The following is a 57,671-nucleotide window of genomic DNA, read 5'->3' as shown; positions in this document are numbered from 1 at the left end:
CGCGTGCGGTTAGGCGCGAAGAGGTGATTTTGGACGCTGCGATCAAAAAAGAGATCTACCGCTCGCTCGACCAGTTCTTCGACAGCGACCGCAGCTTCTATGTCACCTACGATATCCCGTACAAGCGGGGGATTCTGCTCTACGGGCATCCGGGCAACGGCAAGACCACCCTGGTCAAATCCATTGCCGGAAGCGTGCCGGGACCGGTGCTCTATTGGCAGATTACGGAGTATACGAGCAGCGAATCGGTGAATGAGGTGTTCGAGGCTGCGGCCCGGCTGGCGCCGATGGTGCTGGTGATTGAGGATATCGACTCCATGCCGCAGGAGGTGCGCTCCTTCTTCCTGAACACGCTGGACGGGGCCACCTCCAAGGAGGGGATCTTCCTGATCGGTACGACCAATTATCCGGATAAAATCGACCCGGGTCTCATGAACCGCGCCGGGCGCTTCGACCGGGCCTATGAGATCAAGATGCCAAGCGAGGCGCTGCGCCTTGAATATCTGCAGCTGCGCGGCTTCTCCGCCTTCGCAGGTGAGGAAGGCACGGCCACCGCTGCGCGTCTGACCGGGGATTTCTCCCTGACCCAGCTCGGCGAGCTGTATGTCAGTGCCGCACTGGAATGGCATGAGAACGGCACGGCAGATGTGGAGCTTCTTGTGCGCGGCATGCGCGGCGAGCTGGACAAGGGCCGCAAACGGGAATGGATGAAGGATGCTTCGTCCAGCATCGGTTTTTATTGAACCGCCGGGGAACGGGGCAGAATAGCAAGTAGCTGAGGGGGCCGGGAGGCTCCCTTTGTGCTGAATTTGGGCTCCTCCGCCGTTGCTGGCTGCTAGCCTTCGGTGTTTACAAATTAGAGGTTTCGGGGTCATCTGGGGAGTTATGCGGACACAGAGGACGTTATTTGGCGAAAAAGACGCCTTTTCTGCTCGTATCGGACTCAGGAGCCCCTATATTGTATTGTGGAGCGTAAACGGAGGCCGGAGAGGGGACTTAACGACATCTGAGTCCGCCAGGCATGCGAAATGCTGTGTTCCGGCCAAATAAGGGATCTCCAGTCCGCAACGGGAGTGGCGGGGTTCGCTCCCCCGCACCATCGCACCCCGCACCATCGCACCTCGGCCCATTGCACCCTAGCGGATCCCGCACCACCGCCCCTCCGGGGAAGAAGGATTTTGCTTGCGAACAAAATGGATGATTTCAGGAAATTTCGTACAGAGGTGTAACTTTTCGCATTCTCATACGTGGATGGAGTAAGGGGGGAGGAGATGGAGCCGAATTCGCTGGATGAACTATATGAACAATATGTTAACGACATCTACCGTTATCTGCGCTCCCTCTGCGAGGACCATCATGCGGCCGAAGATTTGATGCAGGATACCTTTTACCGGGCGTATCTGTATCTGGAGGATTGCCGGGAGGAACGGGTGAAGCCGTGGCTGTTCCGGGTCGCGTATAATGCATTCGTGGATTATACGCGCAAGGAGAAGCGGAGTGTGGCGAAGGAAGGCGCTTATTTCAGCAGCCTGCCCCACCCGGAGACAACGGAGGGCACTCTGCTGAAGCAGGAACGCTGGGAGGAAGCGGCGCGGGCACTTAGCCTGTTGCCGGAGGGGCAGCGCCATGCCCTGCTGCTGCACGATGTGCACGGGCTGAGCTATAAGGAAGCCGCTGACATTATGGAGGTGGGCTTGTCCCAATACAAGATACTCGTATTCCGCGCCAGGCAGAAGCTGCGTGAGGCGGATCGGAGGAGGAATGAGCATGAGTGAGGAATTCAAAGAGAAGCTGCGCCAATATAGCGAGGGCACCCTACCGGAGGAAGAGCGTGAGGAGCTCGAGAGCGAGCTTGTGAAGCTTGAGGCGTATCAGCAGTATCTGGAGGAGCAGATGGAACGGGAGGAGCAGGACGGGCAGGCTACCGGGAGTTGGACCAAGACGGATGCGCAAGGAAGCGCAGCTCCAGGGTTCAAAAAGGCGAAGAAGAAGCGAAGAGAGAAGTCCGTTATTCGCCGGGGCAAATGGAAGGCGCGGATTAACAATACACTTACTGTATTTTCGGCGTTCCTGATCTTTACGGTCATTAGCAGCATTATCACAATAGTCTTCTACAACACCGGAGACCGCGGCGACACTTACCGTGATGTGGTAGAATCAGCGATTGCCGTTACCCGCCCTAACACCACGGTGCGCCTTTCATCGGATGCGCATTATTTTTTCCGGCTGGAGTTATCCGGGAATCTGCTGAAGCAGGTGGGCAGCGAGAGCATTCAGGTGGGCAGCTATACCCAGGATCTCCATCTGGGCCTGGCCAATATTGGTGAGTTTAATTGGACGGATGAGCGGAATGGGTCTGGAAAAGTGTTCTATTATCCGTCTGAGGAGGGCGGCGCCGTTGGAGGGGATGATAATGACCAGTGGAAGAGGCTGGCGAAGCTTCCTGAAGGTACGGTTGCTGAGGCGTTTCTGTCACTCGGCCATTTATATACCACAGATGAACTCCTGAAGCAGTTGGAGCCGCTGAACCTTCAGCCTGTCTGGTTCGGTGCCGATACCGGACCTTCAACGAGGAATGACGATGTGGTTGTATATCCGCTTGGCTTTCCCTATCAGCCCATGTGGCACAAGGACGATATGAAGACAACCCAAGTTACCAAGGAAAAAACAGGCTGGTTCAGCTCCGTATCAAGCTACAGCAGTGTATCGCCTTCTGTTGAAGAATACGGGAGCGGTGCGCTGCGGGATGCCAACTTTATCAAGACCCTTAAGCTGCTGCAGCAGCATCAGACACTCGCAGGCAGAGCGGTGTATATCAACCAGTTAGACACCTCCGTGGCCTATCTGGAGCAGAACGGAGTGAAGCTCTATGGAGCCGTTGTCACCGGACCGGTCAAGGAGCTGCTGAAGCTGCGCGAGGCTTCATGGGTAAGCCACCTCCAGGTAGGGGAAGTACGGCTTTGGAACTGGAGGGAGTGAGGACTACAATAGGAGATTGGGCAGGAGCCGCCGTGTACTGCAAGGTTCGCGTATGCAGAAGAAAAGCCGCCTAGCCGGCCAAGGGGAAGCCGGGCCTCCCGCTTGCATTCCCTCTTTAGGGCATCGTACAATGAAAGAACGTAAACCTGGGCTTTGAACATGAAATGGCTGAGAGTCGCAGTTTACAGCGCTTCTCGGCCATTTGCGGTTTGGAATGCCGGTTAGGGTGACAATAGGAACAGGGAGTGGATGCAGATGAAGATTGGAGTGGTCTCGGATACACATCTCTCAAGCCGGGCCAAAGGGCTGCCGTCCGTGCTTATAGAAGAATTCCGTCAGGTGGATATCATTCTGCATTTGGGTGACTGGGTGTCGCCGGAGATTTACGATATGCTCGCCGAGCTTGCTCCGGTAGAGGGGATTGCCGGGAACAACGATGGCTATGAGATTATTGAGCGGTTCGGCGAGAGCAAGATCCTTACGCTTGAAGGCATGCGCATCGGAATGATTCACGGACACGCTCCGTATTCCCGCAAGGGTACGGATGGTAATGCGCTGCTCGCTTTTGAAGGCCAGGACGTAGATTGCATCCTCTTCGGGCATTCCCATCAGCCGCTGATGCGCCGGGAGAACGGGATTCTGCTGTTCAACCCCGGATCGCCAACGGACAAACGCCGGGAGAAGCAGTATTCCTTCGGCCTGATGGATATTGAAGATGGTAAAATCACGGCCCGTCATGTCTTTTACGATTCCAGGGAATAAGGGGGCGCAGCTATGCTGAATTTTCGGTTTGAACGGGCGGGTCTTGAGGATGTGGAGGAGCTTGCGCCGGTATTTGATGAATATCGCAGCTTCTACGGCCAAGCCTCGGACCTGGAAGCTGCCCGGGAGTTCCTGACGGCAAGGCTGCAACATGAGGAATCGGTTGTCTTCATGGCCGTTGCCGGTGAGGGAGAGGACAGACGGATCTATGGGCTGGCGCAGCTGTATCCCTCGTTCTCTTCCATCACGGTTCAGCCCGTATGGATTCTGAACGATCTGTTCGTGACGCAGGAGCAGCGCGGGCAAGGATTGGGTTCGCTACTGCTTGAAGGCGTGAAGGGATACGCGCAGGGAACAGGTGCGAAGGGGCTGACGCTGTCTACCATGATCACCAATACAGATGCACAGCGACTATACGAAGCCCAAGGTTATGAGCGGGACGAGAGCTTTTATACTTATCATTTATATTTCTGAAGATATAGTTAGGAGACTTATAGTGGTGGAGACAAGCAGTAAGCTGGCTGTGTTTTTTGATCTGGATGATACGCTGTATGACCATCTGGTCCCGTTCAGGGAAGCCGTTCGTGAGGTACTGGCACCTGATGAGGGCAAGCTGGATTACGCGGAGCTGTTCTATACTGTACGGCATCACAGTGACCTGCTGTGGCCGAAGTATCTGCGCGGGGAAATGGAGCTGGAGGAGACGCGGGTGCTGCGGCTGGAGCTGGCTTTTGCCGAGTACGGGTTGCCGCTCAACCGGGAGCAGGCGGTGCAGATACAGGCCTCCTATATTGCCCGCCAGTACACGATTGAGATGATTGAAGGCGTAGCGGAGCAACTGCAGCGCTTCATTAGCCAGGGCCATCCGGTAGGCATTATCACCAACGGCCCGCAGGAGCACCAGATGGGCAAGCTGCGCGGGCTGGGCATCGACCGGATCATTCCCCCGGAGATGATCTTCATCTCGGATGCAGTCGGTCTGGCGAAGCCGGACCCGGCTATCTTCGCTCATGTCAACAGGGTGACGGGAACGGCACCGGAGAACAGCCTTTATGTGGGCGATACCTGGGCCAACGATGTGGTCGGCGCGCTTACAGCAGGCTGGCAGGTGTGCTGGTACAATCCGCGCGGGCGGAAGCCGGGCACGGCTCATGCGCCGAGCTATATTTTCACGAATTATAAGGAGTTCAGCGAGCTGCCGCTGGTATGATATTCATACAGAAAAGGTGCCCTCCGTGAGTGGAAGGCACCTTGTTTTGTATTTTACCTGGAAGCTACTTAGCCGCATCAGCACTAAGCTCTGCTAATTAGCGAAGCTATAAGTCGAATCGGTCAGATTCAGCCGTTTCTTCAGCTCAGAGGTGGCATAGATCTTGTTGTCGTCTGTAATGAAGAAGGCCTCCACCTTCTCCGGCAGTGCCTCAAGATACTTCATGCCGTCTTCAAGGCCCATCAGGAACACACCGGTAGACAGTGCATCCGCATCGGTTGCATTCGGACTCATAATGGTGATGCTCTTCAATCCGTTCTGGGAAGGGAAGCCTGTACGCGGATCGAGGATATGGTGGTAACGCACCCCGTCCTGCATGAAGAAGCGCTCATACACCCCGGAAGCATCAATGACCTCATCGGTAATCTTAATCGTGCCCAGCTGGGTGCCCCGGCTCTGATCGGGGTCCTGCAGGCCGATATTCCACTGGGAGCCGTTTGGCTTGTTGCCAAGGGCGATAATGCTGCTGCCGCCGAGATTGATCATCGCGCTGTTCAGGCCCTGAGCCTTGAGATAGTCGGCGATCCGGTCAGCCGCATAGCCTTTGCCGATTCCGCCCATGTCCAGCACCATACCCTCTTTGGCCAGCTTGACCGTCTTCGCAGCCTCATCGACAATTACATCCTTGTAATTGACCAGACTCCGGGCCTTGTCGATCGCCGCCTGGTCAGGCACATGCTCCCCGCCTTCGCCGATCGCCCATAGATCCACAAGCGGGCCAACCGTCGGATCATACAGCCCGTCCATTTCCTCAGCATATTTGAGGGAGAGCTTCACGATATCCAGCGTTTCATCAGACACAGCTACGGCTTCTTTGCCGGCGGCTTGATTCACCGCGTACAATTCCCCGTTCGTCTTGGTGCGGCTGAACTCAATATCCATCCGTTCCAGCATAGCCTGAATGTCATCCATATTCTTCTGTTCCACCGTATCGCCGAACACCTTGATAGTGACGACCGTATCATAAATATAAAACGTCTGCTCCAGGGATTTCGTATCGCCGTCTTTGGAGGCAGTAGCGCCAGGGGTTCCGGTAGCAGTAGGGCTGTCTTCACTCTTGTTGCCCATTGTAAGCCAGATTACCACAGCCGCAGCGATAACAACGACTAGAGCGGCCAGAATGACAACGGTTTTTTTGTTCTTAGCTGTTTTTTTGATTTCAGACATATTCCACCATCCATACAATTAGTTTCGTGGTTGCATCTTTACTATCATACCCCAGAAAGAACGGCAATGGATACTCATTTGGTGACATTTTGTGCAGAAGAGCAGCTTGCCGGGTGCCGAATCCGGTGATATTTTGATGAAAATATTGTCTTCTTCCCGGTGGCGTGGTAAATTGGGTGATAATTAATGACCGGAAATAAATTCTAGTCAATATGTATTCTAGAGAATGGAGTGTTACCCATGTCCATTGACCGTAAAGCATTAATCCTGCAGGCAGCCACCCTGTCCTTTGTTCAATTTGGCTATAAGGCTACGACGATGGATCAGGTATCCAGAATTGCCAATGTGGGCAAAGGCACGATCTATACCTTTTTCAAAACCAAGGAAGAACTGTTCGAGGAAATTCTGGACAAGGCCACCTCCGAATTAACATCGGTGCTGAACCGTGTGGCTGCGCAGCAAACTTCCTTCGTGCATAAGCTGCTTAATCTGCTGGACTCCATTCTGGAATTCCGCCTGGACCATGAGCTGTTCGTCAAGCTGGCCCAGGAGGTACGGGATATCGGTACGGCCCAGGCGCTCGAAGGAGTGAAGCGGATGGAGGGCTACGCGCTGGACTTCCTGCAGCAGCAGATCGGGGAGGCCATCGGGAGCGGAGAAGTGAAGCCTTGCGATGCCAATGTGGCGGCGTTTATGATTCTGCGGATGTATCTGGCGCTGACCACGGAATGGAACAAATCCCATGAGCCGCTGGATCAGGACAAGATCAAAGAGCATATGATTCTGTTCATCTCCACCGGAATGCTGCAATAGAGGCAAACTAGCGAATTGTTGTAATGACTAAACAGAGCTTCAGATTGTACGTTGAGCTGTTCCGGCACCCCGGGCTATAATGAAAGCGTTAATGAAGACGATTATGGCGCAGCTGAAGTCTAGAGCTGGCATGGCGGCGGGGGACTGCTGTCCTGTTCCAGATGGATGAGAGCGCCTTCAGACAAAGTGAGGCTGATGGTTATGGAAGAGTATAACAGCGGTATCGGGCTTGGCGGGCAGGAGGGTCCGGCGGCACCCCAAGATCCAGTGGAGCGCCGTAACGGCTTCTTCGTCATGTTCGAGACGGCGGTTGAGGCAACCGCCCGGGCGGAGGGCAAGCCCTCGCAGGAGGTCTATCTGGAAGGCAATTATCTGATCGATAAGGCCAAATACATAGGCGGGGTCACGGATGAGCAGATGCTGGCGATGCTTAGAGACTGGAGCGGCTTCCGCAAGCTGGTGCACAGCATTGGAGTGTCCGTGAAGACGGCGGAAGAAGGGGCAGCAGTCACTTTTCTTATGCAGAATTGGGGCAGAACCAGCAAGTATGAGACCGGCACGCAGCTGCGGGTCCCCTGCCCGGGCGATGGAACGGAAATCCTAGTGAAGCTGGAGGAGCATGAGTGGTCTGAGGAGGATGTGGCTCCCGGCAAATATGCCTTTGAATTCAACAACGAGGGGGAACTGGCGACAGCGAGCATCGTTCTCTACCTGAATGACGGGTACACGGCGCCTGAGCTGACAGCGGAACCTTCCGTAGACTTCGATTCATCTGCTTACCGCGCGATGATTGCGAAGTCTCTGCTGTATGCGGGCAATAACCGGCGGCTGAAGCGGGCTATGGACAAGGCTGCTAGCGGCGAAGATGTGACGATTGCTTATATTGGCGGGTCCATCACACAGGGGGCCGGAGCTAAGCCCATTCATACAGAATGCTATGCCTATCAGTCGTACTTGAGATTTAAGGAGCTATTCGGCAAGGAGGGTGGAGAGAATATTCATTTCATCAAGGCCGGGGTTGGCGGGACGCCCTCTGAGCTTGGGATGATCCGCTATGAGCGGGATGTGCTGAGGGATGGTACAGCCGCTCCCGACATCGTAGTGGTGGAATTTGCCGTGAATGATGAAGGGGACGAGACGAAGGGCAACTGCTTCGAGAGTCTTTGTCTCAAAATTCTGTCTGCGCCGAACCAGCCTGCCGTCATTCTGCTGTTCAGTGTCTTCGTGAATGACTGGAACCTGCAGGACCGCCTCTCCCCGGTAGGCAGACGCTATAATCTCCCTATGGTTAGTGTCAAAGATGCAGTAACAGAGCAGTTCCGGCTGAGCAAGGCCGAAGGAAATATCATCTCCAAACGGCAATTCTTCTACGATATCTATCACCCCACGAATGATGGGCACCGCGTAATGGCGGACTCCCTGGGCTACCTTTTCTCCGAAACTGCCCGGGCGGGAATGGATGAAGAAGAGCAGGTTACTCTGGCGGGACCGCCTGTGCTCGGCAATGATTTTGCCCATGTCCGGCTGCTGGACCGTATAAGTGATCTGGGCAGCGCAGGTACTGCGATTGCTATTGAAGCTGGCGGCTTCCACGGCACGGATGAGGAGCTGCAGCAGGTGGAGCTGGATGCCAACCCGTTCGGCACCCCGCAATTCCCGCATAACTGGATGCACACGGCTGCGTCTGGTGAGGATCGCTTCAGGCTGACAATTACCAGCAAGAATCTGATCCTGGTCTTCAAGGATTCGGGCAGCCCGGATGTAGGCAAGGCGGAGGTCTATGTGGACGGCAAGCTGGTTCTGACGGCAGATCCGCATGTGAATAGCTGGACGCACTGCAACGCTGTGATTCTATACAACAATGAGCAGAGCGAGGAGCATGTGGTGGAGATCTGGATGGCACCGGAGGATCAGGACAAGAGCTTCACCATCCTGGGCTTTGGCTATACGGCTTAAGAATCGAGCGGGTAGAAAAGGGTGTCACCGTGGCAGCACGAAGCTGCTTCCGGTGACACCCTTTTTGTACCGTTCATGAACAGGACGGCGTTTCAGCTTGTGGCTCAGGACTTCTGGGTAGCGCGGAATTCTGTGCTTAGTCAAGCATGAATTCCCTGTATTTATTCTTGCGGGGATTAAGCACGAACAGAATGCCGCTGGTGTAGCCTGAGACGGCATTGAAATTCCGTTTCAGGGTAGCTTTTGCCGTCAGATAGGTCAGTGTCCAGAGCAGCGCCGCATAATTCTTCACGGGTGCTTTGCGCAGATTCAGCAGATAATAATGATTGACTGCTGTCGCCCGGGCGACCCGGCCTGCCTTGTCGCGCGAGCTGGGCGATTCATGGTGCATGATTTTCAGCTCCGGGTTAATCACCAGCTTGCCGTATCTGCTTGCCAGATGGCACATATAGATATCGTCCGCCACCGCGTAGCTGGTCATCCAGGGGTACGGCTTCATGTCCTGCAGCGCTGAGCTGCGGAAGGACATGTTGCAGCCATGGAAGAAATCCGTCTCAAAAATATTCTCCGTCTCCCCCCACAGCAGCAGAGAACCGGCCAGTGTACTGGCCGACAGTCTGCCTGGCGAAGCCGACATTTGGCAGGTCAGCCGGCCAAGCAGCTTGCCTGATTTACTGCTGGAGAGACCCTTGGCGATTCCGCCTACCCCGACAATGGACGGATCTGAGGCGTAGGTATCGAGCATCCGGCGGATATAGAGCGGATCGTCCAGCTCCGCATCGTCATCGAAGCTGAGCAGAATCTCCCCGTCGATAAGACCCAGGGCCTCGTAGCGGGAGAGCCAGACGCCGGGCTTGGTTTTGCGGTAATAACGCAGGCTGGCATCTGGAAGACGCCCGAGCACCTCACGGAAATCATCCAGCACCCGCTCTTCGATCTCACCGTCGTCCACGATCAGCAGTTCGATGGAGACATTCTCCAGCCCGGTCTGGGCACCGATGGATTCAATGCAGAGAGTCAGATCGCTGATCCGGTTACGAGTGGGGATGACTATAGACAGGTCATGCATGCCGCTGACTCCTTTCGGGACGCCATAGACCGTCCGCTTTGAATTAGTTGCTCTAATTTTACCTGCCCGGCCGGGCATACGTATATACCTCTTTCGTTTACTTTTCTCAAGGAAGCCAGCAGGGAAGAGAGTGTACGGGACATTCAATGGGAAGGGGCCGTTCAGAAAGTTTGTTTGTAATTTTCGGTTTTTAACTATATAATAGTAAGTAAATTGCAATACCAATAACATTACCATTCAGGAGGAATTCCCATGAGAATAGATATATGGTCTGATTATGCCTGCCCGTTCTGCTATATCGGCAAAAGACGGCTGGAGCACGCGCTGAGCCAATTCCCCGGCCGTGACCAAGTGGAGGTCGTGTTCCGCAGCTTCCAGCTGGACCCGAATGCACGCACCGATGAGACGAGAGATATCCATGAGCTGCTGGCCGGCAAATACGGCATGACCCGTGACAAGGCCAAGGAGATGAACGCACAGCTGGCCGAGCAGGCGCAGGGTGTAGGTCTGGAGTTCAATTTCGATACGATTCAGTCCACGAATACCTTTGACGCTCACCGCTTGAGCCACTATGCCGCTACTCAGGGCAAGGCTCCGCAGATGACCGAACGGCTGCTGCGTGCTTATTTCACCGATTCACTGAATGTGGGTGACCGTAAAGTGCTGGCTGAGCTGGCTGCGGAGGCTGGACTGGATCAGGCTGAAGTGGCTGCAGTACTCGACAGTGAGGCTTACGGCGACCGGGTCGAGGCTGACATTGAAGCTGCCCGGCAGCTGAACATCACCGGCGTTCCGTTCTTCGTCTTCAATAATAAGTACGCCGTATCCGGTGCGCAGCCGGGTCCGGTCTTTACTGAAGTGCTGGACACGGTATGGGCGGAGGAACAGAAGGGTCCAGAGCTTCAGGTGGTCGGCCAGCCGAAGTCCGGGGCTGCACCGTCTGCTGACGGCTGCGATGACGGTTCTTGCAGCATCTGATTACGATCAGGTGCAAGCTTGAGTTAACTGTAGCACCATGCTGTGCCTGGACGAACGATTCTGGTTACGGACTACAGTTCCGCTAATTGCGACAAAAGGCCATTTGGAGCGGCGTGGCGGACTGGCAAGTCTGCAACAAATGGACGCACCAAACCCCCGCCGCATGAAATTCCTGCAGCGGGGGTTTTTGTTCCTTACAAAGACCACTGGCCTGGAGCGGGAAACCGAATCATTCCGTTACCGGAACGAGGTCACCAGACTGGAGAACAGTGTGCGGACATCGTTCTGGTACGCATTGATCGGCTCCACCGGACGGTTCAGGCCGAACAGGGTGTAGACAGCGATGCGGGCGGCACGGACTGAATATTCTTCCGTGAAAACGATATCGTCCGGGATCTCGCAGTATTGGCCGATAAAGGCCAGGTTGGTTGAGCCTTCAGGCACCACCTGCGGCCGGTCGCTGTTCAGGCGCGGCATGAACTGGGAGGTGATATACGGCATCATGCAAGGAATACAGTTGGCGGTAGCCATGATCTCTTCCTTATGCGCCTCGAAGTGCAGATGTCCGATCAGCTCCTCCATAATCTCCTCGCCGGTACAGTCGCACATTTTTTTGTGTACATAATCGCCCACCTTGTCAGGGTAGAGGCCATATCCCCAGAAGACCCTGACATGCTCCGGCTGGTTGCGGAAATGCGGCTGAAAGGCCAGCACGACAGACATCAGCCAGCTGGAATCCTTGAAGGTGACCAGTGCGCCGGTTCCGGCCCGGTTGCGGGTGAACTTCTCCATAAGGTCGAAGAACTTCGAGTCCTGGAAGGTCACCGTGAAGGATTCCCATTTGGATTCATCCACATGATCGTTGAAGGAGGAGGGATTGCCGAGACCCGGCTTCTTCGCGGCGATATTCTCCCACAGCTTCCACGAGCTGCCCTTACCGTTCAGCCCGGGAGCAGAGGTCATTGATCCGAGGCTTGCGCCTTCGGTCATCGAGCCGTTAGTCACAATGACGCGGTCGTCTTCATGAACCTGGATCGTGTCCTCCACGCCATCGCGGATGACCTTCATCCCGGTCACTGTGATGCCGTCGCTTTCTTTGAATTCCAGATCAGTGACCGTACATTTCAAGTTGAAATCTACGCCCAGCGGCTCCAGATATTGATGCAGCGGCAGAATAATGGAATCATATTGGTTATATGGGGTGCGGGTTACGCCTTCAAGCGTTTGAATTCTCGGGAATTCGTGCATGAAGCGGAGCATATAACGCTTGAACTCAACCGCACTATGCCAAGGCTGGAAAGCAAAGGTCGTTGCCCACATGTACCAGAAGTTCGTCGTGAAGAAATGCGGCCCGAACCAGTCGTTAATCCGCAAGGTGCCCATGGCTGATTCCGGGGTAATGACCAGCTTGCCCAGGGCCAGGCGGTCTGCCATATCGAAGCCCATGGAGGTGACATCCTGAACCTCACCCTTGCTGTTGATTAGCCGGGCCTGGCCGCGGGTCGGATTGGATTCGTCGAATTGAATGATTTCTTCCCGCAGCGTCAGCCCCGGCTGGTCAATGGACGGAATGGTATTTAATAGCTCCCACAGATTCTCATAGGTCTCATCGTTCAGCATCCGGCCGCCGCGAATGACATATCCATGCTCTGCATCGCCGGCTCCGTCATTGCTGCCGCCAAGGATCTTCATTTCTTCAATAATGTGAATGTTCTGTCCGGGAAAACCGCAGTCTCTAACCAGATAGGCTGCACCCGCAAGGGAAGCAATGCCACCGCCTACGAAATATACCTGCTCGTTACCGTACTCTTTTTTCACTGATTACCGCCTCCATAGGTTTGCTTGAATACTGGACCTGAACCGAGTGTAATCCAGTCCCGCCCTGGAGGGTATCATCAAAGCACTTGATCTGTATAAAATTTGGACATATGGAACAAAGTGTAACATTTTTGAGCAGAAAAAAAGCCGCAGCCCTAAGGTTACGACACAATGTTCTCATATTTATGCAGCGCCTTCAGAAAGTTCCCTTCAATCAGGACGCTCAGCTTCCCGATCATCTGCTCCGGCTGCTCCTTCATCCCGTCCTGCATCCATTGAATGACCAGTCCGGTGAAGGCCAGTGTGTAAAAGTTAGCGATGAACTGCTTATCCGGCGTTCCGACATCCAGTCCGGCGGCCAGCTCGTTGATGACGCCCATGACGAGATCATTCGTCACCTCATACAGATAAGCATCCAGATGCGTCCGTCCGAGGGAGTCCAGCGTATTGCAGCAGAACGCCTTATTATTCTCAATATAGCAGAATATCCGGTAGAATCCGTCTGTCCACGTGCTGTAGCTGCGGTACTCGGCAATGCTCTCGACAGCCTCCGTCCTGTAGATCCAGCCCAGCAGATCATAGATATCCTGAAAATGATAATAAAAGGTCTGCCGGTTCACGCCGCAATCCTCGACCAGATGCCGAACGGAGATTTTGTTCAGCGGATGATGGGCCATCAGGTCTTTGAGCGAGCGGGCGAGCGCATTTTTGGTGAGCAGGGAATTGGACATAAGGGTCATCAGCTCCTAACAGGAATCAGCGTGTGCGCCAATAGTGTATCAGCAGCCGGCCGCCCTCGGCGATCAGACCCAGAGCGAAGCCGCCTGCTGTAAACAGGCCGAAGGAAAGAAAGCCCGCAAGATCCTCGAAGCCCGACATCTCACGGTAAGTGTACAGGTACATCAGGAAGAGCCCCGCCACAGTTCCAGCGGTTGAGAAGATCCACACAAGCTGCGCACCCAACCAGCCGAACCCGTTGACTATACCGGAGATGACAAGGGCAAGGATGGCCCAGCGTAGGGCAAGAATAAAGTTGAAAGGCTCACCTAACCACATATACCGGTGCAGAATCAGCAATAGCCACAGCAGCAGCGCGTAACCGGCAGACCATACCAGCCAGCGGCCCGTCCGGGCAGGAGGCAGGAAATTCATTATCAGCTCACCCCATGTATAGCGTTATACCTCTTCCAGTTCCTCTGCGCTCTGCAGCATGAACTTCAGGAGGTTCGGAAGGTCTTCCATTTGCTCCTCGGTAATTTGCCGTTTGAATTGCAGTTCAACACAGTTATTGTACGTATCGTCCGTCTGTCCATAGCGGAAGCTGAGCGATTGCACAGGCTGGAATTCGGGTCCCCAGATTCGGGTCAGAATCTCTTCAATCGCCGGGCACTGCACATTCACATCTTCTATCTCCATATAAAAGCGTAAGAAAAGACTGCACCCCGGATCGCTGCCCGGTGTCTCCAGAATCTCATCGCTGAGGTCCTTCACTGTGGATTGCAGCAGAATCTCGGACGTTACGTTAAAGCCTTCGGTCAGCTTGAACGCAAGGCTGAATTCACGCGACATCAGCGCGAGATTGAGAGAATCGGACCGGTCTGTTACAACCAGAACCCCATCCAGATTATCGTAGTCGTAGATCTGGTTCTCCAGAGCGATTTTGATATTGTCAAAAACAGTAGGGTGGAACAAGAGCAGCACCTTCTATTCGTTTCTCTATATTATATTATGATCTGCTGCCGGCACGCACAGCTTAGGAATTAGTTCGTAGGTGCCGGTGCCGTGTATTTCAGAAAAGTCTTCGGAATCGCGCTCTCAAACGTCAGGATTTCGCCTGTGGTCGGATGAACGAACGAGAGCACTCGGGCATGCAGGCCGAGACGGCCGACCGCCTTGGTCTCTGCGCCGTACTTCTTGTCCCCGGCAATCGGATGGCCGATGTCGGCCATGTGGACACGGATCTGATTCTTCCGTCCGGTCTCCAGATGCACCTCCAGCAGGGAGAAGTGGCGGTTCGCCTGGATCAGCTTATAGCGGGTTACGGCATGCAGCCCGTCTCCCTCATGCGGACTGGAGTACATCTTCAGCGTGGAGGTCTCCTTCAGCCAGGAGCTGATCGTGCCTTCGGATTTCTTAACGGCACCTTCCACCAGAGCCACGTAGGAGCGTTCCTTGACGGTCTCCTTCCAGCTGTTCTGAAGGGACTGCTGAATCGCCTCGCTGCGGGCAAACATCATGACACCCGAGGTATCACGGTCCAGCCGGTGCACGACATAGACGCGGTTCTTTGGGTTGCTCAGGCGGACATGCTCCATCAGCTGGCGGTAAGCCGTCAGTTCATTATCTTCTCCGGTTGCGATGGACAGGAGCCCCGCATCCTTCTGAATCACGATAATATCGTCATCCTCATGGACAATGGTCAGCCCGAGCAGCTCCTTGGCTTCGGCAGGCTTCTCCTGGTCAATCGTCACGGTCTGTCCGGGATGGAGCTGATGGTTGTGCTTCGTCACCGGCTTGCCGTTCACAGCAACCTGCCCGCGGGAGAGCATGGATTTGATCGAGTTGCGCCCCTTGTTCGTAATCGTCTTCAGCAGCCAAGCAAGCAGCTCCGCAGGCTCCGCTACCGTATAGGATTTGGGTGCAGCTGCCGGCTTGGCAGGGGCCCCGGATCTTGCTCCCTGTTTATGGTTAGAGGTTCTGTTCCCCTGATTTCTGGTTCTTCTTGTATTCATGACCGCATTCTCCGTCCTTTAATAGGTTACTCCTCAATATACCATGGGCCGTGAAGAAATACTACGGAAGGGAAGCGGGCAGCTAGATATAGAGGAGCAGGCCGATACAGATCATCAGGGAGAGCAGGATATAGCTCCAGGCTATGACCTTTGCGTACTTTTTCTCCCGGAGCCAGCCCCGGTTACTGTAAATTCGTATATCCACAACCAGCAGGAGCATGGCCGAGAACAACAGCATCCCGGCTAGACTTCCCAGCAATCGGATCATACGCTTCCTCCTCCATAGGCGGTTACCTGCACAGGCTGGTACTTAATCATGCTTGAGGCCTACTCTGCGGATATGCAGGGTCAGTCTGATATCTACACCAACACTGCTGTACAGGCTCTCCCAGTCGTTTTTGCCGCGGATATGCTCCCTCCAGTAGGCGGGATGATGGCTTCTGATCTGTTCGCCCATGCCAAAAATATCAGAGTGGTCCTGCTGGGTCTGCTTCACCAGTCCGGTCAGCACCGTCTGAATCTGCTGCTCGAACTCCCGCTCGATCTCATGCAGCTTCTGTGGGGAATTGACGGGAACATCGCTGCTGTAATGCTCGTCCAAATCCCCCTCCAGGAAGATCTCATAGGACAAACAGGGCTTGCCGTCCTTGATATAGCTCCGGGTCCGGGTGAAGCGTTCATTGATCTTGGTCATGACAATCCCGAGCTCCTGCGTAGGGAGCAGAGTGGAATAGCCGCCGGGGTCCATCCCTTGCATCGCCATGAACCCGCCGATTTCTATAGGGGCAGTCTTGCCCGCCATCTTGCCGCCGCTGAAATAAGCCAGCCCTTTAATCAGAATATTGTCCCTGTTGCGCAGTGCGACATAAGGCAGATAGGCGCTTTGTCCCCACTTGGAGTCCGCTGACCAGAAGGTGCCGATATAGTCGCGGGGGAACTTGCCGGAAGAGACCGATTTCTCCATCATGGACAAAATATAGAGCGTAGGCACGCGCTGCAGCGGCGGATTCACATCCATAAATGCCGAAGCACGGCCCTCGGAGACGAGCAGCCAGGTTCTGCGCCGGATTTCCGGGTTGCGCCGCAGATAATCATTCAGCTCGGCAAGGCTGCCCCGGGCAATCTCCTCGCTGATGATGATGATCCGCAGGTGAACCAGATAACGCGGGTCGGCAATCTGCTGCTGCAGATTATTCATGGCGTCATCGAGCGAGATGCCGCGCACGCTGACTACCCAGACAGGACTGGTCTTGCCTTCCCCTGCGCTGCCGCCGGTACCGGGGCCCAGCGGGACTCTGCCCGGGACGGCAATCTGAGCGGTGACACTGATCATCTCCGTAGGCAGAGAGTTATCATGGATGTGAGTCACCCGGTCTTCTTTTTGCGTATCGTCTGCAGGGATCTTGTCAATGGATAAGCCGAGAACCAGCGCGCGGTCCTCAATCTCCACCTGATCCCAGCATCCGCTGAGCAGCGGGGCGGCTATAGTGAGCAGCAGGAGCAGGGCGAGCGTGCGCGGAAGCTGTATTTTCATGAGGTCACCTTCTTCTTGTGGCGTCTGAGCAGATAGACCGTCCATAACAGCAGAGGATAGCCGAACATCAGCATCATGCCGGCATTGCCGAGGTGAAGGGCCCACCGGTAAGATTCGAACACATTGGAGGGCAGCATGGCCAGGATGAACATCACCGGCAGCAGGACCGTGGAGGCCATCCGCTGATCGCGGAATCGCAGCAGCTTGTGCAGCAGATAGGCAGAGATGTAATAAGTAGTGTAGATCGTCGTGTAGACAGAGATGACCCAGATAATAATGAAGATAGCATCCAGCCGCTCCAGGAATCCTTCGCCAAAGGCCGCCGAACGGGCCATCTCCAGAGTAGGGTAGATCAGCAGCTTGGTCTCCTCGGCACCGAATATCCCTACAGAGGCAATGACGATCAGGACGTAGATTGCACCCGACAGGAAGATGGCCCAGGCCCCCGCACGGACGGCATGCCCAGGCTTCTCCATGAATGGAATCAGCAGCACGATGACGAAGGAGCTTTGGAACAGATAGGTGGCCTCCCGCGCCCCTTTCCAGAACTGGAGGCTGGGAGCCATCAGGACAGGCTGCAGATTGAGCATCTCCACATTTTTGAGCGAGAGCAGAATGGTGACCAGAATAGAGCCGACAATCAGCGGCAGATAGAAGAAGTGAATATAGGAGAACTTCACAACGTTGCGCCTGGAGGACAGCAGACTGATGAGCAGCATCAGGAAGATGGTTGCTTCGATCGGTGTTTTTTTGTACAGCACGGTTGTGGCGACATCCCCGAACTGGCGTACAGTGAGGCCGGTGAGTACAATGAACAGCAGCATAATCACCACAGTGAAAATAGCAGCAAGCGGGCGTCCGATCAGGCGGCGGCTGAACACAAACAGGGTCTCCTGCGGAAACCGCTGGCACAGGGAGGCCAGCAGCCAGTAGCTGATGAAGGAGAAAAGTACGCCGCAGAATGCAACAAGCGGAGCGCTGCTGTTGCCTGCTTCGGTCATATAGCGCGGGAAGCTGAGGATGCCCACTCCGATAATGGTGCTGCTGATCACGGCTGCTGCGCGCAGACTCGTAATCTGGCGCGGATTATTCATCGGTCTCATCTCCCTGCCTGAGAATCTGATCAATCTCTGCGGCTGGCACGCTGCGGGGCAGTCTGTCCGTATCCCGGGCATGCAGGAAGCTGGGGCGGCGGCGCATCCACCAGAGCGGCACCCGCACCAGCGTATCCTTCAGATCACGCCACTTGCCGGGAATGTAGGGGGACATATAGGGAACTCCGAAGGACTCCAGGTAGAGCAGATGGTTCAGAATCAGAATCGTACCTGTCATCACGCCGTAGAGGCCGAACATGCCCGCCAGAAGGATCAGCGGAAACCGCAGCATCCGCAGGGCGATTGCCGCATTATAGGCCGGAGTGGCGAACGAGCCGATGGTCGTCAGAGCCACAATGACAACAGTGATCGGACTCGCAAGTCCCGCGCCAACTGCCGCCTGTCCGATGACGAGGACACCTACAATAGATAATGCCCCGCCGATCATCTGCGGCAGGCGGATCGTCGCTTCCCGCAGCACCTCCATAGATACCTCCATGATCAGCACCTCCAGAACAGCCGGAAACGGCACACCCGCCCGGCCGCCCGAGATTGCCACAGCGAAATCTGTAGGCAGCAGCTCGGGGTTGTACGAGATGACAGACACATATAACGCCGGGAAAAACAGCGAGCAGGCCAAAGCAATCAGCCGGATGATCCGGATCAGGCTGCCCATAATGAAGCGTTCCGTATAGTCATCCACCGTCTGGAAGAACTGGTTGAAGAGGGCGGGAACAATCAGGGCAAACGGGGAGCCATCCACAAGAATGGCGACCCGTCCTTCCAGAAGGGCGGCCACAGTTTTGTCCGGCCGCTCAGTGCTCTGAACCTGAGGGAAGGGGGATAGCGGCTGGTCTTCGATGAACTGCTCGATGTATCCGGCATCAAGGATGCCGTCCGTATGAATCAGCGAGATTCTGCGCATGACTTCAGCCACCAGAGCGCTGTCTGTGACGCTGTCTATATAGCATAGAGCCACCCTTGACTGGGTACGCTCCCCGAGCGGACTGATCTCAATCCGGAAGTCTGTGCTCTGCAGCCGGTAGCGCAGCAGGGAGAGGTTGTTCTCCAGCTTCTCCACATAGCCTTCACGGGGCCCGCGGATGACCTGCTCCGTCTGCGGCTGCTCGACCCCGCGCATCTCAATCTGGCGCATCTCCATGCGGAGCGCCTCGGGAACCCCGTCAATCAGCAGAATCAGTTCGCCCTTCACGGCTGCTTGGGGGAGTGCGGACAGATCGGCAGTCGTGGTGCCTTGAGTGACCTGAACGGCTGTACTCCAGATGTAATGAATCATTCCGCCCGCATTCTCCAGGACCTCAGGCCGGCCTGGAGGCGGGGTCATTAACGGTTTCAATACATGCTCGCGCACCTGCTCCATATTCACGAGTGAGGAGAAGAAGAGCATGGCGGCAGGATAAGCCCCGAAGAGCAGGAAGTCGCGTACGACCAGGTCGCCGTTCTCCCCGAGCCTGGCCTGAAGCTCCGGCAGATCGGTCTTCAGCTCTCCTGTCAGCCTGCTGCCGCTGGCCGGCTTCGGCTCTGGAGGAGAAGACTGTTGCTTATCTATGTAGGAGGCATATTTATCTTTCCAATCTTGCAAACGGGCGACCTCCTTCATGGGGCAGATGGATGAATCTATCTAAAGTGTTGCTTGATCGTAAGATTTTTATGTAATTTCTATGTGTAAGGCCCGGAAGGAGTGCTATGATATCTGCTTCAGGCGGTTGCTTGGCAGCCGGTTGCCCGGTAAACTAAAAGGTAGAAAGCCTTAAGGAGTATGAAGAGATATGGAGATGCAAGGATCATTAATGGAGCAGGCCCAGGCCGAGCTGCAAAAATATTACGGTTATCCCGATTTCCGGGACGGCCAGAAAAAAATTGTGAACAATCTGCTGGAAGGCCGCGATACGCTGGGCATTCTGCCTACCGGAGGCGGTAAGTCCATCTGTTATCAGGTTCCGGCGCTGCTGCAGCGGGGGCTTACCCTGGTCGTCTCACCGCTGATCTCCCTGATGAAGGATCAGGTGGATGCTCTGACGACCGCAGGGATTCCCGCTGCTTATATCAACAGCACCCTGAGCGGCAAGGAAGTGAATGAGCGCATCCGCGCGGCCCGCCGCGGCGATTTGAAGCTGCTCTATGTAGCTCCCGAGCGTCTGGAGCTGGACTGGTTCCGCCTGGAGATGGCCGGACTGAATATCTCCTGCGTGGCTGTCGATGAGGCACACTGCGTCTCGCAGTGGGGCCATGACTTCCGCACCAGTTATCTGGCAGTGTCCCCGTTCGTGGAGCAGCTGCCGCAGCGTCCGATTCTGGCGGCCTTCACCGCTACGGCTACCCCGGAGGTCATGGAGGATATGGTCCGGCTGCTGCGCCTGCGCGAGCCGGGCGTCTTCATGACCGGACTTGGCCGCGACAACCTGGCGATGTCCGTGCTGCGCGGAGAGAACAAGCGCGAGTTCGTGCTGGATTACGCGGCTCAGCATGCCCATCAGCCGGGTATCGTGTATGCCGCCACCCGCAAGGAGGTGGATGATCTCTATCAGCGCCTCCAGGCCGCAGGCATCACCGCCGGGCGCTATCATGCCGGAATGAACGATCAGGAGCGGGCGGACAGCCAGGAAGGCTTCCTCTATGACGATATCCGTGTCATGGTCGCCACGAATGCCTTCGGGATGGGGATCGACAAGTCTAACGTGCGTTATGTCATCCATTACAATATGCCGAAGAACATGGAGGCCTATGTTCAAGAGGCGGGCCGTGCCGGGCGTGACGGGGAGCCGAGCGATTGTATCCTGCTGTTCAGTGCGCAGGATATCATGACCCAGAAATTCCTGATTGAGCAGAACCCGCAGGACCCGGAACGCAAAGCCAACGAATACCGCAAGCTCCAGCAGATGATTGAATACTGCTACACTACCCGCTGCCTGCGCAGTGCACAGCTAGACTATTTCGGCGAGAGCCATGACGATGATCACTGCGGGATCTGCAGCTCCTGTACCGACGAGCGTGAGCTGGTCGATATCACGGTTGAAGCGCAGAAGATCTTCTCCTGCATCCACCGGATGCGTGAGCGTTACGGCGTGGCGCTGGTCTCATCCGTACTGAAGGGCTCGCGTAACCAGAAGGTGCTGCAATACGGCTTCGAGAAGCTGCCGACCCACGGCGCTATGTCCAGCCGCAGCGAGAAGGAGATTACCGAGATCATCAATATGCTGATCTCGGAAGGATATCTGGCCTTGTCCGAAGGCCAGTATCCGGTGGTCCGGCTGCAGCCGCTGGCAGCCGAGGTGCTGCGCGGCCAGCGCCAGGTGCATCAGCGCGTGGCCCGCACGCTGGTCACGTCCGGCACGCGGGACCGCAGCCGTTCGCGCGACACTTCGCCGTCTGCGGTCAACGAGACGGTGTTCGAGCAGCTGCGCCTGATCCGCCGCGAGCTGGCGGGGCGCGAGCATGTGCCGTCGTACATCATTTTCAATGATGCAACGCTGCGCGAGATGAGCGTGGTCTGTCCGCAGACGGAAGCGGAGATGCTGAGGGTGAAGGGTGTCGGGGAAGTGAAGTACCGGAAGTACGGCAAGGCCTTCCTGGAGTTTTTTCAAAATGACATGTAAAGAAGGTTATAAGGCATGAGAATCATCCTGGCCACATTAAATGCCAAATATATTCACACGTCGCTTGCGATCCGGCTGCTGAAGGCGTATAGCGAGCATGAGTTCAAGGATATCCTTTTGGCGGAATATACCATCAAAGATCCCGCGATGAACATCGTGTCTGACCTTTTTCAGAAGCAGCCGGATGTGATTGGCTTCTCCTGTTACATCTGGAACATCGAGGAGACCATCAAGCTGGTCGGTATTCTCAAGCAGGTCATGCCGGAGGTCAAGATTGTGCTGGGCGGGCCGGAGGTATCCTATGAGCCGCTCTACTGGATGAAGCGGGAGGCCGGAGTGGACTTTGTCGTGAACGGTGACGGGGAAGAGACCTTCCACCATCTGCTGCAGGAGATCCGGGATGAACATAAGTACCATTTCGTATACGGTGCGGCTTACCGCAAGGGCGAAGAGCTGATCGTTAACCCTCCCCGTCCCAAAAGCGATCTTAACACCCTGCCGACCCCGCACCGCTTCGCGGAGGATCTGCCGGAGCTGAGCAAGCGGATTGTGTATTTTGAGACGAGCCGGGGCTGTCCCTTCAACTGCCAATTCTGCCTGTCCAGCATTGAGGTGGGCGTGCGTTATTATGATATCGAACGGGTGAAGTCTGATCTGCTCTATCTGATTGAGGGCGGAGCCAAGGTGATCAAGTTCCTGGACCGCACGTTCAATATCAACCGCAATTATGCGATGGAGATGTTCCAGTTCCTGATCGACAACCATCAGGGCTGCGTGTTCCAGTTCGAGATTACCGCCGATATTATGCGTCCCGAGGTGCTGGATTTCCTGGCGCAGAACGCCCCTCCGGGCGTCTTCCGCTTCGAGATCGGCGTCCAGTCCACGAATGACGAGACGAATGAGCTGGTCAAGCGCCGCCAGAACTTCACCAAGCTGTCGCGCACTGTGATGAAGATCAAGGCCAGCGGCAACATCGACCAGCATCTCGATCTGATCGCCGGATTGCCAATGGAGGATTACGACACCTTCCGCAAGACCTTCAATGACGTCTTTGCCATGGAGCCGGAGGAGCTGCAATTAGGGTTCCTCAAAATGCTGCGCGGCACCGGGCTGCGCGCCCAGGCAGCCAAATATGACTACACGTACATGGAGCATGCGCCGTACGAGATTCTCAGCAGCCATGTCATGCCGTTCGCCGATATCATCCGGCTCAAGCGTCTGGAGGATGTGCTGGAGAAGTACTGGAACAGCCAGCGGCTGGCTCATTCGGTCAAGTACCTGATCCGCCATGTGTTCCCGTCCCCGTTCGACTTCTTCCAGGAGTTCGGCGACTATTGGGAAGAGCGGGGCTGGCAGAAGATCGGGCATCAGCTGGAGGATCTGTTCACCCGGCTGCATGACTTCCTGACGGACCGGGGCACGGCCTCCATGGATATTGTCACCGGCCTGATGAAGCTGGACTACTTCCTCGCCCACAAGTACAAGCCCCGCAAGATCTGGTGGGAGGATGTGCTTGATAAAGCGGAGTGGGCGAAGCACCTGAAGCAGATCGCCAGTCAGCCGGAGCTGATCTCGGCCAAGCTGGCGGAGGCCGGGCTTAGCGAGCGGGAGCTCCAGAAGTTCATCGTGCTCGACGAGCTGCCATTCCGGCTCGATCCGGTGCTGGAATCGATCAGCGGGCTGCGCTATGACGGGGAGCTTGGCGCTGAGGCAGGGGCACAGCCTGAGGCTGGTGCCGATGCCGGAGACGGCCGGGAGCTTCGTGGAGTAGCGGCTGAAGGAGAATCGGCGGAGCTTGCGGTAGCAGTGGCTGAGGCCGAGGCTGGGGCGGTCCATAACGATCCGCATCCTGGGGCAAGCGAAGGCCGCACGCTGCTGATCGTCCTGTACCAGCAGGATGAGAGCCAGCGGGCGCAGTATTACGCTCTGCCTTTGTAGGGACGATCGCTGAGTGGGTGCCTGGTCCAAATGTAATCGAAAAACCGACCACATTCGGCGTTGCGTGGGCGCGTGGTCCAAATGTAATCGAAAAACCGACCACATTCGGCGCTGCGTGGGCACGTGGACCAAATGTAATCGAAAAACCGATCACATTTGGTGGCCACAAATCAACATGAGCAAGAGTACGTTACCTATGGGGGGCATACCGTTGAGTCAGGAGCAGCACATATCATTGTTTAGGTACGGTGACGAGCAAGGGGAGCAATTCAGGGACCAGTTACTTGGCTTTCAGCTTCCGGCGGAGCAGTTGCAGTTCACCGGAATGCCGGAGGAGACGCTTCAGGATATCAAGGAGGATGCCGGTAAGGAGGGAGTGGTTATTGCTCATGGAGAAAGGGCGGTGGGCTTCTTCATCCTCCATACCGGTGAAGGCATATCCGATTTCTTTCCAGACTATGGCGATGCAGTTCTGCTGCGCGCTTTCCTGATGGACTACGCCAGCCAGGGCCGTGGGTTCGCTATAGCAGCGATGTTGCAGCTGCCGGATTTTGTCCGCCGCCACTACCCTGAAGCCCGGCAGATTGTGCTTGCTGTGAATGAACGCAATACCGCCGCCAGTCAGCTATATCTCCGCACCGGATTTCAGGATCACGGCCTGCGGCGGAGCGGAAGCAAGGGGACACAACTTATTTTGCAATATGCGCTGCCTTCCGGGAGTGTTGGGGGTTTGGTCGATGGATAGTAGCAATGAAATGCATAACCGTCTTACAGAGCTATTCACCCGCGATACTCTGCTAATGGATATTTTCAAACGTGCCCAAGGATTGGCCCCATTCCCTTATTACATTGGCGCAGGCTGCCTGGTACAAACGGTGTGGAACGAACTGACCGGGCGGACGCCAGGGTATGGAATCAGTGACATCGATATTATCTACTACGATACATCGGATTTGAGCTATGCTGCCGAGGATGAGGTGATTAAGAAGGGCAAGGAGATTTTTGAGGGGATAGCAATTCCGGTTGATCTCAAAAATCAGGCTAGGGTCCATCTGTGGTACCCCCAGAAGTTCGGTGTGGAGATCAGCCCCTACCTCTCCCTGGAAGCTGCAATCGACAGCTGGCCGACTACAGTAACCTCACTGGGAGCAAAACTTGAGCTGAACGGTGAATGGAAGATTTATGCTCCATTTGGTCTGGTGGATTTGTTTCAACTGGTTCTGCGGCCCAACAAAGCGCTGATCACCGAAGAGGTATACCGTACCAAAACGCAGAAATGGAAGCGTAAATGGCCGGAGCTTACGGTGGTCCCTTGGTCTTTCACAACACCTAATTGTATTTACACATCCTAAGTGTTACGATCAGTCATAAGATGCAAATAAAGGAGCCTACACCTTATCATGTGGATTACTCTGTAAGGATTAATTAACCGGAAGAATGCCAGCAATAGTGCAGAACACTATGCTATTAGGCATGTCTTTCTTTAATCTTTCAGGGTATGCAGGGTAAGCTTGGTTCATAGACCGGCTTCTGCGGATACCTTAGGGTATCCTTTTTTGTTGCCGGGACACCGCATCTCTATGGCTCCTTGCCTGCTTATCCTCCTAAATCATGAATGGGGGAACTACTATATGTATCCAAAACTGATTTTAATCGAGGGCTTACCCGGCTTCGGAAAATCCACTACGGCACAGCTGGTTTATGACATTCTTACGGAGACGGGCATTAGAGCTCAGCTATTCCTGGAGGGGAATCTGGATCATCCGGCGGATTATGACGGCGTCGCTTGTCTTGCGGAAGCAGAGTACGATGAGCTGCTGGGGATGTGGGCCGATTCAAGGCATATATTAAGTCCGCGGACTACTGTTCATGACAGCCATTACCTGGTGGAATACCGCAAAATCATAGATGAACACGGGCCCCTTATTCCAAAGGAAGCGCTGGATTGGCTTAACCGGAACGATGTGTATGAATTGCCGCTCGCGCAGAACAGGGAGCTGATTACAGCAAGATGGAGACAGTTCGCTGAGAAGGCCTTGCAGGGGGCGGACACGTATGTGTTTGATTGCTGCTTTATCCAGAACCCGGTAACTGTGGGGATGATCAAGCATGGTGCAGCTGAGGAAGACATTGTAAGCTACACGTTGGAGCTGGAGGCCATTACGGCCGGATTGAATCCGCTGCTGATGTATATTGATCAGGACGATCTGGAGCTTTCTTTCCGCAAAGCTGTCCGCGACAGGCCCCTGGAGTGGTCAGAGGGGTTCATTGAATATTACACCAAACAGGGGTATGGCTTTAAACAGGGGCACCAGGGCTTAGACGGAACTCTGAGGGTGCTTGAGGCCAGACTGAAATTGGAGAAAATCATATATAACCGCATAAACATGCACAAGATCAAAGTCAATAATTCTTCGTATGATCTTCCGGCGTATAAGCAAGATTTAGCGGGGAGACTGGCAGGATATTTAGAGCGTGAATGACGGGTCTTTGCAGAGTTACTGTTAATAGCTGCGGAATACCTGATATGATCATTAGGGTGTTGGCGCGGAAAGTGGGGCCTAAGAAGAAGCCTGGAAATCCTGCATAAATTACAACATTCGCTGCTTCTGGAGCGTCAATATGGCGAAATCCTGTACAAAGTGCAACAACTGGTGCTCCAAAGAGTGTTAATTTGTTGAAAATAATGCCTAAAGTGCAACAATTGCTACTGAGACGGTGCCGATAGGGTGGAGATCCTGCAAAAATTACAACAATTGCTGCAATCGTGACAATTGCTGCTGCCGGATCAGCGGCATACCTTACGTTACAGCTAAGAGGAGAATTTTAACTTACTGTTACGGCAAAATAATCGAAAGAGAGGCACTCCGTCCGGGCGGAGTGCCTCTCTTTTTGTAACGTACCTGCGGATCACAGTGCAGTGGCGACATAGGTCTGCACTGTGCTACACCACCGTAAGCATCAGACCAACGTCAGCACCAGACCAGTACGTGTGTCTGCATCAATAGGCTAATCCGCCGTAGGCTGAAGCCGCATGGATTCGGCAGGCAGGTGGCGGGCGAGCCAGTCCAGCACATCGGCCGTGACCTCGTCCCGGTTGACCTCGTTCAGCATCTCATGCCGGCCTCCCGGATAGAGCTTGCATTCTACATCCTGAAGCCCCTGCTTCCGGTATAACTCAGCCAGACGCATCACCCCTTGACCGTTCATCCCCACAGGGTCCTTCTCGCCCGCGAACAGATAGACCGGCTTGTCGCTGCATAAGTGCTGAAGAGTAGACCTGGTATGAAGCTCACGCAGCATATGGAAGAAATCACGGAAGAAGCGGGTAGTGCAAATCGCCCCGCAGTAGGGGTCGGCAATGAAGTGATCGACCTCTTCAGGGTCGCTGCTGAGCCAGTCAAAAGCCGTCCGGACCGGAGAAAAGGAGCGGTTATATGCGCCAAACACAATTCCGTTCAGCAGCACGCTGCGGTGATGGTCTCCCTGTAGTCTTAACTGCATTGCGGAGAGGGACTCCGCCAGCCGCAGCATGCCCCTGGGACCATTGGTGCCGCTGAGGATGAAGCCGCTGTAGATCTCATTATCCTCCTCGCACATCAGCTTCTGAGCCAGAAATGAGCCCATGCTGTGCGCGAACAGGAAGATAGGCTTATGCTTATGCCGGGAGCAGGCAAGGTCTGCAAGCTGAAGGAGATTGCGCCGCATCCAGTAGAAGCCGTTCTCCCCGCTGTCACCGAGCAGGTTGACTCTGCCGGCGGTAAGCCCATGCCCCCGGTGGTCATTGGCATACACGGCATAACCGGCTGCGGTGAGCGCCGAAGCGAACCGGGCATACCGCGCAGCCGTCTCACACATACCGTGAGCAATCTGCACAATCCCCCGGATCTCCGTTCCCGCGTCCGGCAGCCATTCATAGACATGAATTTTGACATCTAAGGGATCAGTCATGGAAAAAGTGTTCTCAGTCATCGCCTGTCCTCCTGAAAGTGAAATTCAGCATTCCTAGCGTAAAGAGTACCTGGTGCTACCCTGATCCAAGTGAGATACAGTCCGGCTGCTTAAGGCAGATAAGAGCGCAGTACGGTAGATTGTCCTTCAATGCTGTAAGCGCCCAGGCTGGAAGGGAGCAGGTAACATTCGCCAGCCGCATAAGGCTGGGAGCCGCCGTCCCAGATCAGGTGGCCGCTGCCCTCGCAGATCACCAGGATGGTGAAGCTGTCAACGGTGGTGGCGAGCTGCCATTCGCCGGAGACGATTCCTTTTTCCACAATAAAATAAGGAGAGGAGGCGATTCTAAGCCATTCTCCGGCCACAGCACCATTTGTCTTCATCGAAGTCGCGCCTGCTCCCTCATAGGCGGTAACATTCAGGGAATCCTCGATATGCAGCTCGCGCGGCTTCCCGTCCAGACCCGGACGGTCGTAATCGTAAATCCGGTATGTAGTGTCAGAGTTCTGCTGGATCTCCGCCACAACGACACCTGCGCACAAGGCATGTACAGTCCCGGCAGGGATATAGAAGGAGTCACCGGCAGCTACAGTCACTTCCTGCAGGCTGTCCATAACCGTTCCGTTCTCCAGCGCGTCCTTCAGCATCTCGCGGGTGACGCCTTCCTTCAGGCCGTAGATGATTTTGGCGCCTGGCTTGGCGTCCAGCACGTACCACATTTCTGTTTTGCCAAGCTCGCCCTTGGGCAGGCCGGCATAATCATCCGTAGGGTGCACCTGCACGGAGAGGTTGTCATTGCAATCCAGCAGCTTGATCAGCAGCGGGAATCTTCCGCCTTCTTCCGTGATGCCCTTGCTGCCGAACCACTCGTGCCCGAACTGCTCACGGATGGCATCCAGGCCTTGTCCGGCCAGCTCGCCGTTGACTACAGAGGAGGTGCCGTTCGGATGATCGGCAATCATCCAGCCTTCACCGATGTGGCCTTCCGGCAGATCCAGGCCGAATTTCTCCAGCGCCCGGCCTCCCCAGACACGTTCTTTGAATTCCGGCTGAAATTTCAGAGGATATGGTTTCGTCATTACAACATCTTCCTTCCTGATAATAGAATGATCCTTCGATTGAAGGTGTGAACAAGTGGCGGCTGCCATTATCTGTGCTCAGCTTCTTCTCTTCTCTACAGCTACAACATACGGGGCAGACCCGCGCTGAAGCTGCCGGTACACGATGGTCTGCGCGTCCTGCTGGGCCAGTCCGGCAGCCCAGGCTTCGACAGCGGCGGCTTCGCGGCCGCCGCCTTCGTGGCCGGGATACAGCACGGCCGTGATGATCCCGCCCGGGCGGAGCAGCGCAAGCGCCGCCTCCAGCGCGGCCAGCGTGCTTCCCGGCTCGGTGATGATGGTCTTGTCGGCATCGCCTGCGGGCAGATAGCCGAGGTTGAACATCACCGCCGATACCGTTCCGCGCCAAGCGGGCGGAACGGCTTCAGCCATGGCTGCATGGCTCTGCTGCAGCAGCGTCACGGGAGCCAGCGCAGCAGGCGCTTCCTCCCGGGCCAGCCGCAGGCGCTCGCCGGCAAGAGCCAGCGCCTGCGGCTGAATGTCGAACCCGTACACCCCGCCGCGCGGCCCGGCCGCCTTGGCGAGGAACAAAGTGTCGGCACCGGTCCCCACGGTGGCGTCGATAGCCAGTCCCCCCGGCGAGAGCCGCTCAGCGGTCAGCTTATGGGCGAAGCTAAGGACAGACAGGAAGCCCATCAGCCCTTCCTCCAGTACTTACCCTGCCAGGTGTCCCTGGCAACCAGTTCCTGGTCAATGGCATTCAGCACTTCCCACTTCTTGAGGCTCCACATCGGGCCGATCAGGGCATCGCGCGGGGCATCGCCGGTCAGGCGGTGGACGATCATGTCCGGCGGCAGAATTTCCAGCGAGTCGGCAATGAGCTTCACATATTCATCCTGCTCCAGGAACCGCAGCAGCCCGGCTTCATACTGCTTCACCATCGGCGTTTTGCGCATGAGGTGAAGCAGGTGGATTTTGATCCCCTGAACCCCCATATTCGCTACAGCAGCTACAGTCTCCAGCATCATCTCATGCGTTTCCTGCGGAAGCCCGTGAATGATATGGGTACACACCCGGATGCCGTGACGGCGGAGCTTCGCAACAGCTTCAGTATAGCAGGCGGTATCATGCGCGCGGTTAATCAGATCCGAAGTGGACTGATGAATGGTCTGAAGCCCCATTTCCACCCATAGATAGGTGCGCTGGTTCAGCTCTGCGAGATACTCCACTACATCATCCGGCAGGCAGTCGGGGCGGGTGGCAATGGCGAGGCCGACAACCCCGGGCTGCTGCAAAATGACTTCATAATATTCCCTTAGCTCCTCGACAGGAGCATACGTATTGGTATAGGCCTGGAAATAGCCGATATATTTGGCATTCGGCCATTTCTGATGCTGGCGGTCGCGGATATGGTTGAACTGGGTGACCAGATCATCCCGGCGGCTTCCGGCGAAATCGCCTGACCCTCTGGCACTGCAGAACGTACAGCCTCCTTTGGCGATGGAACCGTCACGGTTCGGACAGGTGAAGCCCGCATCGAGCATGACCTTGAACACCTTGGTATCCATCTGCCCGCGCATTTCGTAGTTCCAGGTATGGAACCGTTTATCCCCCCACAGAAGCGGAGAGGAGGCTTGTTGAAGATTAGACATGTGCAGCTCCTTTCATTAACCTTCCCATTGTATCAAAAATCCGTGATGAACGTAACAATCCCTTCCGGAATTCCGCCGAAAAAAAACAGAAAATAGGCTGTGAATTCGCGCGAAACGGCTTGAAAATGCTTACACATTATGTTATATTTAAAGTGTTAAAAAAGACGCTGCATCAACCACAATCACATGCTTTGAATTCATAATTTCGTGTCGTCCGGTCCATACTAAACCTTAGAGGTGATAACGATGAATTCTCCAACGGTATTTGCTGATAATAAAGGTTCGATTGATGTGCAGCTGACTCCCGATGAAGCTCTCGCCCTGACCGGCGTAGAATTTAACGGCAACCACAAGATCAAGACAGAAGCGCAGCGGAAGATCCGCAATGCGTTTGAGAAGACCTTCGAGTTCGATAAATAAATTGCAGTCCGCTGAACGGCGGGCCGGTATGACAGATACAACACGCACGGAACTTTCGACCAGTCCAACAAGGGCGGGATGGAGGTTCCTTTTCTTTTGCTGAAATCCCTTTACTTTTGCCGGTAAGTTCGGCACAATATTGCAAGTAGCATTTATCCTATTCACAGATAAGGCAATAAAGAGATAAGCGGAGGAGTACCTATGCGTTTACGCGGAAGAAAAGGAATACGTGAAAGTCTTGAGGAGCAGACCGATCTGGTCATCCTGGAACCACGCAGCCTGAAGGGGCGCTGGTCTGAATTGTTCGGCAATGATCATCCGATTCATGTGGAATTCGGAATGGGCAAGGGGCAGTTTATCAGTCAAATGAGCTTCAAATACCCGGAGATTAATTTCATCGGCGTGGATATGTATGACGAGCTGGTGCGGCGCGCAGCCGAGAAGGCCCGGAATGTATGGGAGCCGGCAGGTGAAGAGACACCGCCCAACGTGAGAGTGGCCCTGGCCAATATCGATTACGCGGAGGAAGTGTTCGCTCCAGGGGAGCTGGAACGGATCTATCTCAACTTCAGTGATCCCTGGCCGAAAAGCAAGCATGCCCGCCGCCGTCTGACCCATCCGCGTTTTCTTGATAAATACCGCGGACTGCTCAGTCCGCTGGGCGAGATCCATTTGAAGACGGATTCCCGCAGCCTGTTTGAATTCTCGCTTAATGCATTTGCGGACTATGGCCTGCAGATGAAGAATATTTCGCTTGACCTGCATGAGGGCGGCGTGATCAACGAAGAGCATGTAATGACCGAATACGAGACCAAGTTCTATGGACGGGGCGTGAACATTCACCGCTGCGAGGCAATTGTCGGAGATGAGGCGCTGAAGCAATATCAGGCCATCCGTCTGGACAAGTACCGCCTCTAGGCTGCATTACCGGCAATTACAGCAAAAGGCAGTCCGGTTCATTCATACCGGACTGCCTTTTGCGTTCTAACCTGGTTCTCTACTGTCCATGTTCTGTGCGCGGTTTATCCAGCATATCAATAATGCTTTGGGCGCTTTGCAGCGGATTGTACCTGGAGATGGCCTCCAGATGGGCCTTGCGCGCCGCACGGACATTTCCGTAATCATTCAGCAGCCGCTCCATCCACCGGTCAACTACATCGAGGGAGCTGATCGGCTCCCCCAGGCCGGCGGCAGTGAAGTACCGGCAGTTCTCTTCTTCCTGGCCCGGCAGCGGAGAGTGGAAGAGCATCGGAATGCCCTTGGCCAAGCCTTCGCTGCAGGTCATGCCGCCCGGCTTGGTGACCAGCAGGTCGGACACCTCCATCAGCTTGTCAATCTCCCGGGTGAAGCCCAGCAGCCGGATGTTGGGATGTCTGAACCGCAGGTCTTGCTTCATCTCCTGCAGCAGCTTGTCATTCTGGCCGAGGCAGAACACAATCTGCACCTTGTCCCGCCATCCGGCCAGAGCCGCATTCACTACTTCGTCATTCATCATGCCCCAGCCGCCGCCCATAACCATGACCGTCGGAATACCAAGCAGCTTGAACTGCTCTTGAATGTCTTCCCGGCCGTGCTGCTCCCAGAAGCTCGGGTGGACAGGGATGCCGGTTACCCGGATCTTGAAGGCGGCAACGCCCCGGCGGCGCAGCTTTGCCTTGACCTCAGGGGTGGATACCAGATAGCGGTCCACCTGCGGGCTGATCCAGCTGGCATGGGCGTCATAATCCGTAATGACCGTAATCAGCGGAGCCTTCAGCGACGGGTGAAGCCGCTTCAGGCGTGAGATAACAGCACCGGGAATGAAATGGGTACAGACGATAATGTCCGGCTTCAGCTGCTTTACAATATTTTGGGCATGCGTATAAAACAAGCGGTGCAGGGCAAGTGTGGTAAGACGATTGAATGATTTCTGGTGACGGTACACATAGCCCATCAGCCGGGGCTGGGAGGTGACCGTCTTGCGGTATGCCGAGACAATGAGCGGGGCCACCTTGGGATTCAGGAAGCTCCCCAGCTCCAGCACCTTGGTCTGCACCTCCGGAGACAGCTTCCGCAGGCTGCTCGACAGCGCATATGCAGCCTGGGTATGCCCGGCACCGAAGCCCTCTGACAGCAATAATATTCTTTTTTTGCGCAATGTATAGTTCACCTGTTCCCTAGAGGTATTGACCGGCCGGCGCCCCTTAGGCATCATATCCAGAGGGCAAGCGTACCGGCTGCGACTCCAGACCCAATGACCGCTCCTGCGAGGACATCAGATGGATAATGCAGCCCGAGGTAGATCCGGGAGAAGCCGACTGTGCAGGCCAGAGGAAGCAGGACCGCAGTCAGGACAGGAAAGGCTATCATATAAGGAACCGTTGAGGCGAAGATAGCGGTCGTATGGCCTGAAGGAAAAGAATGATCCTTAAGCGGATTGCGGAACGTATTGGTGTCCGGCAGGGCCAGATAGGGCCGCAGGCGCGGGTAGAGCTTTTTGGCGATAGCGACGGGCACATGGCTTATCGCCAGCGCGGCCAGTGCCTGAAGTCCTGTAGTTCTCCATGGCTGCGGGCACACTGCCCAGACCAGGAGATTGATGCCGATCGCGCTTGTTGCACCTCCGAGATGAGTGAGGTAGAAGAGCCAGAAGTTCAGAAACGGATTGTGCATCCGTCCGTTAATCCATTGAAACACCCGCTGCTCCAGGAGATGCAGTTTCTTGAATAAAGGTCTCATATCATGTCCCTCCGATAGTCCGGCTAAAAGAGTTCTGGCGCAGCTTAAGCAGCAGATTTCACGGCCTGAAGCTGTCTTTATCATACTTTTTTAAGGTAGCCCGTTCAAGAAAAAGCTCGGGTCCGCTCGAAAAATGTCTCTTTTGACTTGTGAGCCCCAAAGCGACTACAATGATTCAAGCAGGAAGATCGCGTTTATAAGGTAACAGAGAAATAAGGAGCCAGCCAGTACACTGGAATCCATATTCATATCTTGTGAAACGGGACCATACAAATTCGGAATCCTGCCCGGAACTAAGGGGAAATTCTTGTCTACAGTAAGGGATGCAACAAAAGGGTCAGATAGAACGTTAGCAAGTTAGAGAGAGAGAAAGAGAAAAAACATCAAGATTTGGAAAAAGGGGGCATCTAAAGATCATGACAGACGCATTGTTTGTTACGCTCCAAGTGATCTTGGCGGCAATCGCAGTTTATCAGTTCGGATTTTCGCTGTTTGGACTGCGCAAGAAGAAGAACAAGGTTAGGCATGCGCCGCAAAAGTCATTTGCCGTACTGGTCGCCGCACACAACGAGGAAGAAGTGGTTGGCGCTCTGATGGAAAACCTGAAGCAGCTTAATTATCCCCAGGAACTGTACGATGTATTTGTCATCTGTGACAACTGTACGGATAATACCGCTGCGATCGTGCGGGAGCACGGCATGAATGCCTGTGTGCGTACCAACAGCAACCTGCGCGGTAAAGGCTATGCCATCGAGTGGATGCTGAAGGAGCTGTGGGCGCTGCCCCGCCAGTACGACGCTGTAGTCATGTTCGATGCCGACAACCTCGCACATACAGAGTTCCTGACAGAGATGAACAACGATCTGTGTTCAGGCGGACGGGTCATTCAAGGCTACATTGATACGAAGAACCCGGAGGATTCCTGGATCACGGCTGCTTACGGCGTATCCTACTGGTACATCAACCGGCTGTGGCAGCTGTCGCGCCATAATCTGAAGATGGCCAACTTCCTCGGCGGAACAGGCATGTGCTTCGAGACGAACCTGCTGAAGGAAATGGGCTGGGGCGCAACCAGTCTGGTTGAGGATTTGGAATTCACCATGCGCAGCGCCTCCAAGGGCGTATATCCAAGATTTAATTATGATGCCAAAGTATTCGATGAGAAGCCGCTTACCTTCAAGGCTTCCTCCAGACAGCGTCTGCGCTGGATGCAGGGTCACTTCACCGTAGCCCGCCGTTACTTCTTCCCGCTGCTGTGGCAGGGGATCAAGGAACGCAGCCTGACGAAGTTTGACCTGGCTCTGTACGGAGCGAACGTATACATTGTGTTGCTGACGTTCCTGATGACTGCCGTAATGTTTGTGGATAATGCTGTGTTCGACGGTCCGCATATTGCGAATATTTACGGACATCTGCCGCTGTGGCTCGGGTACTTTGCCGTAGGTGCCAATATTCTGACCTTCCTGCTGGCCATGGCGCTGGAGCGGGTGAAGTTCAAGAAGGTCTATCTGTACCTGCTGGTGTTCCCGGTCTATCTGCTCTCGTGGTATCCCATTACGTTCTATGCGTTCTTCACGCAGAACAACAAGCAGTGGAGTCATACCAAGCATACGCGCGTAGTCCGGCTGGAGGAAGTGCAGAGCAAGCAGGTTTCATAATCCGCACTGTAAATTAATAATTTCAGAAGGTGTTGACACCTTCGGTCTGATGATGTATAGTATTCAAGTGTGCAAAACATAGGGATTGCAAGCAGAAGCACCGGCTTCTCACCTGACTGGCTAACAGCCTGCTGGTTTTGATCTCAATGCTTTATGAATGGTTACAATTCATGAACGTTGATCAAACGGGGTGTCGGGGAATTACCGGCATCCCTTTTTTATGGAGAACCGTAATATATTATCTGAAAATTATTCGGAGGTGGAGGATTATCAGTAAGGAACATATGATCAATGATGAAATTCGTGCCAAAGAGGTTCGGCTGGTCGGAGCAGAGGGTGAACAAATCGGGATCAAGCCGATCCGCGAGGCGTTACAAATGGCGATCGATCTTAATCTGGATTTAGTCAACGTAGCACCGCAGGCGAAGCCGCCGGTATGCCGCATCATGGATTACGGCAAGTTCCGTTATGAAACGCAGAAGAAAGAGAAGGAAGCCCGCAAGAACCAGAAGATCGTGGATCTCAAGGAAGTCTGGTTCCGTGCAAACATTGAGGAACATGATTATCAGACCAAGTTCCGCAATGTAATCAAGTTCCTGGGCGAAGGCGATAAAGTGAAGTGCTCCGTCCGTTTCCGCGGCCGTGAGATTACCCACGCTAGTATCGGCCAGAAGATCCTGGAGCGCGTGAAGAGCGAAGTAGAAGAGATTGCTGTTGTAGAGCGCCAGCCTAAGCTGGAAGGCCGCAGCATGATTATGATTCTGGCTCCGAAGCCCCAATAATCCTGGAGTCACTTGCATAGCAATTTGGCGCCGCATAATATTCAAGGAGGAAACACCATGCCTAAAATGAAAACACATAGCAGCCTGAAAGGCCGCTTCAAGATCACTGGAACTGGTAAAGTATTGCGTTACAAAGCTCACAAGAACCACTTGCTGTCCCACAAATCGAAACGTGCAAAACGCGTATTGAACGGCAATCCGGTAATGGCCCCTGGGGATGTAAGACGTTTGAAACAAGGACTCGCTAACTTGAAATAGTTAATCACACATTTTTGGGAGGTTTATTAATATGGCAAGAGTTAAAGGCGGATTTGTAGTTCGTCGTAGACATAAAAAAGTATTGAAGCTGGCAAAGGGTTACTTCGGTTCCAAGCACCGCATTTTCAAAACAGCTAAAGAGCAAGTAATGAAATCGATGGTTTACGCTTACCGTGACCGTCGTCAGACGAAACGTAACTTCCGCAGACTGTGGATCGTTCGTATCAACGCTGCAGCCCGTTTGAACGGTCTGTCTTACAGCAAGCTTGTATACGGCCTGAAATTGGCTGGTGTAGAAGTGAACCGTAAGATGCTGGCTGATCTGGCAGTGAATGATCTGAACGCCTTCAACTCCCTGGCTGTTGTTGCCAAAGAGAAGATCAACGCGTAAGACGATATAAACCGAAAAGCACCGCCTGCGGGTTCTCCCGTGTGACGGTGCTTTTTTTGCGCGGTGGGAACCTCCGGATGGACGGCTATTCCCAGTATTTCGTTGTGCTAAGCAGCGAAGCGAGTTTCTTGCTGCTGGAGCGTCTCAGCTTGCGCAGCGCAGACCGCTCGTCAGCAGACTGGCAGATCAGCTTCTCTTCGTCGGTCTGGGCCACGATGGCCGGAACAGGAGCTGTAGTGCCGTCTTCATTCATGGCTACGAAGGTCAGGAAGGAAGTTGCGGCAACGGCGCGTTCGCCTGTGTATAGATTCTCGGAGATAATCTTGACGAATACCTCAATGCTGGTGCGGCCCGTCCAGGAGACAAAGGATTCGAAGCAGACGGAATCCGTCGGCCGGATCGGCAGGAGGAAGTCGACAGAGTCAGCGGATGCCGTTACCACGTTGACCCGGCAGTGGCGCATGGCCGAGATGGAGGCCACTTCATCAATGGTGCTCATCAGCTTGCCGCCGAACAGGGTCTTGTGATTGTTCACATCATTCGGGAAGACACGGCCGGTTTTGAATACGCGGGATTCGTGACAGTATTTGAAGTCGGGTGCAGCTTGTGGTGTGTGTTCTTGTTCCATTTTCAGTAACTCCCTTTGCGTACAAGATGTAATCATACATGATAATAGAAAAGCTTTCCCTGTGCAATAATAATGTTAATGCACTTGGAGCCATAAGCTACATTTTGAGGTTTTCTAACATATATCAGACATAAAGATAACAGCTTGTGTCAAGGTAAGCGATTTCTTGTTGAAAAATGCAAATTATTATTGACCTGAGGTCATTAATAGACTGGATTTTAGCTTTTTTTGCAGGTATAATTTGTACTAATGGTATGTCCAAAGCAGAACACAGAAGACATCCAATTTACTAAGGGGGATTACTTTCGATGAAGAAGTTTTACCAACTATCATTGGTTATGGTTATGGCCTTCACTGTCATTCTGGCAGGTTGCGGTAACAATAACAGCGCTAATTCCGGCTCCAACGCTGGAACAGCAACTACTGCACCAACCGACGCAGCTGCCACAGAAGCACCAGCACCAACAGAGGCTCCTAAGGCTGTCAAGCTTGGTCTCGTAACTGACGTAGGCGGAGTTAACGATAAGTCCTTTAACCAGTCTTCCTGGGAAGCACTGGAGGCTATGGAGAAGGAATTCGGCGCTGAGATCAAATACCTGCAGAGTAAATCCAATGCAGACTATGAGCCTAACCTTAACCAGTTCGTTAAAGGTGGCTATGATCTGACTTGGGGAATCGGCTTCGACCTTGGCGATGCCGTACTGAAGGTTGCCAAAGAGAACCCGAATGCTAACCTGGCGATCATCGACAGTGTAGTGGACGCTCCTAACGTTGAATCTGTAACCTTTGCCGAGAACGAAGGCTCCTTCCTGGTGGGGGTTGTTGCTGGTATGACAACTAAAACCAACAAAGTAGGTTTCATCGGCGGTATGGAAAGCCCGGTTATCAAACGTTTCGAAGTGGGCTTCAAAGCCGGCGTAGAAGCGGTTAACCCTAACGCAACAGTAAAGATCACTTATGCAGGCGCTTATGACAAGCCGGATACCGGTAAGTCCTTGGCAGCAACATTGTATAATGATGGCAACGACATTATCTTCCCTGCTGCAGGCGCAACAGGCAACGGTGTATTCAACGAAGCGAAATCCCGCAACAAAGCCGGCGGCAGCAAAGTATGGGTTATCGGCGTTGACAAAGACCAGTCTCTGGAATTTGGCGATGATGTAACGCTGACTTCCATGATCAAACGTGTGGACGAAGCAGTTAAGAAGGTTTCCCAGCAGGTTGTTGACGGAACATTCAAAGGCGGCACTACAACCGTTCTTAGTCTGAAAGACAACGGCGTAGGCCTTCCTGAAACATCCAAAGCTAACGTTAGCGCTGATATTCTGGCTAAGGTTGACGAATACAGTAAACAAATCATCGATGGAACAATTGTTGTTCCTTCTGAGTAATCCATTGCATCACCTTTACCCGATTTAACATAACGACGAAGCAGGGCCGGTTCAAGTACTGGCCTTGTTCTCTGTCAGCATCTGTTATAGACAATCACAACTGTACCGTCCTGTCTGGGGCGGTACAGCCGTGTCTTAAAGGCAATATTATATATATTCTGTGATGAGGGTGATTCCATGAGTGCTGCGGCTCCTGTCGTAGAGTTGAAGCAAATCACAAAACGCTTTCCCGGTATCGTTGCGAACGACTCTATTAGTCTGACGCTGGAAAAGGGGGAGATTCATGCGCTGCTGGGCGAGAACGGGGCAGGCAAATCGACCTTGATGAATATCGTATTCGGACTGTACCAGCCCGATGAAGGCAGCATCGAAATCGACGGGAAACCGGTTATTATTGATAACCCCAATAAAGCTATTGAGCTTGGCATTGGGATGGTTCACCAGCATTTCAAGCTTGTTGATCCTTTTACGGTCACCGAGAATATTGTTCTGGGTATGGAACCGAAGAAAGGTCTTAAAATTGACTATAAATCCGCTGCGGAGCAGGTTCGTAAGCTATCTGAGCAGTACGGGCTACAAGTCAATCCAAATGCCAAAATTCATGACATTTCGGTAGGCATGCAGCAACGGGTAGAAATTATGAAAACCCTGTACCGCGGAGCGGATATACTTATATTCGACGAGCCTACCGCTGTACTTACGCCGCAGGAGATTACAGAACTGATGGCGATTATGAAGCGGCTCGTTGCAGAAGGTAAATCCATTATTCTGATCACACATAAGCTGAAAGAAATCATGCAGATTTCCGACCGTGTCACCATTATCCGGCGTGGTAAGGTAATTGATACGGTGAAGACCGCCGAGACCAATCCTAACGAGCTGGCTGAGAAGATGGTCGGACGCGGGGTAACCTTCAAAGTGGACAAGCAGCCGCCGCATATTGGCGAGAGCATTCTAAAGCTGTCTAATGTCAGCAGCAAGAGCAAGGATGGCGTGCCTGTGCTGAACGGCCTGAGCTTCGAGGTTAAGGCGGGGGAGATTCTCGGAATCGCCGGAGTGGACGGTAACGGCCAGAGTGAGCTGATTCAGGCCATTACCGGACTGCGCAAGATTGACTCAGGTTCGATCCAGGTCTCCGGCAAGGAGATTGCCAATCTGTCACCGCGCAAGGTATCTGAAATGAATGTCTCCCATATTCCGGAGGACCGTCACAAGCATGGTCTAGTGCTGGACTTCACTGTGAGCGAGAACATGGTTCTGGAGACGTATTATAAGAGTCCATATAACCAGAACGGGTTCTTGAACACAGATGTGATTAACAAGCATGCCGAAGATCTGGTCAGACAATTCGATGTGCGCACACCTTCCATAGAGAACAAAGCCCGCTCCTTATCCGGCGGTAATCAACAAAAAGCGATTATTGCGCGGGAAATAGACAAGAATCCGACTCTCCTTATTGCCGCACAGCCAACACGCGGTCTGGATGTCGGGGCGATTGAATTTGTGCAGAAGCAGCTCATTGCCCAGCGGGATCAAGGCAAGGCAGTATTGCTGATTTCTTTTGAATTGGATGAAATTATGAATGTATCTGACCGGATTGCCGTTATTTATGAAGGACAGATTGTCGGAGAAGTATTCCCGCAGGACACGAATGACCAGGAACTGGGTCTGATGATGGCGGGCAGTTTGAAGCGGGGAGGTCATGCGGATGTCTAGACTCCGGAAAATATTCGCAACAGACAGCTATATCGTTCCGCTTGTAGCGATTCTGATGGGCTTCCTGGTGGGTGCTATTGTCATGCTCTTTGGCGGTTACGATCCTATCGCAGCCTACTCTGCGCTGTTCAAGCGCGTGTTCGGCAGCCCGTATGATTTCGGTGAGGCGATCCGCGAGATGACTCCGCTCATGCTGACGGGTCTGGCTGTAGCCTTTGCCTTCCGCTCAGGGATGTTTAACATTGGTGCGGACGGGCAGGTAATGATTGGAATGACGGCTGCATCTGTTGTCGGCATTAAGCTTGGCGGGGTATTGCCGGGCTTCCTGTTAGTCCCGCTTGCAGTCATTGCAGCCGCTGTGTGCGGCGGGCTATGGGCTGGTATTGCCGGATATCTGAAGGCCAAGCGCGGAATTAATGAAGTTATCACAACGATCATGTTGAACTGGATTGCGCTCTTCCTGTCAAATTATATTGTCCGGACGTTCCTGCTTCTGCAAGGGCAGAACCGGTCGGAGGATAATCCGGCTTCTCTATCCATGACCTTCCTCTTCTCCACCTTTGATAATGCCCGTCTGCACTGGGGAACCGTGATTGCCCTGGCAGCAGCTACCTTCTTCTATGTCTATCTGTGGAAGACCAAGCAGGGTTACGAGATGCGCGCAGTAGGCTTGAACCCGCATGCTGCCGAATATGCAGGAATGAATGTTGGACGTAACGTTGTTAAGGCTATGTTCATCAGCGGCGTGTTCGCAGGCCTCGCAGGCGCTGGTGAAGTGCTTGGCGTCTTCCATTATCAATCCGTATTTGCAGCTTCACCTGGTTATGGATTTGACGGTATCGCTGTTGCCCTGCTTGGACTGACCCATCCGCTGGGTGTCATTCTCGCTGCCATTCTATACGGCACGCTGACATACGGTTCGGCAGGCATGAGCTTCGGTGCGGATGTGCCTCCGGAGCTGATCCGTATTGTAATCGGTTCGATCATATTCTTCATTGCTGCGCAAGGCATTGTACGCTGGGTGCTCAAACCGTTTTACTTCAAGCGCAAGAAAGAGAAGGTGTTATAGATGGACTTCGTAGTCTTAGGCCAATTGCTCAATACGACGCTTGTTTTTTCCACCGCGCTAATATTTGCCTCCCTCGGCGGCATCTTCTCTGAACGATCCGGCGTCGTGAACATCGGACTTGAAGGCTTAATGATGTTTGGTGCCTTTGCAGCTGCTGTAGGTGGCTACTATGCTCAAGATGCAGGCATGGGCGAATGGGCCCCTTGGGTCGGTGTGCTTTGTGCCATGGCTGTAGGAGTAATCGGTTCACTGATCCATGCGGTGGCTGCGATTACCTTCAAGGCTGATCAGACGATAAGCGGTACGGTTATTAACTTCCTGGCTGCAGGCAGCACACTGTACATGGTTAAGCTGTTCTTTGAAGGATCAGGCGAAACTCCGCTGATCGACGGATTCAGTAAAGTGGCGATTCCCGGGCTCTCCAAGATTCCGGTCATCGGAGAAGGGATATTTAACTCCTATCCCACCACTTATCTGGCGATTATCTTAGTCATTGTTATTTATTTCATCCTGTTCAAAACTCCGTTTGGACTCCGTCTGCGCGCAGTCGGTGAACATCCGAGTGCGGCTGATACCTTGGGTGTCAATGTCAACAAGATGAGATATATCGGCGTCATGCTGAGCGGACTGCTGGCAGGTATCGGCGGAGCTACCATTACCTTGACTACTACAGGTACGTTTGCGCACAATACGATCTCGGGACAAGGCTTCATTGCCATTGCTGCGATGATCTTCGGGAAGTGGAATCCGCTCGGTGCCTTCGGTGCTGCGGTATTCTTCGGCTTCTCTCAGGCGATCCGCAACTATGTCCAGCTGTTTGAATGGTCCAAGAACATTCCGCAGGAGTTCATCTTCATGATTCCTTATGTGTTAACCATTATCGTACTGGTGAGTGCAGTGGGCCGTTCCTCGGCACCCAAGGCGCTTGGTGAACCTTACGACCCAAGCAAACGTTAAGGCTATCGGTATACCATTCCTAGTGCTTAACACAACAGAGCGCATTTCCGGATTTCCGGGAATGCGCTTTTTTGATAGATAAGAATTTATATGTTTTGGGGTCCCCGCAAAGTACCTGAGTCATCACCTACGCTAAAGCCCCGCTTTGTGGGGGGATTTTGTAATCAATGCAGGCAGCAGCTACGGATACTTCAGCCCGGAGGCGGGCGGATGTACAGGCAAATACCGGGTGAGGCGAATAGACTGTTAAGAAACAACTACAGGAGGGATATTATGGCACACCCGGTTACGAAGCAACAAGTGATCAAGCTGATTGGCAAACATATCGTGGCGGTTAAAAAAGACGGTTCCAAAGTGACGGGCAAGCTGGTCCGCATCTCAGGCAACCGGCTGATTCTACAGCGTATCAGTGGTAAAAAAGTACAAACCAAGGCACTGATTCCGCTCGTGTTGTTTGATTTGCTGGCCATTGGTACGGCTCCTTACGGTTATGGCGGAGGCTACGGGTATGGCGGTGCTCCTTACGGGGGCGGTTATGGTTATGGCCATGGTCCTGTTCCCGGCCCTTATGGCGGCTACGGCCCAGGTCCTGGTTATGGAATACCGCCGATTGGATTCTTTTAAGCTATAGAGCTTGCCTGCTCCATCAGCGGAACTGTTTTTCAAGCTCATAACAGTAATTTTGCGGTTGATAACGGGCTACGCTGTAGCCCAGTTTTTCATAAAAGTTCAGACCGGCGGTATTTCCGGTATCTACAGAGACCTTTGCTCTGTGGCATGCACGGGATAGTGCAAACCGCTCCGCCCTGTCCATAAGCATATTTCCGTATCGCTTACGCCTTGCGTCCGGGGCAATGGCGAGCATATCAATGTATAATAAATCGCCATGCAGCAGAAAATGCACGAACCCCAGCGGATCACTGTCGTAGTCGGGACAAGCAACAAGTGTGACTCCCTGTCCCAGGCGGCGGGGCAGATCCTTCCTGACCTGATTAATGATTGTCTGCGGAAGATGGGATAACGGGACAAGCTGCTTTTCAATCAAGTCATAAATAATCGTGTCATCCTGCCTGGGTCTGCGGTAACGAATCATAAATATTGCCCCCTTTCCACGCATTGTCGTACATCATATGCCCCAGGCGGTGTGGGCGTTCCGGCAACAATAGAACAAGATTTTATGAAGAATTTAAGGTATAACCCGCAGATGGGTATTGACTAACCGTGTGAGGAATCATATAATGTGTCTAAACATTTAACGAGCATACATGTATCGGCAATGATGAGGACGAAGTTTTAAGGGCTCTTTTGTTCAGAGAGTGAGAGGAATTGCTGCAACCTCCACCAGAATCCCTTATATACGAGCTCACCTCGGAGCTGTTTCCCTGAAAGGTCCACCAGCAGGAGCGGTGGAATTATTAGGGGGAATCGTTTGGTCCGCGTTAGGGACTTCAGGTTACGAAGATTTGGGCCCTGCCTACATCGATGGATTTTTGTATCCTGATAAGGCATATCATCGTGAGATGTTATGCAAACATGGGTGGTACCACGGAAGCTAAACCTTTCGTCCCTCACGCGCTTATTCTGCGCGTGGGAGGCGAAAGGTTTTTTTGTTGAAACAGGAAGGATTCAGACCTGTTCGCTAATATTAAAGGTTGGATACTGACGTCCTGTCATTTGAATAATGCATGTGAACCAACGAAGGGAGGAATACTGATGAGCGCGCAATTACCGGAAGAAGTGCGGTCGATAGAGCAGTTACGTGAGAAATGGAAGAATCCTGAGGTGGTATCGGGGTCTGAGATCCTGCTTCGCAGCCTGGTACTTGAAGGTGTAGATACGGTATTCGGATATCCGGGCGGGGCTGTACTTTATATCTATGATGCGCTTTATGGCTTCGAGGATTTCAAACACATTCTGACACGCCACGAGCAGGGAGCGATCCATGCGGCTGACGGGTATGCAAGAGCGAGCGGTAAGCCTGGCGTATGTATTGCGACTTCAGGTCCGGGAGCAACCAATCTGGTAACCGGAATTGCTACGGCCTTTATGGACTCCGTTCCGCTGGTGGTGATCACCGGGAACGTATTCTCCAGCCTGATCGGTACAGATGCTTTCCAGGAAGCAGATATTACGGGGATCACGATGCCGATTACGAAGCACAGCTATCTGGTACGGGATGTTGAAGATCTGCCGCGTATTATTCATGAAGCCTTTCATATTGCGAATACGGGCCGTAAGGGTCCGGTACTGATTGATATTCCGAAGGATGTATCGGCGGCCAAGACCTTGTTCACGCCGGTTCAGCAGCAGGGAGTTAACCTTCGCGGCTACAATCCGCGCACGGTTCCTAACAAGCTTCAGCTGGATAAGCTGGTGAAGGCCATCGCTGTTGCAGAGCGTCCGATCATCATTGCAGGCGGCGGGGTTATCTACTCCGGAGCGCATGAGGCGATGTATGAATTCGTGAAGCGTACGGAGATTCCGATTACGACTACCTTGCTGGGTCTGGGATGTTATCCGAGCGGTGAAGATTTATGGATGGGCATGCCGGGAATGCACGGCACCTATACGGCCAACAATGCCATTCAGCAATGCGATCTGCTGATTAACATCGGCGCCCGGTTCGACGACCGTGTAACCGGCAAGCTGGACGGCTTCGCTCCGAAAGCGAAGATCGTGCATATCGATATTGATCCGGCCGAGATCGGCAAGAATGTAGCAACCGATATCCCGATTGTGGGCGATGTGAAGACGGTTCTGGAAATGCTGAACCCGGATGTGAAGCGTGCCTCCCAGGCTGATGCCTGGAGAACGCAGATTGCCCAGTGGAAGCTGGACCAGCCTTACCGCTACAAGGATTCGGAGACAGAGCTGAAGCCGCAATGGGTCATCCAGATGATCAATGACACCACTAACGGCGAAGCTATTGTAACTACGGATGTAGGTCAGCACCAGATGTGGGCTGCACAATATTACAAGTTCAACCATCCGCGCTCCTGGATTACTTCAGGCGGCCTTGGAACAATGGGCTTCGGCTTCCCTTCGGCAATCGGGGCGCAGATGGCCCATCCGCAGCGGCTGGTTGTCTCCATTAATGGTGACGGCGGGATGCAGATGTGCTCCCAGGAGCTGGCGATCTGTGCGATTCATAATATCCCGGTCAAAATTGTGGTTATTAACAATCAGGTGCTCGGAATGGTCCGCCAATGGCAGAACCTGATCTATGAGAAGCGTTACAGCTATACCGATCTGGCGGGAAGTCCGGATTTTGTAAAGCTGGCTGAAGCTTACGGGGTGAAGGGCCTGCGTGCAACGAACAAGGAAGAAGCCGGCGCTGCCTGGAAAGAAGCCATGGAAACACCTGGACCCGTCCTGGTAGAATTCGTTGTTCCAAAGGATGAGAATGTATATCCGATGGTAACTCAAGGCTCTACCATTGATCAAATGCTGATGGGGGATGAATAACAGTGATGAGACATACGATTGCTGTGCTTGTAAATGACCAGCCTGGGGTGCTGCAGCGGGTATCCGGATTATTCGGCCGCCGCGGCTTCAATATTGAGAGTATTACGGTAGGACAATCCGAAGAGGTCGGATTGTCCCGGATGGTAATTGTAACACTGGGTGACCAGCATACCCTGGAGCAGATTGAGAAGCAGCTGTACAAGCTGATCGATGTAATCAAGGTGGTTGATCTGGGCGCAAAACCAATGGTGGCCCGGGAGCTGGCGCTGATTAAGGTGAAGGCAGAGCCGTCAGAACGGCCGGAGATTATGGGTGTAGTCGAAACCTTCCGTGCTTCTGTAGTAGATATTGGTTCAACCAGCCTGCTTGTACAGGTCGTTGGGGATACTACCAAGATTGATGCCATGATCGAGCTGCTGAAGCCATATGGCATCAAGGAGCTGTCTCGAACCGGCGTAACAGCAATGATTCGCGGGAATGCCTGATCGTCACATTTTACAGCTTTAACGAATTGCTGCTTGCGTGCATTAATTTATTAAGATTAGCTTAGAGTTGCCCGCGAAAGAGCGGGGGCTTGAGGAGCGCGTCATTATATAGTAAGACTAATAAGCAACGTGTTCTTGAAGCACCCGCTCTTTACGATGGGTCCCAAATTAAAGGAGGATTTTGACATGGCAGTTACAACGTACTATGAACAGGATGCAGAGCTTAGCGTATTGAAGGGAAAGACAATTGCAGTAATCGGGTACGGTAGCCAAGGACATGCCCAGGCACAGAACCTGCGTGACAGTGGTCTTCAGGTGGTTATCGGTCTGCGTGAAGGCAAATCATTTGATACTGCCAAGAATGACGGCTTTGAAGTATTGTCTGTAGCAGAAGCGGTATCCCGTGCAGATGTGGTGCAAATCCTCATGCCGGACGAAACTCAGGCATCTGTATATAAGAACGATATCGAACCGAACCTTAAGAACGGCGCTGCTCTGATGTTCTCCCACGGTTTCAACGTGCATTTCGGACAAATCGTAGCTCCTAAGGATGCTGATGTGCTGTTGGTAGCTCCTAAATCCCCGGGACACATGGTACGCCGTACTTATGTTGAAGGCTTCGGAGTTCCCGGCCTGATCGCTATTGAACAGGATGCAACCGGCAATGCCAAGGCAATTGGTCTGGCGTATGCCAAAGGCATCGGCTGTACCCGTGCCGGAGTCATCGAAACCTCCTTCCGTGAAGAGACAGAAACGGATCTGTTCGGTGAACAGGCTGTTCTCTGCGGCGGTGTGTCCGAACTGATCAAGGCTGGTTTCGAGACATTGACTGAAGCCGGATATGCGCCTGAGATGGCTTACTTCGAGTGCTTGCATGAGCTGAAGCTGATCGTTGACATGGTATATGAAGGCGGATTGTCCAGCATGCGCGATTCCATCAGTAACACTGCGGAATACGGTGACTATGTAACTGGACCACGCATCATTACAAGCGAAACCAAGAAAGCCATGAAAGAAGTGCTGGCTGACATTCAACAGGGTAAATTCGCCCGCGACTTTATTCTTGAGAACCAATCCGGCCGTGCCTTCCTGACAGCTACCCGCCGCAATGAAGCCGCTCATCCGGTAGAAGTAGTCGGCAGCCAGCTGCGTGAAATGATGCACTGGATTAAGAAATAGGTCATATACTTACAATTACAATGAACCATAGGTGATTCTCAGATGCGGCCGTAATTTTTGCGGGCCGCATTTGAGGGTTTATGGACAATCTTCAGGAGGTGCTCAGCATGCGGAAAATTCATGTGTTCGACACGACACTGCGTGACGGAGAGCAGTCGCCGGGTGTGAACCTCAATACACGTGAGAAGGTAGAAATCGCTTACCAGCTGGAGAAGCTGGGAATTGACCGGATGGAGGCAGGCTTTCCAGCCGCTTCGCCGGGAGATCTGGCTGCGGTGAACGCAGTGGCCAGAGCGGTCAAGAACGTCACCGTAATCGGTCTGTCCCGTTCCAGAGAGAGCGATATTGATGCGGTCAAGGAAGCGCTGCAGGGGGCACAGGACCCATGCATTCATATTTTCCTGGCTACATCGCCGATACACCGTCAGCATAAGCTGCGCATGGAGAAGTCACAGGTGCTGGAAACGGCACAATCGGCGATCCGCTATGCCAAGAAGTATTTTCCCAAGCTGGAATTCTCCCTGGAGGACGCCGGCCGTACCGAGCGTGATTTCATGGCTGAAATGGTATCCATGGCGATCCGCGAGGGTGCGAATGTGGTGAATATCCCAGATACGGTCGGTTACCTGAATCCGGCGGAATACGGTGCCATCTTCAAATTCCTGAAGGATACGGTGCCGGATATCGAGCGGGTACAGCTTAGCGCCCATTGTCATAATGATCTGGGGATGGCTACTGCCAATACGCTGGCTGCCATTCAGAATGGCGCAGACCAGATTGAGGGTACGATCAACGGGATCGGGGAGCGTGCCGGTAATACAGCGATTGAAGAGGTGGCTCTGGCGCTTGAGACCCGCAGTGAGTATTTCGGCGCCAAGACCTCCCTGGTCCTATCCGAAATCTCCCGTACCAGCCGTCTCGTCAGCAAGCTGACAGGGATGGTTGTGCCGGGGAACAAGGCGATTGTCGGCGCAAATGCCTTCGCCCATGAATCCGGGATTCATCAGGATGGCATGCTGAAGGAGAAGACGACCTACGAGATTATGACACCGGAAACCATCGGCCTCAAAGAAAGCAAGCTGGTGCTCGGCAAGCATTCGGGCCGTCACGCTTTCCGCGATAAGCTGAGTGATCTGGGCTATGACATTTCTGAGGAAGAGGTCAATGCGGCTTTTGCCAAGTTCAAGGATCTCGCAGATAAGAAAAAGGAAGTCTCGGACGAGGATATCCTTGCGCTTCTGGAAGAGAAGCTGATCGATACGCCGGAGACCTTCAGCTTGCAGACAATTTATGTCACATATGGCAATGAGGCTACTCCAACCGCCAAGGTGATTATTCACGGCCAGGACCCGCAGCCGATTGTGGCGGTTGCCGAAGGCAACGGATCGGTAGACGCGATCTACAATGCTATTGACCAGGCTACAGGGGAAGAAGTCACACTTGGCGATTATTCGATCAAAGCCGTCAGCAGAGGGAAGGATGCTCAGGGTGAGGTACATGTAGTGCTCTCTCAAGGTGAGGTGGCTGCACAGGGCCGCGGACTTAGCACCGATATTCTGGAAGCGAGTGCCAGAGCCTACCTGGATGCACTGAACAAGCTGATTGAGAAGCGCAAGACCTACACCAAGCGGGAGCATGCCAATCTTTAATTCAACTATTTAAAAGAAGCTTCACTGGACCAGTTCATTTTGTCCGGGGAGGCTTCTTTTTTTGTTCAAAAATCTGTTGAAATTTTTTTGCGCTGTCTATTCCGGGGTAGAATCCAGCTGGGGAGGATTTGAAACAACCTTTTACATAAAAAGAATGAACAAGATGAGTCGGAAAAATGAAAAATAGTTCATAATTCAGGGCGGATTCCTCATTTTCAGCGTTTGAACCCACTTTTTTGTCGATAAAAATATTTTATTTTTAAGTTATCTATGATTTATCTCATAATCTGTTCAGAAATTGTTCAGAGGCGGCAAGTAAAGTTACGGAAGTACAGTACAAGCGAAATCGAAGGCCCACATACATATTAGTGACAGGGGGACGATCGGGAAGAAGCAGGCTGGAACGAGTAATTGCGACGCTGGAGCAATCATTTTGCAGAAAGAGAGAGAGGTTATAGTGATATGAAGAAAAAGACGATAGGCGCCTGGTTGGTTGTTGTAATGCTGATTACACAGTTTGCCAACGGTTTCGGGTTCATGACGAAGGTTAAGGCGGATGGGACGGATAATATCATCACCAGTGTTACGATGGCTGTGTATGAGAATGGCACACAGGTCACGGATAGTGTGTATAAGCTTGATTCGGAGGTTAAAGTCGGGCTGACCTTCAAGCTTCCGGTAACGGACCCTGAGACTGGAGCGCATGGCTACAAGGGTGGAGATACGTTCGTGTATCAGTTGCCTTCCCAGTTAGCAATCGATAAAAATTACTCGGGAAAATTGTTCTACGACGGAGTGGAGTCGGGCAGTATCGGAGACTACACAGTAGGTACAGATAACAAAGTGGTGCTTACATTCAATAGTGAAATCGAAGGCTTATTTGATGTAGGCGGTACTTTCAATGTGACGTCCAAACTTAGCTCTACCAAAGTCACAGGAACCACGACTCAGGAGCTGTTATTCCCGATCGCCGGGAACCTGAATAATACGATTGTGATTAAAGTCCATCCTAAGGGCGGCACCAGCATTACCAAGGACGGAATTCCACAGCCGCAAAAATACAATCCGTCCAGTATTCTGTGGACCGTTGATGTGAATACGGTGCAGGACGAAGTATACAAAGCAGTCGTTACTGACCCTATTCAGGCAGGCTTGGAGCTGGATACAAGTTCAATCAAAGTTTATAAGCTTACGCTTGATGTTCAGGGTAAAGTGACTCATCAAGCGGAGATCAATTCGGATCAATATGATTCTTCAGGAAGCACAGTAAGCAACTTGAACCTGAAGTTCAACAATACGATTACTGAGGCGTATCGGGTGAAATTCTCCACCAAGATTACAAATACATCTGTTAAAAAATTCACCAATACCGCTACACTTACGGGTGAAGGACTCACTAAGAATTCTTCTAAGACGGTTGATATTGTGCGCGGAGTTCCGCTGAAGAAGATTGCGGGAAATTTTGATCCTACCGATGAGACCATTCCTTGGGAGATTCAGTTCAACTATAATGAACAAACCCTTACATCCGCGAATGCGGTATTAATGGATTATTTCAACGACACCCAGGTACTGGTTGAAGATTCATTTGTCGTATACAAAATTCAATTGGATCAGGACGGGAAAGAAGTAGGAAGCGGTACTCCAATTGTTAAGGGAATCGACTACACACTATCCCCTCCTTTGACAGACAAAACGGGTAAAACGGGATTCAAACTACAATTCAGTAATGATATCAATTCTGCATATAAAATTAAATATAAAACAAAGGTTAAAGACCGTGTATATGGTGCCGAACAAATCTTTAACACGGTTACCAGAGATACGTATAAAGGGGAAGCTAATCAATATACAACCCAGCGTATTTTAAACAAGCAAGGTGTAAAAGAGAGCGAAGATGTCGATTATCTCAATAAAACGGTAAAATGGACCGTTAATGTCAATGAAGACAAAAGAACCATGACCAACCTGATTCTGACGGATACTTTCGGCAATGCGGGACTGAAGCTTATCGGTAAACCAAGTATTAGTCCGAGCCCTGGAGTAGAAGGTGTCGATTATATTATCACCAATATTGGTGATGGAGATTTCAAATCGGGCGATGGATTCAAAATTGAATTTAAAAACCCGATTAAAGAAGCTTACACGATTACTTACACCACAAAGTTTGATTTTTATAAGCTGGATACTGACAAGAAAGAATTCAGTAACACAGCTTCTATTACATGGCTTGAAAATAAAACGAATAAACCGCTAACATCGACACAAACTTTTAATCCGCGGGATGAAGTCAAAAACAACGGTAAGAAGACAGGTTCATACGATGTAAATACCAAACAGCTTACCTGGACAGTTGGTGCCAACTATAATAAGCGGGTATTGGCTGCAGGAGCTACGCTGGTGGATACGATTCCTACAGGCCAGAAAACTACTAGCGTAACTGCAGTAGTCTATAAATTTGATTATAATGCAACTGGAAACCCTGTTAGAGGCGCTGTGATAGACGCTTCGAAATACGTACTGAACGTCACAGACAAGCAACTCACAGTGGAATTCAAAGACCAGGTTGACTATGCCTTCTATGTGGTCTTTAGCACAGAATTCATTGGAAGTGATGTCAATAAAGAACAGGTTAAGAATACAGCCACCTTGTACGATAAAGACGACAAGGCTGTATCGGAGCCCCTGGAAGTCACAGTAACAATTCCTAAAGGCGGAGAATATGTAGCCAAAGGTTTTACACGGGATACGAATGATCAGACCCTTATGAACTGGAAAGTGGTTATCAACGCCAACCAGTCCGTTGTTAAAAACGTTAAACTGGTGGATAATCCTAGCACGAATCAGGTGCTGCTGCCGGACAGCTTCCATCTCTACGTGACTACAGTGAATCAGAGCGGGGAAGCAGCAGATCCTGCGTCTGAGAATGAATTGAAGAAGGATGTTGATTACACCCTTACCTTCAAAACCGGCACAGATGGTAAAGAAAGCTTCGAGCTTGTCTTCCTGAACCCGAACCCGATCAGCAAGCCTTACATTCTGGCTTATCAGTCCGTTGTGACTGAGGCAGGAGATAATGTACAGCTGAAAAACGCCATCTCATTTAGCGGTGACGGTGTAGAACAGATTACAAAACCTATTACATCTGGGGACAGTATTAAAATTGTAGACACATCCGGTACAGGTAGTGGTGTTACTGGCTCATTAATTGTTACTAAAACCAATCAGGCCGGCGATGAAAAGCTTAAAGGCGCTGAGTTCGCACTCTCACGGGTGATTGGAACTGAACTGAAGGAGACTCAAAAACAGACTTCTGCAGCAGACGGAACCCTGACTTTCACAAATCTTAAGGCTGGTAAATATGTACTAAAAGAAACTAAAGCTCCGGCAGGCTATTCGCTGGACAGCTCAGAGATTAAGGTGACAATCAATTCGTCTACGGCCGTACAGCTAACCGTCAAGAATGATTTCTTCGGTTCACTCAAGCTGACCAAGTTGGATGTGAATGATTCCTCCAAGAAGCTGGAAGGCGCAGTATTCGAACTGTACGACTCCAAGAACGCACTGGTGGGAACGAAAACAACCGATGCGAATGGTGAGCTGAAATTCACTAAGCTTAAGGGCGGGGAGTATAGCCTGAAGGAGAAAGCCGCTCCTGCCGGTTATATCCTGGATACCAAAGTCATTAATGTTACCATTGATCCATCACAAGAGAAAACTGTTACAGTAACTAACGCACTGATTCCTGCCGAAGTCTTCGGTTCACTGAAGATCACGAAGGTTGCGCAGGAGGACGCTAACAAGAAGCTTAAAGACGCAGAGTTCGGACTGTATGATTCCGCCAAGAAGCTGGTGGCAAGCGGTAAAACAGACGCAGACGGCGTATTGGAATTCAAATCGCTGAAGCTCGGAACATACACACTGAAGGAGCTTGCTGCTCCGGCTGGTTATGTGCTGGATGCAACAGAGCACAGCGTAACCATTGATTCAGGCGTACAAAAAGTACTTTCACCAATCACGAATAAACTAATTCCAGTGGAAGTCCTCGGTTCGCTCAAAGTGACGAAGGTTGCTGGTGAGGATACGAACAAGAAGCTGGAAGGTGCAGAGTTCGGACTGTATGATTCCGCTAAGAAATTAGTGGCAAGTGGTAAAACAGACGCTAACGGCGTATTGGAATTCAAATCGCTGAAGCTGGGAACATACACACTGAAGGAGCTTGCTGCTCCGGCTGGTTATGTGCTGGATGCAACAGAGTATACCGTAACCATTGATTCAGGTTTACAGAAGGTATTGGCCCCAATCACGAACAAACTGATTCCTGTTGAAATCCTCGGCTCGCTCAAAGTAACGAAGGTTGCTGGGGAGGATACGAACAAAAAGCTTGCAGGAGCAGAGTTCGGACTGTATGATTCCGCCAAGAAATTGGTGGTAAGCGGAAAAACAGATGCAAATGGTGAACTGGTATTCACATCTCTGAAGCTGGGGAATTATATTCTGAAGGAACTTACAGCTCCGGAAGGTTATGTTCTGAGCACAACAGAGCATTCTGTAACGATTGATTCCGGCGTGCAAAAGGTGCTGTTACCAATTACTAACCAAAAAATAACGACACCGCCGACAGAACAACCAGCGACACCAACACCAACGCCGGTGACACCAACAGCAACACCGACGCCAGTTACAGTACCAACATCAACACCAGTACCAACATCACCGCCGGTGTACTACACACCGACACCTGAACCATCCAGCATTCCTGGAGTTATCGGTACACCAACGCCGACACCATCGGTAACGCCAGCGCCAACAGGGACTCCGGCTGCTTCAAGTACACCTGGGGTTACAACAGGACCTGTAGTTACACCGGCAGTTACGCCAGCAGCAACACCGGCCCAGCCTGGAACGGTTAGCACTCCAACGCCGCAAGCCACACAGGTGACTACGATTGAGGAAGTGCCTATCGACGGCGAGATCCCGCTGGGAGGTATTCCTAGCATCGGCGAAGAGCCGGCGCATGGTACGGTAACTATTACACCGGATGGCAAATGGACGTATACTCCTGATCCAGGCTACACCGGCAAGGATAAATTCACGATTGTCGTAACAGATGAAGACGGCAATGAGGAAGAGATTACAATTGAAGTTGGCGTCGATGAAGTGCCTAAGGGCACGGTTACAGAACCAACTGACAAAGGCAACAACAGCGGACTTCCCGGCAAGCTTCCACAGACCGGAGAAGAAAGTCCTCTCCCGCTGTATCTGACTGGCGGCGGATTGATTATTCTGGGAGCTGTACTGGCCAGAAGATTCAATGCCCGCAAGAAGATGTAGGAAAGTACAACTCATCAAGCATTAACAAGCTAATATGGCAGTATACAGAAAGACACCCGCAGCCTGCTGCGGGTGTCTTTCCTTTTAGAAATATAAAGGCGCTGAAATAAAACCATCCTTACAAAGGACAGCATAGCCGTTTCTATTGACGAAGGATCACATGCTTCTGAGGTTAAGATGCTTCCATTCCTCATACCAGCGCTTAATACTCGCGGGCGGCTTCACGCCGAGTTCCCGCTTCAGTAAATCCGTCAGAATATGATATTGTTCCTCTACCGCTGAACGCTCCCCAATGCTGTCGTAGACCTTCATCAGCCCGAGATGCCCCTGTTCAAAATAAGGCTGGAGCTGCACCACTCTCTGGTACACAGTCACCGCTTCCGGTATCCGTCCGCTGCTGACATAGAATTCGGCGATATTCATTGCGTGATGCAGCCAGATGGTCCGCAGACGCTGCCGTTCCCCTTCCGCCCAGAGGTAATCGTAATCGTTCAGATAGTCGCCCGAATAGAAATCGAACAACCGCTGATGCTCCTCATAGTTGTCCTTATTGATGGCATCTTGAGTCAGAATGCCCTTCTCCCATTCGTAGCTGTCTATCAGCAGGCTGCCGGTCTCCAGGGTGTAGCCTTCTCCTCCGCTGGCATTGCTGATCTGCAGATCGATTCCGGCCTGCTTCAGGCATTGCCGAACCTGATAAATCGTTGTATAAAGATGAGTGGAGGCCTTCTTGAGATTGAAATCGGGCCATAGCAGATCGGTTAGGGTATCTTTGCTTACGAACCGGTTGCGGTTATGAAATAAATAAGCAAATAATTCCTGTGCCTTGGAGGTGCGCCAGCGGATATTGGGCAGCGGCTGGCCGCTGCGTTCGAATCTTAAAGACTGGAAGCTGCGGATCATGACGGTCTGATCAGGCTTGCGGGCATCCTCCTGCGCCTGGCTGACACGCTCCTCCAGCCGCTCGATGGTCTTCAGCAGACGGCCCCGCTGTACAGGCTTAAGAACATAATCAAGCGCATACAGCTCGAACGCCTCGATGGCGTAGCTGTTATGGGCAGTCACAAATACGATGCTTGCCTGCGGGCACAGCCTTTGCATGGCCTCCGCAGCCTGGACGCCATTCATCTCAGGCATATCAATGTCGAGGAAAATCACATCAGGGCGTAGCAGCGGCACTGCATTAACCGCCTCGGAGGGATCTGTAAATATAGCGATTACATTTATAGTTGTCAGTTCCTCCAGCATCATTTTCAGCTTCATAAGAGCAAGCCGTTCATCATCTACCAGCAAGGCCTGAATCATGTCTATCCCACCACTTCATTAAGGAATGTTGTCTTGTCATAGGCTGTTTAAGGATAATTCGACAAGGATGCGGGTTATCCTCCCTCTAAGCTTGCACTTGAGGCTGATTTTGAATAGAAATGCTGCTATTCTAAAATAATTTAAAAAACTATGCAGGGGAACCTTAAAGCCAGACGTCTAACGTAATGTAGTTGAAGGAGGGAAGAAAGACTTGGAAGAGACGGAGTGGATCAGTGCTGTGCTAAGCGGGGAGCATCAGGCCTTCGGGAATCTGGTGACCCGTTATCAAGGCATGGTATATAGCGTATGCATCAAAATTACAGGAGAAGCCGAGTCTGCCAAGGATATGGCTCAGGAAGTCTTCATCAAAGCCTATAAAGCCCTTCCCACCTTCAGAGGACAATCTTCCTTCTCCACCTGGCTGTACCGGATTGCTTACCGCACCTGTCTGGACTGGAAACGGGCCAATGACCGGGAATGGCGGCACCGGAGTGCAGCAGATTACACAGAGAATGACTGGGTGACTTCACAGACACCTGAACAGGCAGTGCTTCGCAAGGAGGCTTCCCGGGAGCTGGGTGAGAATCTGAATAGTCTGGCGGAACCGTACCGGTCGGTTGTGCAGCTGTACTATTTTCAGCGCCACTCCTATCAGGAGATCGCGGAGCAAAAAGGAATTTCGGTTAAAACGGTTGAATCGCAGCTCTATCGGGCCAGACAGATGATGCGCAAAAGCGGGGAGGAATGGCGATGAATTGTTCAACAGTAAAAGAGTGGATGCCGCATTATATAGATGGACAGTTGTCACCTGAGGCCCAGCAGGCGATCTATCTGCATACCCAGACCTGTCCCGGCTGCGCGGAATGGCTGGAGGAGGCGCGGGAGCTTGCGGCGATGTGGAGCGAGATGGAAGCCGGGCTGGATCTTAACGGGCAGGAGCCCGTGTTGCCGCATGACTTCCCTGATTTGACCAGGGATGTTATGGCAAGGATCGGCCAGTTGGAGAATGGACGCAGAGAACGGATCGTGAAACCAACCATGTCCAGACGGCGTACGGCCCGGGGAACCTCCTGGATGCATTACGGCGTGGCGGTCGGTCTGACGTTTCTCCTGCTGCAGCTTGGCGTATTTGAGAATTTGGCCTATGGCATCACTGAAATCAACGGGCATATGTCCACATCGGTCAGCTCCTGGTTCGGCCCGCAAGGTAACAATAAATAAATCCATAGCGGCTTCGCCGGTTATCTAATTTATTTCGACAAAACTTTTGGGAGGGTAACATATGATTAAGAAAAGACGCTGGCTCACGTTTCTCCTGGCTATGGTTCCAGGACTGGGCCACATGTATCTGGGCTTTAAAAAAATGGGCCTGGAGTATATGATTGGAGCATCGCTCTGTATTATATTCATTCCGTCCATGCCCGCCGTGTTTCCATTCGCGCTTGCTGCGCTCTGGTTCTATCAATTATTCGATGCGCTGCAAAAGGCGGCTTGGATGAAGGTGTCGGCTGCCGAGCATGAGCGGATGATGTTCCATCCGGATAGCTTTGGAGCGCCCTGGTCGATGGGGATGTCTGCGCCCCCGATGTACCCGCATGATGACGTGAATCCGGTGTGGGTCGGTATAGGGTGTGTTATCGCGGGCATCCTGCTGCTGCTCATCACTGCATTTCCCTCTCTGTGGGAGATGCTGAGCGATATGAACATCGGAGCGATTCTGCTGTCACTTGCCCTGATCGGGTATGGATTCAGAATGCTGAAGAATAATTCAAAAGTATAGTGAAATGGGGAATTGAAGGATGGGGAGATGGAAAATCGGCAGCTTTACCGCCGCAATAGGGTGCATAATAGTAGGAGTTATTGTAGTCATGGCTCAAT

54 protein-coding genes (2 of these 54 running past the window's edge) are annotated in these 57,671 nt (G+C 52.8%); 34 read left to right on the top strand and 20 right to left on the bottom strand.

The window, feature by feature from the left end:
* The 6 genes from NSS64_RS22065 to NSS64_RS22040 all read left to right on the top strand — a co-directional run.
* Window positions 1-743, top strand: partial view of an ATP-binding protein gene (locus NSS64_RS22065; RefSeq protein WP_340943353.1) — the 3' portion only. It extends 544 nt beyond the left edge of the window; only the last 743 of its 1,287 coding nucleotides appear in the window; its start codon lies off the left edge, out of view; the stop codon is at window positions 741-743.
* Between the two features lie 528 nt (window positions 744-1,271).
* Window positions 1,272-1,775 (top strand): sigma-70 family RNA polymerase sigma factor, encoded by a 504-nt coding sequence (locus NSS64_RS22060; RefSeq protein ID WP_341141525.1) that lies wholly within the window; start codon window positions 1,272-1,274, stop codon window positions 1,773-1,775.
* On the top strand, window positions 1,768-2,979 hold the full coding sequence (locus tag NSS64_RS22055; RefSeq protein WP_340943349.1) for an anti-sigma factor: 1,212 nt from the start codon (window positions 1,768-1,770) through the stop codon (window positions 2,977-2,979). The genes NSS64_RS22060 and NSS64_RS22055 overlap by 8 nt, the downstream gene beginning before the upstream one ends.
* Window positions 2,980-3,234: 255 nt before the next feature.
* Window positions 3,235-3,741 (top strand): metallophosphoesterase family protein, encoded by a 507-nt coding sequence (locus NSS64_RS22050; protein WP_340943346.1) that lies wholly within the window; start codon window positions 3,235-3,237, stop codon window positions 3,739-3,741.
* Window positions 3,742-3,753: 12 nt separating this feature from the next.
* On the top strand, window positions 3,754-4,215 hold the full coding sequence (locus NSS64_RS22045; RefSeq protein ID WP_341141524.1) for a GNAT family N-acetyltransferase: 462 nt from the start codon (window positions 3,754-3,756) through the stop codon (window positions 4,213-4,215).
* Between the two features lie 25 nt (window positions 4,216-4,240).
* Complete coding sequence (locus NSS64_RS22040) at window positions 4,241-4,951, top strand: HAD family hydrolase (protein ID WP_341141523.1); 711 nt, start codon at window positions 4,241-4,243, stop codon at window positions 4,949-4,951.
* A gap of 93 nt (window positions 4,952-5,044) precedes the next feature.
* On the opposite strand, the gene NSS64_RS22035 is transcribed toward NSS64_RS22040, so the two are convergent.
* Window positions 5,045-6,178, bottom strand: coding sequence for an FAD:protein FMN transferase (locus NSS64_RS22035; RefSeq protein WP_341141522.1), 1,134 nt, complete (start codon window positions 6,176-6,178; stop codon window positions 5,045-5,047).
* 240 nt (window positions 6,179-6,418) lie between these two features.
* Here NSS64_RS22035 and NSS64_RS22030 point away from each other — a divergent pair, with 240 nt between their 5' ends.
* Entirely contained in the window at window positions 6,419-6,991 is a 573-nt protein-coding gene (locus tag NSS64_RS22030) for a TetR/AcrR family transcriptional regulator (protein WP_341141521.1), read from the top strand.
* A 201-nt stretch (window positions 6,992-7,192) separates the two neighbouring features.
* Complete coding sequence (locus NSS64_RS22025; RefSeq protein WP_341141520.1) at window positions 7,193-8,947, top strand: SGNH/GDSL hydrolase family protein; 1,755 nt, start codon at window positions 7,193-7,195, stop codon at window positions 8,945-8,947.
* 136 nt (window positions 8,948-9,083) lie between these two features.
* Here the strand turns inward: NSS64_RS22025 and NSS64_RS22020 are convergent, their stop codons facing one another.
* Window positions 9,084-10,016 carry a glycosyltransferase family 2 protein gene (locus tag NSS64_RS22020; protein ID WP_341141519.1) on the bottom strand — a complete coding sequence of 311 codons (933 nt, stop codon included), beginning with the start codon at window positions 10,014-10,016 and terminating at the stop codon, window positions 9,084-9,086.
* Window positions 10,017-10,268: 252 nt separating this feature from the next.
* Between NSS64_RS22020 and NSS64_RS22015 the strand changes: the two genes are divergently transcribed.
* Window positions 10,269-10,994 (top strand): DsbA family oxidoreductase, encoded by a 726-nt coding sequence (locus tag NSS64_RS22015; RefSeq protein WP_340943334.1) that lies wholly within the window; start codon window positions 10,269-10,271, stop codon window positions 10,992-10,994.
* A 237-nt stretch (window positions 10,995-11,231) separates the two neighbouring features.
* Here the strand turns inward: NSS64_RS22015 and NSS64_RS22010 are convergent, their stop codons facing one another.
* From NSS64_RS22010 to NSS64_RS21970, 9 genes are all read right to left on the bottom strand, one after another.
* A complete protein-coding gene (locus tag NSS64_RS22010; RefSeq protein WP_341141518.1) occupies window positions 11,232-12,812 on the bottom strand; it encodes an oleate hydratase in 1,581 nt (526 codons plus the stop codon).
* Window positions 12,813-12,973: 161 nt separating this feature from the next.
* Window positions 12,974-13,543: a TetR/AcrR family transcriptional regulator gene (locus NSS64_RS22005; RefSeq protein WP_341141517.1), complete on the bottom strand. Its 570-nt coding sequence runs from the start codon at window positions 13,541-13,543 to the stop codon at window positions 12,974-12,976.
* A 25-nt stretch (window positions 13,544-13,568) separates the two neighbouring features.
* Window positions 13,569-13,964 (bottom strand): hypothetical protein, encoded by a 396-nt coding sequence (locus NSS64_RS22000; protein ID WP_341141516.1) that lies wholly within the window; start codon window positions 13,962-13,964, stop codon window positions 13,569-13,571.
* A gap of 24 nt (window positions 13,965-13,988) precedes the next feature.
* Window positions 13,989-14,513, bottom strand: coding sequence for a hypothetical protein (locus NSS64_RS21995; RefSeq protein WP_340943329.1), 525 nt, complete (start codon window positions 14,511-14,513; stop codon window positions 13,989-13,991).
* Window positions 14,514-14,572: 59 nt separating this feature from the next.
* Window positions 14,573-15,544, bottom strand: a complete 972-nt coding sequence (locus NSS64_RS21990; RefSeq protein WP_341141515.1) for an RluA family pseudouridine synthase — start codon at window positions 15,542-15,544, stop codon at window positions 14,573-14,575.
* An 82-nt stretch (window positions 15,545-15,626) separates the two neighbouring features.
* Window positions 15,627-15,812, bottom strand: a complete 186-nt coding sequence (locus NSS64_RS21985) for a CLC_0170 family protein (RefSeq protein WP_341141514.1) — start codon at window positions 15,810-15,812, stop codon at window positions 15,627-15,629.
* Window positions 15,813-15,854: 42 nt separating this feature from the next.
* Window positions 15,855-17,078 (bottom strand): Ger(x)C family spore germination protein, encoded by a 1,224-nt coding sequence (locus NSS64_RS21980; protein WP_341141513.1) that lies wholly within the window; start codon window positions 17,076-17,078, stop codon window positions 15,855-15,857.
* The gene (locus NSS64_RS21975; protein WP_341141512.1) at window positions 17,075-18,172 is read right to left on the bottom strand and encodes a GerAB/ArcD/ProY family transporter; all 1,098 of its coding nucleotides are present in this window, start codon (window positions 18,170-18,172) and stop codon (window positions 17,075-17,077) included. The genes NSS64_RS21980 and NSS64_RS21975 overlap by 4 nt, the downstream gene beginning before the upstream one ends.
* Complete coding sequence (locus NSS64_RS21970; protein WP_341141511.1) at window positions 18,165-19,775, bottom strand: spore germination protein; 1,611 nt, start codon at window positions 19,773-19,775, stop codon at window positions 18,165-18,167. The genes NSS64_RS21975 and NSS64_RS21970 overlap by 8 nt, the downstream gene beginning before the upstream one ends.
* Before the next feature lie 187 nt (window positions 19,776-19,962).
* Between NSS64_RS21970 and recQ the strand changes: the two genes are divergently transcribed.
* From recQ to NSS64_RS21945, 5 genes are all read left to right on the top strand, one after another.
* Window positions 19,963-21,789: a DNA helicase RecQ gene (gene recQ, locus NSS64_RS21965; RefSeq protein ID WP_341141510.1), complete on the top strand. Its 1,827-nt coding sequence runs from the start codon at window positions 19,963-19,965 to the stop codon at window positions 21,787-21,789.
* A 15-nt stretch (window positions 21,790-21,804) separates the two neighbouring features.
* Window positions 21,805-23,727, top strand: coding sequence for a B12-binding domain-containing radical SAM protein (locus NSS64_RS21960; protein WP_341141509.1), 1,923 nt, complete (start codon window positions 21,805-21,807; stop codon window positions 23,725-23,727).
* 235 nt (window positions 23,728-23,962) lie between these two features.
* Complete coding sequence (locus NSS64_RS21955) at window positions 23,963-24,472, top strand: GNAT family N-acetyltransferase (RefSeq protein ID WP_341141508.1); 510 nt, start codon at window positions 23,963-23,965, stop codon at window positions 24,470-24,472.
* Window positions 24,465-25,079 (top strand): nucleotidyltransferase family protein, encoded by a 615-nt coding sequence (locus NSS64_RS21950; RefSeq protein WP_341141507.1) that lies wholly within the window; start codon window positions 24,465-24,467, stop codon window positions 25,077-25,079. Before NSS64_RS21955 ends, NSS64_RS21950 begins: the two co-directional genes overlap by 8 nt.
* A gap of 279 nt (window positions 25,080-25,358) precedes the next feature.
* Window positions 25,359-26,210 (top strand): hypothetical protein, encoded by an 852-nt coding sequence (locus tag NSS64_RS21945; RefSeq protein ID WP_341141506.1) that lies wholly within the window; start codon window positions 25,359-25,361, stop codon window positions 26,208-26,210.
* Between the two features lie 526 nt (window positions 26,211-26,736).
* Here the strand turns inward: NSS64_RS21945 and NSS64_RS21940 are convergent.
* The 4 genes from NSS64_RS21940 to NSS64_RS21925 all read right to left on the bottom strand — a co-directional run bounded on the left by NSS64_RS21940 (window position 26,737) and on the right by NSS64_RS21925 (window position 30,388).
* Window positions 26,737-27,699, bottom strand: a complete 963-nt coding sequence (locus NSS64_RS21940) for an alpha/beta hydrolase (protein ID WP_341141505.1) — start codon at window positions 27,697-27,699, stop codon at window positions 26,737-26,739.
* 89 nt (window positions 27,700-27,788) lie between these two features.
* A complete protein-coding gene (locus tag NSS64_RS21935) occupies window positions 27,789-28,757 on the bottom strand; it encodes a type I phosphomannose isomerase catalytic subunit (protein WP_341141504.1) in 969 nt (322 codons plus the stop codon).
* 78 nt (window positions 28,758-28,835) lie between these two features.
* On the bottom strand, window positions 28,836-29,432 hold the full coding sequence (locus NSS64_RS21930; RefSeq protein WP_341141503.1) for a tRNA (mnm(5)s(2)U34)-methyltransferase: 597 nt from the start codon (window positions 29,430-29,432) through the stop codon (window positions 28,836-28,838).
* Window positions 29,432-30,388, bottom strand: coding sequence for a TIGR01212 family radical SAM protein (locus NSS64_RS21925; protein ID WP_036696094.1), 957 nt, complete (start codon window positions 30,386-30,388; stop codon window positions 29,432-29,434). Before NSS64_RS21925 ends, NSS64_RS21930 begins: the two co-directional genes overlap by 1 nt.
* Window positions 30,389-30,634: 246 nt before the next feature.
* Here NSS64_RS21925 and NSS64_RS21920 point away from each other — a divergent pair, with 246 nt between their 5' ends.
* Window positions 30,635-30,808 carry a hypothetical protein gene (locus NSS64_RS21920; RefSeq protein ID WP_179090500.1) on the top strand — a complete coding sequence of 58 codons (174 nt, stop codon included), beginning with the start codon at window positions 30,635-30,637 and terminating at the stop codon, window positions 30,806-30,808.
* A gap of 201 nt (window positions 30,809-31,009) precedes the next feature.
* A complete protein-coding gene (gene trmB / locus NSS64_RS21915; RefSeq protein WP_340991462.1) occupies window positions 31,010-31,726 on the top strand; it encodes a tRNA (guanosine(46)-N7)-methyltransferase TrmB in 717 nt (238 codons plus the stop codon).
* Window positions 31,727-31,805: 79 nt separating this feature from the next.
* Here trmB and NSS64_RS21910 read toward each other — a convergent pair whose 3' ends face one another.
* Window positions 31,806-32,945: an MGDG synthase family glycosyltransferase gene (locus NSS64_RS21910; protein WP_341141502.1), complete on the bottom strand. Its 1,140-nt coding sequence runs from the start codon at window positions 32,943-32,945 to the stop codon at window positions 31,806-31,808.
* Window positions 32,946-32,998: 53 nt separating this feature from the next.
* Window positions 32,999-33,526 (bottom strand): phosphatase PAP2 family protein, encoded by a 528-nt coding sequence (locus NSS64_RS21905; RefSeq protein WP_036727657.1) that lies wholly within the window; start codon window positions 33,524-33,526, stop codon window positions 32,999-33,001.
* 416 nt (window positions 33,527-33,942) lie between these two features.
* Here NSS64_RS21905 and NSS64_RS21900 point away from each other — a divergent pair, with 416 nt between their 5' ends.
* The 4 genes from NSS64_RS21900 to rplT all read left to right on the top strand — a co-directional run bounded on the left by NSS64_RS21900 (window position 33,943) and on the right by rplT (window position 36,615).
* Window positions 33,943-35,184: a glycosyltransferase family 2 protein gene (locus tag NSS64_RS21900; RefSeq protein WP_340943290.1), complete on the top strand. Its 1,242-nt coding sequence runs from the start codon at window positions 33,943-33,945 to the stop codon at window positions 35,182-35,184.
* Between the two features lie 284 nt (window positions 35,185-35,468).
* Window positions 35,469-35,966, top strand: a complete 498-nt coding sequence (gene infC / locus NSS64_RS21895; RefSeq protein WP_036696103.1) for a translation initiation factor IF-3 — start codon at window positions 35,469-35,471, stop codon at window positions 35,964-35,966.
* A 57-nt stretch (window positions 35,967-36,023) separates the two neighbouring features.
* The gene (gene rpmI, locus NSS64_RS21890) at window positions 36,024-36,224 is read left to right on the top strand and encodes a 50S ribosomal protein L35 (RefSeq protein ID WP_036696104.1); all 201 of its coding nucleotides are present in this window, start codon (window positions 36,024-36,026) and stop codon (window positions 36,222-36,224) included.
* Window positions 36,225-36,255: 31 nt separating this feature from the next.
* On the top strand, window positions 36,256-36,615 hold the full coding sequence (gene rplT, locus NSS64_RS21885) for a 50S ribosomal protein L20 (protein ID WP_036649386.1): 360 nt from the start codon (window positions 36,256-36,258) through the stop codon (window positions 36,613-36,615).
* 85 nt (window positions 36,616-36,700) lie between these two features.
* Here rplT and NSS64_RS21880 read toward each other — a convergent pair whose 3' ends face one another.
* Window positions 36,701-37,243 carry an acyl-CoA thioesterase gene (locus tag NSS64_RS21880; RefSeq protein ID WP_036696107.1) on the bottom strand — a complete coding sequence of 181 codons (543 nt, stop codon included), beginning with the start codon at window positions 37,241-37,243 and terminating at the stop codon, window positions 36,701-36,703.
* A gap of 308 nt (window positions 37,244-37,551) precedes the next feature.
* Here NSS64_RS21880 and NSS64_RS21875 point away from each other — a divergent pair, with 308 nt between their 5' ends.
* The 5 genes from NSS64_RS21875 to NSS64_RS21855 all read left to right on the top strand — a co-directional run bounded on the left by NSS64_RS21875 (window position 37,552) and on the right by NSS64_RS21855 (window position 43,000).
* Complete coding sequence (locus NSS64_RS21875) at window positions 37,552-38,634, top strand: BMP family lipoprotein (RefSeq protein WP_340991464.1); 1,083 nt, start codon at window positions 37,552-37,554, stop codon at window positions 38,632-38,634.
* Window positions 38,635-38,811: 177 nt separating this feature from the next.
* Window positions 38,812-40,350 carry an ABC transporter ATP-binding protein gene (locus NSS64_RS21870; protein ID WP_340943285.1) on the top strand — a complete coding sequence of 513 codons (1,539 nt, stop codon included), beginning with the start codon at window positions 38,812-38,814 and terminating at the stop codon, window positions 40,348-40,350.
* Window positions 40,343-41,419, top strand: coding sequence for an ABC transporter permease (locus NSS64_RS21865; RefSeq protein ID WP_340943281.1), 1,077 nt, complete (start codon window positions 40,343-40,345; stop codon window positions 41,417-41,419). The genes NSS64_RS21870 and NSS64_RS21865 overlap by 8 nt, the downstream gene beginning before the upstream one ends.
* Entirely contained in the window at window positions 41,420-42,376 is a 957-nt protein-coding gene (locus NSS64_RS21860) for an ABC transporter permease (RefSeq protein WP_340943280.1), read from the top strand.
* 273 nt (window positions 42,377-42,649) lie between these two features.
* Window positions 42,650-43,000 (top strand): hypothetical protein, encoded by a 351-nt coding sequence (locus NSS64_RS21855; RefSeq protein WP_340943279.1) that lies wholly within the window; start codon window positions 42,650-42,652, stop codon window positions 42,998-43,000.
* A gap of 22 nt (window positions 43,001-43,022) precedes the next feature.
* Here the strand turns inward: NSS64_RS21855 and NSS64_RS21850 are convergent, their stop codons facing one another.
* On the bottom strand, window positions 43,023-43,469 hold the full coding sequence (locus NSS64_RS21850) for a GNAT family N-acetyltransferase (RefSeq protein ID WP_036727669.1): 447 nt from the start codon (window positions 43,467-43,469) through the stop codon (window positions 43,023-43,025).
* 620 nt (window positions 43,470-44,089) lie between these two features.
* On the opposite strand from NSS64_RS21850, the gene ilvB reads away from it, so the two are divergent.
* The 5 genes from ilvB (at window position 44,090) to NSS64_RS21825 (ending at window position 54,488) form a co-directional block, all read left to right on the top strand.
* A complete protein-coding gene (ilvB, locus tag NSS64_RS21845) occupies window positions 44,090-45,841 on the top strand; it encodes a biosynthetic-type acetolactate synthase large subunit (protein ID WP_340943276.1) in 1,752 nt (583 codons plus the stop codon).
* Window positions 45,842-45,846: 5 nt separating this feature from the next.
* Entirely contained in the window at window positions 45,847-46,326 is a 480-nt protein-coding gene (ilvN, locus tag NSS64_RS21840) for an acetolactate synthase small subunit (protein WP_036696181.1), read from the top strand.
* A gap of 186 nt (window positions 46,327-46,512) precedes the next feature.
* Window positions 46,513-47,505, top strand: coding sequence for a ketol-acid reductoisomerase (gene ilvC, locus NSS64_RS21835; RefSeq protein WP_340943272.1), 993 nt, complete (start codon window positions 46,513-46,515; stop codon window positions 47,503-47,505).
* A gap of 107 nt (window positions 47,506-47,612) precedes the next feature.
* Window positions 47,613-49,154: a 2-isopropylmalate synthase gene (locus NSS64_RS21830; protein WP_036727673.1), complete on the top strand. Its 1,542-nt coding sequence runs from the start codon at window positions 47,613-47,615 to the stop codon at window positions 49,152-49,154.
* Between the two features lie 462 nt (window positions 49,155-49,616).
* Window positions 49,617-54,488, top strand: coding sequence for a SpaA isopeptide-forming pilin-related protein (locus tag NSS64_RS21825; protein ID WP_341141501.1), 4,872 nt, complete (start codon window positions 49,617-49,619; stop codon window positions 54,486-54,488).
* Window positions 54,489-54,644: 156 nt separating this feature from the next.
* Here the strand turns inward: NSS64_RS21825 and NSS64_RS21820 are convergent, their stop codons facing one another.
* Entirely contained in the window at window positions 54,645-55,793 is a 1,149-nt protein-coding gene (locus NSS64_RS21820; protein ID WP_341141500.1) for a response regulator, read from the bottom strand.
* Window positions 55,794-56,004: 211 nt separating this feature from the next.
* Here NSS64_RS21820 and NSS64_RS21815 point away from each other — a divergent pair, with 211 nt between their 5' ends.
* The 4 genes from NSS64_RS21815 to NSS64_RS21800 all read left to right on the top strand — a co-directional run.
* Window positions 56,005-56,547 (top strand): RNA polymerase sigma factor, encoded by a 543-nt coding sequence (locus tag NSS64_RS21815; protein WP_036727677.1) that lies wholly within the window; start codon window positions 56,005-56,007, stop codon window positions 56,545-56,547.
* Complete coding sequence (locus tag NSS64_RS21810) at window positions 56,544-57,014, top strand: zf-HC2 domain-containing protein (RefSeq protein ID WP_341141499.1); 471 nt, start codon at window positions 56,544-56,546, stop codon at window positions 57,012-57,014. Before NSS64_RS21815 ends, NSS64_RS21810 begins: the two co-directional genes overlap by 4 nt.
* A 61-nt stretch (window positions 57,015-57,075) precedes the next feature.
* Window positions 57,076-57,573 carry a hypothetical protein gene (locus NSS64_RS21805; protein ID WP_340943264.1) on the top strand — a complete coding sequence of 166 codons (498 nt, stop codon included), beginning with the start codon at window positions 57,076-57,078 and terminating at the stop codon, window positions 57,571-57,573.
* A gap of 19 nt (window positions 57,574-57,592) precedes the next feature.
* Window positions 57,593-57,671: the start of a LiaF transmembrane domain-containing protein gene (locus tag NSS64_RS21800; protein WP_341141498.1), read on the top strand. 1,013 nt of this gene lie beyond the right edge of the window; the window shows 79 of its 1,092 coding nt (coding positions 1-79); the start codon lies at window positions 57,593-57,595; its stop codon lies beyond the right edge, outside the window.

It is taken from the genome of Paenibacillus sp. FSL H8-0122 (assembly GCF_038005345.1).
Taxonomy (GTDB): domain Bacteria; phylum Bacillota; class Bacilli; order Paenibacillales; family Paenibacillaceae; genus Paenibacillus_AQ.
The sequence above is the reverse complement of the archived record's forward strand: the minus strand, read 5'-3'. Positions and strand labels throughout refer to the sequence as shown.

Bases quoted from the DNA above. Each gene is read 5' to 3' on its own strand.
- NSS64_RS22025 (WP_341141520.1), top strand. From the start codon at position 7,193: ATGGAAGAGTATAACAGCGGTATCGGGCTTGGCGGGCAGGAGGGTCCG.
- NSS64_RS21940 (WP_341141505.1), bottom strand. From the start codon at position 27,699: ATGACTGAGAACACTTTTTCCATGACTGATCCCTTAGATGTCAAAATT.
- NSS64_RS21850 (WP_036727669.1), bottom strand. From the start codon at position 43,469: ATGATTCGTTACCGCAGACCCAGGCAGGATGACACGATTATTTATGAC.
- recQ (WP_341141510.1), top strand. From the start codon at position 19,963: ATGGAGATGCAAGGATCATTAATGGAGCAGGCCCAGGCCGAGCTGCAA.
- NSS64_RS21860 (WP_340943280.1), top strand. From the start codon at position 41,420: ATGGACTTCGTAGTCTTAGGCCAATTGCTCAATACGACGCTTGTTTTT.
- NSS64_RS21990 (WP_341141515.1), bottom strand. From the start codon at position 15,544: ATGAATACAAGAAGAACCAGAAATCAGGGGAACAGAACCTCTAACCAT.
- trmB (WP_340991462.1), top strand. From the start codon at position 31,010: ATGCGTTTACGCGGAAGAAAAGGAATACGTGAAAGTCTTGAGGAGCAG.
- NSS64_RS21855 (WP_340943279.1), top strand. From the start codon at position 42,650: ATGGCACACCCGGTTACGAAGCAACAAGTGATCAAGCTGATTGGCAAA.
- NSS64_RS21865 (WP_340943281.1), top strand. From the start codon at position 40,343: ATGTCTAGACTCCGGAAAATATTCGCAACAGACAGCTATATCGTTCCG.
- rplT (WP_036649386.1), top strand. From the start codon at position 36,256: ATGGCAAGAGTTAAAGGCGGATTTGTAGTTCGTCGTAGACATAAAAAA.
- NSS64_RS21930 (WP_341141503.1), bottom strand. From the start codon at position 29,432: ATGGGCTTCCTGTCTGTCCTTAGCTTCGCCCATAAGCTGACCGCTGAG.
- ilvN (WP_036696181.1), top strand. From the start codon at position 45,847: ATGAGACATACGATTGCTGTGCTTGTAAATGACCAGCCTGGGGTGCTG.
- NSS64_RS21980 (WP_341141513.1), bottom strand. From the start codon at position 17,078: ATGAAAATACAGCTTCCGCGCACGCTCGCCCTGCTCCTGCTGCTCACT.
- NSS64_RS21935 (WP_341141504.1), bottom strand. From the start codon at position 28,757: ATGACGAAACCATATCCTCTGAAATTTCAGCCGGAATTCAAAGAACGT.
- NSS64_RS21810 (WP_341141499.1), top strand. From the start codon at position 56,544: ATGAATTGTTCAACAGTAAAAGAGTGGATGCCGCATTATATAGATGGA.
- ilvB (WP_340943276.1), top strand. From the start codon at position 44,090: ATGAGCGCGCAATTACCGGAAGAAGTGCGGTCGATAGAGCAGTTACGT.
- NSS64_RS22050 (WP_340943346.1), top strand. From the start codon at position 3,235: ATGAAGATTGGAGTGGTCTCGGATACACATCTCTCAAGCCGGGCCAAA.
- NSS64_RS22030 (WP_341141521.1), top strand. From the start codon at position 6,419: ATGTCCATTGACCGTAAAGCATTAATCCTGCAGGCAGCCACCCTGTCC.
- NSS64_RS21900 (WP_340943290.1), top strand. From the start codon at position 33,943: ATGACAGACGCATTGTTTGTTACGCTCCAAGTGATCTTGGCGGCAATC.
- NSS64_RS21905 (WP_036727657.1), bottom strand. From the start codon at position 33,526: ATGAGACCTTTATTCAAGAAACTGCATCTCCTGGAGCAGCGGGTGTTT.
- infC (WP_036696103.1), top strand. From the start codon at position 35,469: ATGATCAATGATGAAATTCGTGCCAAAGAGGTTCGGCTGGTCGGAGCA.
- NSS64_RS22005 (WP_341141517.1), bottom strand. From the start codon at position 13,543: ATGTCCAATTCCCTGCTCACCAAAAATGCGCTCGCCCGCTCGCTCAAA.
- NSS64_RS21880 (WP_036696107.1), bottom strand. From the start codon at position 37,243: ATGGAACAAGAACACACACCACAAGCTGCACCCGACTTCAAATACTGT.
- NSS64_RS21820 (WP_341141500.1), bottom strand. From the start codon at position 55,793: ATGATTCAGGCCTTGCTGGTAGATGATGAACGGCTTGCTCTTATGAAG.
- NSS64_RS21825 (WP_341141501.1), top strand. From the start codon at position 49,617: ATGAAGAAAAAGACGATAGGCGCCTGGTTGGTTGTTGTAATGCTGATT.
- NSS64_RS21805 (WP_340943264.1), top strand. From the start codon at position 57,076: ATGATTAAGAAAAGACGCTGGCTCACGTTTCTCCTGGCTATGGTTCCA.
- NSS64_RS21945 (WP_341141506.1), top strand. From the start codon at position 25,359: ATGTATCCAAAACTGATTTTAATCGAGGGCTTACCCGGCTTCGGAAAA.
- NSS64_RS21975 (WP_341141512.1), bottom strand. From the start codon at position 18,172: ATGAATAATCCGCGCCAGATTACGAGTCTGCGCGCAGCAGCCGTGATC.
- NSS64_RS22035 (WP_341141522.1), bottom strand. From the start codon at position 6,178: ATGTCTGAAATCAAAAAAACAGCTAAGAACAAAAAAACCGTTGTCATT.
- NSS64_RS22015 (WP_340943334.1), top strand. From the start codon at position 10,269: ATGAGAATAGATATATGGTCTGATTATGCCTGCCCGTTCTGCTATATC.
- NSS64_RS21870 (WP_340943285.1), top strand. From the start codon at position 38,812: ATGAGTGCTGCGGCTCCTGTCGTAGAGTTGAAGCAAATCACAAAACGC.
- NSS64_RS21920 (WP_179090500.1), top strand. From the start codon at position 30,635: ATGAATTCTCCAACGGTATTTGCTGATAATAAAGGTTCGATTGATGTG.
- NSS64_RS21875 (WP_340991464.1), top strand. From the start codon at position 37,552: ATGAAGAAGTTTTACCAACTATCATTGGTTATGGTTATGGCCTTCACT.
- NSS64_RS22060 (WP_341141525.1), top strand. From the start codon at position 1,272: ATGGAGCCGAATTCGCTGGATGAACTATATGAACAATATGTTAACGAC.
- NSS64_RS21925 (WP_036696094.1), bottom strand. From the start codon at position 30,388: ATGTCTAATCTTCAACAAGCCTCCTCTCCGCTTCTGTGGGGGGATAAA.
- NSS64_RS21830 (WP_036727673.1), top strand. From the start codon at position 47,613: ATGCGGAAAATTCATGTGTTCGACACGACACTGCGTGACGGAGAGCAG.
- rpmI (WP_036696104.1), top strand. From the start codon at position 36,024: ATGCCTAAAATGAAAACACATAGCAGCCTGAAAGGCCGCTTCAAGATC.
- NSS64_RS22000 (WP_341141516.1), bottom strand. From the start codon at position 13,964: ATGAATTTCCTGCCTCCTGCCCGGACGGGCCGCTGGCTGGTATGGTCT.
- NSS64_RS22055 (WP_340943349.1), top strand. From the start codon at position 1,768: ATGAGTGAGGAATTCAAAGAGAAGCTGCGCCAATATAGCGAGGGCACC.
- NSS64_RS21985 (WP_341141514.1), bottom strand. From the start codon at position 15,812: ATGATCCGATTGCTGGGAAGTCTAGCCGGGATGCTGTTGTTCTCGGCC.
- NSS64_RS21960 (WP_341141509.1), top strand. From the start codon at position 21,805: ATGAGAATCATCCTGGCCACATTAAATGCCAAATATATTCACACGTCG.
- NSS64_RS22020 (WP_341141519.1), bottom strand. From the start codon at position 10,016: ATGCATGACCTGTCTATAGTCATCCCCACTCGTAACCGGATCAGCGAT.
- NSS64_RS21950 (WP_341141507.1), top strand. From the start codon at position 24,465: ATGGATAGTAGCAATGAAATGCATAACCGTCTTACAGAGCTATTCACC.
- ilvC (WP_340943272.1), top strand. From the start codon at position 46,513: ATGGCAGTTACAACGTACTATGAACAGGATGCAGAGCTTAGCGTATTG.
- NSS64_RS22045 (WP_341141524.1), top strand. From the start codon at position 3,754: ATGCTGAATTTTCGGTTTGAACGGGCGGGTCTTGAGGATGTGGAGGAG.